Origin of the sequence: Streptomyces sp. NPDC048612 (assembly GCF_043199295.1) — a bacterium.
Taxonomy (GTDB): Bacteria; Actinomycetota; Actinomycetes; order Streptomycetales; family Streptomycetaceae; genus Streptomyces.
This window is the reverse complement of the sequence record NZ_JBICVV010000018.1, coordinates 113,018-167,115: the sequence shown is the minus strand read 5'-3', so window position 1 is coordinate 167,115 and position 54,098 is coordinate 113,018. Positions and strand designations below refer to the sequence as shown.

The 54,098-nt window shown below is 74.2% G+C and carries 54 protein-coding genes (1 of these 54 cut by a window edge); 27 read left to right on the top strand and 27 right to left on the bottom strand.

Translation table 11 applies throughout. The annotated features are described in order from the left end of the window. Positions 1-187: 187 nt before the first annotated feature. Complete coding sequence (locus ACGFN2_RS25335; RefSeq protein ID WP_362603588.1) at positions 188-1,540, bottom strand: dipeptidase; 1,353 nt, start codon at positions 1,538-1,540, stop codon at positions 188-190. A gap of 178 nt (positions 1,541-1,718) precedes the next feature. Between ACGFN2_RS25335 and ACGFN2_RS25330 the strand changes: the two genes are divergently transcribed. The 3 genes from ACGFN2_RS25330 to ACGFN2_RS25320 all read left to right on the top strand — a co-directional run bounded on the left by ACGFN2_RS25330 (position 1,719) and on the right by ACGFN2_RS25320 (position 5,064). Next, positions 1,719-2,924, top strand: coding sequence for a geranylgeranyl reductase family protein (locus ACGFN2_RS25330; protein WP_362603586.1), 1,206 nt, complete (start codon positions 1,719-1,721; stop codon positions 2,922-2,924). 188 nt (positions 2,925-3,112) lie between these two features. Continuing rightward, a complete protein-coding gene (locus ACGFN2_RS25325; protein WP_393364176.1) occupies positions 3,113-4,402 on the top strand; it encodes a sensor histidine kinase in 1,290 nt (429 codons plus the stop codon). Next, positions 4,399-5,064, top strand: coding sequence for a response regulator transcription factor (locus tag ACGFN2_RS25320; protein WP_362603582.1), 666 nt, complete (start codon positions 4,399-4,401; stop codon positions 5,062-5,064). Before ACGFN2_RS25325 ends, ACGFN2_RS25320 begins: the two co-directional genes overlap by 4 nt. A gap of 54 nt (positions 5,065-5,118) precedes the next feature. Here ACGFN2_RS25320 and ACGFN2_RS25315 read toward each other — a convergent pair whose 3' ends face one another. Together ACGFN2_RS25315 and ACGFN2_RS25310 are read right to left on the bottom strand one after the other, a co-directional pair. Then, positions 5,119-5,880 (bottom strand): maleylpyruvate isomerase family mycothiol-dependent enzyme, encoded by a 762-nt coding sequence (locus ACGFN2_RS25315; protein ID WP_362603580.1) that lies wholly within the window; start codon positions 5,878-5,880, stop codon positions 5,119-5,121. A 99-nt stretch (positions 5,881-5,979) separates the two neighbouring features. Next, a complete protein-coding gene (locus tag ACGFN2_RS25310) occupies positions 5,980-7,209 on the bottom strand; it encodes an MFS transporter (protein ID WP_362603578.1) in 1,230 nt (409 codons plus the stop codon). Between the two features lie 17 nt (positions 7,210-7,226). Here ACGFN2_RS25310 and ACGFN2_RS25305 point away from each other — a divergent pair, with 17 nt between their 5' ends. Beyond that, a complete protein-coding gene (locus ACGFN2_RS25305) occupies positions 7,227-8,447 on the top strand; it encodes an ROK family protein (protein WP_362603576.1) in 1,221 nt (406 codons plus the stop codon). 111 nt (positions 8,448-8,558) lie between these two features. Beyond that, a complete protein-coding gene (locus ACGFN2_RS25300; RefSeq protein ID WP_362603574.1) occupies positions 8,559-8,942 on the top strand; it encodes a PPOX class F420-dependent oxidoreductase in 384 nt (127 codons plus the stop codon). Positions 8,943-8,981: 39 nt separating this feature from the next. Here the strand turns inward: ACGFN2_RS25300 and ACGFN2_RS25295 are convergent, their stop codons facing one another. Genes ACGFN2_RS25295 through ACGFN2_RS25285 form a run of 3 tightly spaced genes read right to left on the bottom strand, consistent with a single transcriptional unit; the run spans position 8,982 to position 11,170 of the window. After that, complete coding sequence (locus ACGFN2_RS25295) at positions 8,982-9,962, bottom strand: phosphotriesterase (RefSeq protein WP_393364171.1); 981 nt, start codon at positions 9,960-9,962, stop codon at positions 8,982-8,984. Beyond that, a complete protein-coding gene (locus tag ACGFN2_RS25290; protein WP_393364168.1) occupies positions 9,956-10,540 on the bottom strand; it encodes a DUF4865 family protein in 585 nt (194 codons plus the stop codon). The genes ACGFN2_RS25295 and ACGFN2_RS25290 overlap by 7 nt, the downstream gene beginning before the upstream one ends. 36 nt (positions 10,541-10,576) lie before the next feature. Beyond that, a complete protein-coding gene (locus ACGFN2_RS25285; RefSeq protein ID WP_362603568.1) occupies positions 10,577-11,170 on the bottom strand; it encodes a TetR/AcrR family transcriptional regulator in 594 nt (197 codons plus the stop codon). A gap of 299 nt (positions 11,171-11,469) precedes the next feature. Here ACGFN2_RS25285 and ACGFN2_RS25280 point away from each other — a divergent pair, with 299 nt between their 5' ends. Continuing rightward, complete coding sequence (locus ACGFN2_RS25280; RefSeq protein ID WP_362603567.1) at positions 11,470-11,775, top strand: SHOCT domain-containing protein; 306 nt, start codon at positions 11,470-11,472, stop codon at positions 11,773-11,775. Between the two features lie 47 nt (positions 11,776-11,822). On the opposite strand, the gene ACGFN2_RS25275 is transcribed toward ACGFN2_RS25280, so the two are convergent. Then, positions 11,823-12,335, bottom strand: coding sequence for an ATP-binding protein (locus ACGFN2_RS25275; RefSeq protein ID WP_393364164.1), 513 nt, complete (start codon positions 12,333-12,335; stop codon positions 11,823-11,825). A gap of 175 nt (positions 12,336-12,510) precedes the next feature. After that, a complete protein-coding gene (locus ACGFN2_RS25270) occupies positions 12,511-12,798 on the bottom strand; it encodes a hypothetical protein (protein WP_362603563.1) in 288 nt (95 codons plus the stop codon). A gap of 240 nt (positions 12,799-13,038) precedes the next feature. Here ACGFN2_RS25270 and ACGFN2_RS25265 point away from each other — a divergent pair, with 240 nt between their 5' ends. Then, positions 13,039-14,193, top strand: a complete 1,155-nt coding sequence (locus tag ACGFN2_RS25265; protein ID WP_393364161.1) for a PLP-dependent cysteine synthase family protein — start codon at positions 13,039-13,041, stop codon at positions 14,191-14,193. An 18-nt stretch (positions 14,194-14,211) separates the two neighbouring features. On the opposite strand, the gene ACGFN2_RS25260 is transcribed toward ACGFN2_RS25265, so the two are convergent. Together ACGFN2_RS25260 and ACGFN2_RS25255 are read right to left on the bottom strand one after the other, a co-directional pair. After that, positions 14,212-14,685 carry an SRPBCC family protein gene (locus ACGFN2_RS25260; protein ID WP_362603559.1) on the bottom strand — a complete coding sequence of 158 codons (474 nt, stop codon included), beginning with the start codon at positions 14,683-14,685 and terminating at the stop codon, positions 14,212-14,214. A gap of 63 nt (positions 14,686-14,748) precedes the next feature. Continuing rightward, positions 14,749-15,594, bottom strand: a complete 846-nt coding sequence (locus tag ACGFN2_RS25255) for a DeoR/GlpR family DNA-binding transcription regulator (RefSeq protein WP_362603557.1) — start codon at positions 15,592-15,594, stop codon at positions 14,749-14,751. A 416-nt stretch (positions 15,595-16,010) separates the two neighbouring features. Between ACGFN2_RS25255 and ACGFN2_RS25250 the strand changes: the two genes are divergently transcribed. Further along, positions 16,011-18,428 (top strand): hypothetical protein, encoded by a 2,418-nt coding sequence (locus tag ACGFN2_RS25250; protein ID WP_393364157.1) that lies wholly within the window; start codon positions 16,011-16,013, stop codon positions 18,426-18,428. Here ACGFN2_RS25250 and ACGFN2_RS25245 read toward each other — a convergent pair. The 5 genes from ACGFN2_RS25245 to ACGFN2_RS25225 form a co-directional block, all read right to left on the bottom strand. Continuing rightward, positions 18,398-20,827 carry a right-handed parallel beta-helix repeat-containing protein gene (locus ACGFN2_RS25245; RefSeq protein ID WP_362603555.1) on the bottom strand — a complete coding sequence of 810 codons (2,430 nt, stop codon included), beginning with the start codon at positions 20,825-20,827 and terminating at the stop codon, positions 18,398-18,400. The two genes, ACGFN2_RS25250 and ACGFN2_RS25245, sit on opposite strands and share 31 nt — an antisense overlap. Before the next feature lie 168 nt (positions 20,828-20,995). After that, the gene (locus ACGFN2_RS25240) at positions 20,996-21,589 is read right to left on the bottom strand and encodes a hypothetical protein (protein ID WP_362603553.1); all 594 of its coding nucleotides are present in this window, start codon (positions 21,587-21,589) and stop codon (positions 20,996-20,998) included. Positions 21,590-21,761: 172 nt separating this feature from the next. Continuing rightward, positions 21,762-21,917, bottom strand: coding sequence for a hypothetical protein (locus ACGFN2_RS25235; protein ID WP_393364153.1), 156 nt, complete (start codon positions 21,915-21,917; stop codon positions 21,762-21,764). A 52-nt stretch (positions 21,918-21,969) separates the two neighbouring features. Then, on the bottom strand, positions 21,970-22,794 hold the full coding sequence (locus tag ACGFN2_RS25230; RefSeq protein WP_393364150.1) for an MOSC domain-containing protein: 825 nt from the start codon (positions 22,792-22,794) through the stop codon (positions 21,970-21,972). 47 nt (positions 22,795-22,841) lie between these two features. Continuing rightward, complete coding sequence (locus ACGFN2_RS25225) at positions 22,842-23,297, bottom strand: DUF6643 family protein (protein ID WP_362603548.1); 456 nt, start codon at positions 23,295-23,297, stop codon at positions 22,842-22,844. Positions 23,298-23,543: 246 nt separating this feature from the next. Here ACGFN2_RS25225 and ACGFN2_RS25220 point away from each other — a divergent pair, with 246 nt between their 5' ends. After that, positions 23,544-24,899, top strand: a complete 1,356-nt coding sequence (locus ACGFN2_RS25220) for a TerD family protein (RefSeq protein WP_393364147.1) — start codon at positions 23,544-23,546, stop codon at positions 24,897-24,899. 21 nt (positions 24,900-24,920) lie between these two features. Here the strand turns inward: ACGFN2_RS25220 and ACGFN2_RS25215 are convergent, their stop codons facing one another. After that, positions 24,921-26,069 carry a glycosyltransferase gene (locus ACGFN2_RS25215; RefSeq protein WP_393364181.1) on the bottom strand — a complete coding sequence of 383 codons (1,149 nt, stop codon included), beginning with the start codon at positions 26,067-26,069 and terminating at the stop codon, positions 24,921-24,923. Positions 26,070-26,225: 156 nt separating this feature from the next. Between ACGFN2_RS25215 and ACGFN2_RS25210 the strand changes: the two genes are divergently transcribed. The 3 genes from ACGFN2_RS25210 to ACGFN2_RS25200 all read left to right on the top strand — a co-directional run bounded on the left by ACGFN2_RS25210 (position 26,226) and on the right by ACGFN2_RS25200 (position 28,347). Further along, positions 26,226-27,065 (top strand): glutamate racemase, encoded by an 840-nt coding sequence (locus tag ACGFN2_RS25210; RefSeq protein ID WP_393364144.1) that lies wholly within the window; start codon positions 26,226-26,228, stop codon positions 27,063-27,065. 94 nt (positions 27,066-27,159) lie between these two features. Continuing rightward, positions 27,160-27,777: a hypothetical protein gene (locus tag ACGFN2_RS25205; protein ID WP_393364140.1), complete on the top strand. Its 618-nt coding sequence runs from the start codon at positions 27,160-27,162 to the stop codon at positions 27,775-27,777. Positions 27,778-27,843: 66 nt separating this feature from the next. Continuing rightward, on the top strand, positions 27,844-28,347 hold the full coding sequence (locus ACGFN2_RS25200) for an NUDIX domain-containing protein (protein ID WP_393364137.1): 504 nt from the start codon (positions 27,844-27,846) through the stop codon (positions 28,345-28,347). 33 nt (positions 28,348-28,380) lie between these two features. Here ACGFN2_RS25200 and ACGFN2_RS25195 read toward each other — a convergent pair whose 3' ends face one another. Then, positions 28,381-28,920 (bottom strand): hypothetical protein, encoded by a 540-nt coding sequence (locus ACGFN2_RS25195; protein WP_362603539.1) that lies wholly within the window; start codon positions 28,918-28,920, stop codon positions 28,381-28,383. Between the two features lie 243 nt (positions 28,921-29,163). Between ACGFN2_RS25195 and ACGFN2_RS25190 the strand changes: the two genes are divergently transcribed. The 3 genes from ACGFN2_RS25190 to ACGFN2_RS25180 all read left to right on the top strand — a co-directional run bounded on the left by ACGFN2_RS25190 (position 29,164) and on the right by ACGFN2_RS25180 (position 32,406). After that, positions 29,164-29,958: a 3-hydroxybutyrate dehydrogenase gene (locus tag ACGFN2_RS25190; protein WP_393364134.1), complete on the top strand. Its 795-nt coding sequence runs from the start codon at positions 29,164-29,166 to the stop codon at positions 29,956-29,958. A gap of 69 nt (positions 29,959-30,027) precedes the next feature. Further along, complete coding sequence (locus ACGFN2_RS25185) at positions 30,028-32,085, top strand: helix-turn-helix domain-containing protein (protein WP_393364131.1); 2,058 nt, start codon at positions 30,028-30,030, stop codon at positions 32,083-32,085. A gap of 126 nt (positions 32,086-32,211) precedes the next feature. Then, the gene (locus ACGFN2_RS25180; protein ID WP_362603534.1) at positions 32,212-32,406 is read left to right on the top strand and encodes a CsbD family protein; all 195 of its coding nucleotides are present in this window, start codon (positions 32,212-32,214) and stop codon (positions 32,404-32,406) included. 75 nt (positions 32,407-32,481) lie between these two features. On the opposite strand, the gene ACGFN2_RS25175 is transcribed toward ACGFN2_RS25180, so the two are convergent. After that, positions 32,482-34,083, bottom strand: coding sequence for an MFS transporter (locus ACGFN2_RS25175; RefSeq protein ID WP_393364128.1), 1,602 nt, complete (start codon positions 34,081-34,083; stop codon positions 32,482-32,484). 302 nt (positions 34,084-34,385) lie between these two features. On the opposite strand from ACGFN2_RS25175, the gene ACGFN2_RS25170 reads away from it, so the two are divergent. Next, positions 34,386-35,117, top strand: coding sequence for an SDR family oxidoreductase (locus ACGFN2_RS25170; RefSeq protein WP_393364125.1), 732 nt, complete (start codon positions 34,386-34,388; stop codon positions 35,115-35,117). On the opposite strand, the gene ACGFN2_RS25165 is transcribed toward ACGFN2_RS25170, so the two are convergent. The 4 genes from ACGFN2_RS25165 to ACGFN2_RS25150 all read right to left on the bottom strand — a co-directional run bounded on the left by ACGFN2_RS25165 (position 35,096) and on the right by ACGFN2_RS25150 (position 39,602). Then, positions 35,096-36,730, bottom strand: coding sequence for an MFS transporter (locus ACGFN2_RS25165; protein WP_393364122.1), 1,635 nt, complete (start codon positions 36,728-36,730; stop codon positions 35,096-35,098). The two genes, ACGFN2_RS25170 and ACGFN2_RS25165, sit on opposite strands and share 22 nt — an antisense overlap. Continuing rightward, positions 36,727-37,485 (bottom strand): SDR family NAD(P)-dependent oxidoreductase, encoded by a 759-nt coding sequence (locus ACGFN2_RS25160; protein ID WP_393364119.1) that lies wholly within the window; start codon positions 37,483-37,485, stop codon positions 36,727-36,729. The genes ACGFN2_RS25165 and ACGFN2_RS25160 overlap by 4 nt, the downstream gene beginning before the upstream one ends. Before the next feature lie 109 nt (positions 37,486-37,594). After that, entirely contained in the window at positions 37,595-38,461 is an 867-nt protein-coding gene (locus ACGFN2_RS25155) for a helix-turn-helix transcriptional regulator (RefSeq protein ID WP_393364116.1), read from the bottom strand. Between the two features lie 166 nt (positions 38,462-38,627). Further along, entirely contained in the window at positions 38,628-39,602 is a 975-nt protein-coding gene (locus ACGFN2_RS25150) for a helix-turn-helix transcriptional regulator (protein WP_393364113.1), read from the bottom strand. Positions 39,603-39,685: 83 nt separating this feature from the next. On the opposite strand from ACGFN2_RS25150, the gene ACGFN2_RS25145 reads away from it, so the two are divergent. The 3 genes from ACGFN2_RS25145 (at position 39,686) to ACGFN2_RS25135 (ending at position 42,248) form a co-directional block, all read left to right on the top strand. After that, positions 39,686-40,423, top strand: coding sequence for an alpha/beta fold hydrolase (locus ACGFN2_RS25145; RefSeq protein ID WP_393364110.1), 738 nt, complete (start codon positions 39,686-39,688; stop codon positions 40,421-40,423). A gap of 191 nt (positions 40,424-40,614) precedes the next feature. Beyond that, complete coding sequence (locus tag ACGFN2_RS25140) at positions 40,615-41,418, top strand: S1 family peptidase (RefSeq protein ID WP_393364107.1); 804 nt, start codon at positions 40,615-40,617, stop codon at positions 41,416-41,418. Positions 41,419-41,441: 23 nt separating this feature from the next. After that, a complete protein-coding gene (locus ACGFN2_RS25135; RefSeq protein ID WP_393364104.1) occupies positions 41,442-42,248 on the top strand; it encodes a S1 family peptidase in 807 nt (268 codons plus the stop codon). A 139-nt stretch (positions 42,249-42,387) separates the two neighbouring features. On the opposite strand, the gene ACGFN2_RS25130 is transcribed toward ACGFN2_RS25135, so the two are convergent. Next, positions 42,388-43,101 (bottom strand): DUF4232 domain-containing protein, encoded by a 714-nt coding sequence (locus tag ACGFN2_RS25130; RefSeq protein WP_393364101.1) that lies wholly within the window; start codon positions 43,099-43,101, stop codon positions 42,388-42,390. Positions 43,102-43,576: 475 nt separating this feature from the next. Between ACGFN2_RS25130 and ACGFN2_RS25125 the strand changes: the two genes are divergently transcribed. The 4 genes from ACGFN2_RS25125 to ACGFN2_RS25110 all read left to right on the top strand — a co-directional run bounded on the left by ACGFN2_RS25125 (position 43,577) and on the right by ACGFN2_RS25110 (position 46,700). After that, the gene (locus ACGFN2_RS25125) at positions 43,577-44,401 is read left to right on the top strand and encodes a hypothetical protein (protein ID WP_362603515.1); all 825 of its coding nucleotides are present in this window, start codon (positions 43,577-43,579) and stop codon (positions 44,399-44,401) included. Positions 44,402-44,418: 17 nt separating this feature from the next. Then, complete coding sequence (locus ACGFN2_RS25120; protein ID WP_362603514.1) at positions 44,419-45,075, top strand: class F sortase; 657 nt, start codon at positions 44,419-44,421, stop codon at positions 45,073-45,075. A gap of 162 nt (positions 45,076-45,237) precedes the next feature. After that, complete coding sequence (locus ACGFN2_RS25115; RefSeq protein WP_393364097.1) at positions 45,238-46,449, top strand: 4-hydroxybenzoate 3-monooxygenase; 1,212 nt, start codon at positions 45,238-45,240, stop codon at positions 46,447-46,449. 173 nt (positions 46,450-46,622) lie between these two features. Then, positions 46,623-46,700: a 50S ribosomal protein bL37 gene (locus ACGFN2_RS25110; protein ID WP_370454205.1), complete on the top strand. Its 78-nt coding sequence runs from the start codon at positions 46,623-46,625 to the stop codon at positions 46,698-46,700. A 112-nt stretch (positions 46,701-46,812) separates the two neighbouring features. Here ACGFN2_RS25110 and ACGFN2_RS25105 read toward each other — a convergent pair whose 3' ends face one another. After that, positions 46,813-48,039: a serine hydrolase domain-containing protein gene (locus ACGFN2_RS25105; protein WP_393364094.1), complete on the bottom strand. Its 1,227-nt coding sequence runs from the start codon at positions 48,037-48,039 to the stop codon at positions 46,813-46,815. Between the two features lie 182 nt (positions 48,040-48,221). Here ACGFN2_RS25105 and ACGFN2_RS25100 point away from each other — a divergent pair, with 182 nt between their 5' ends. Then, positions 48,222-49,052 carry a hypothetical protein gene (locus ACGFN2_RS25100; protein ID WP_393364091.1) on the top strand — a complete coding sequence of 277 codons (831 nt, stop codon included), beginning with the start codon at positions 48,222-48,224 and terminating at the stop codon, positions 49,050-49,052. Between the two features lie 42 nt (positions 49,053-49,094). Further along, on the top strand, positions 49,095-49,418 hold the full coding sequence (locus tag ACGFN2_RS25095) for a putative quinol monooxygenase (RefSeq protein ID WP_362603506.1): 324 nt from the start codon (positions 49,095-49,097) through the stop codon (positions 49,416-49,418). Positions 49,419-49,502: 84 nt separating this feature from the next. Here the strand turns inward: ACGFN2_RS25095 and ACGFN2_RS25090 are convergent, their stop codons facing one another. Beyond that, complete coding sequence (locus ACGFN2_RS25090; protein ID WP_393364087.1) at positions 49,503-50,828, bottom strand: phosphoribosyltransferase family protein; 1,326 nt, start codon at positions 50,826-50,828, stop codon at positions 49,503-49,505. 146 nt (positions 50,829-50,974) lie between these two features. Between ACGFN2_RS25090 and ACGFN2_RS25085 the strand changes: the two genes are divergently transcribed. Next, positions 50,975-51,799 (top strand): HAD-IIA family hydrolase, encoded by an 825-nt coding sequence (locus ACGFN2_RS25085; protein WP_393364084.1) that lies wholly within the window; start codon positions 50,975-50,977, stop codon positions 51,797-51,799. 24 nt (positions 51,800-51,823) lie between these two features. Here ACGFN2_RS25085 and ACGFN2_RS25080 read toward each other — a convergent pair whose 3' ends face one another. Both ACGFN2_RS25080 and ACGFN2_RS25075 read right to left on the bottom strand, forming a co-directional pair. After that, the gene (locus ACGFN2_RS25080) at positions 51,824-52,405 is read right to left on the bottom strand and encodes a dihydrofolate reductase family protein (protein WP_393364081.1); all 582 of its coding nucleotides are present in this window, start codon (positions 52,403-52,405) and stop codon (positions 51,824-51,826) included. Between the two features lie 119 nt (positions 52,406-52,524). Next, a complete protein-coding gene (locus tag ACGFN2_RS25075; protein WP_393364078.1) occupies positions 52,525-53,232 on the bottom strand; it encodes a histone deacetylase in 708 nt (235 codons plus the stop codon). Positions 53,233-53,483: 251 nt separating this feature from the next. On the opposite strand from ACGFN2_RS25075, the gene ACGFN2_RS25070 reads away from it, so the two are divergent. Continuing rightward, on the top strand, positions 53,484-54,098 hold the 5' portion of the coding sequence (locus ACGFN2_RS25070) for a hypothetical protein (RefSeq protein ID WP_393364076.1). Its footprint extends 462 nt past the window's final position; the window shows 615 of its 1,077 coding nt (coding positions 1-615); its start codon is at positions 53,484-53,486; the stop codon falls past the right edge of the window.

Below are 54,098 nucleotides of genomic sequence, written 5' to 3'. Positions count from 1 at the left end.
TTCCGGACGTAAAGCGAAGCAGTCCGGAAACCCTGCCCCGGAGGCCCGTCACCGCACCCGACAACCACCCGCCCGCCGCAGGCGCAACGGCGAGGAACCGCAAACACCACCCGCACCCACGCCCCGCGCAGCGGACCCGAAACGACGCGAGCCACCACGGCGGGAAAGCCGACAACGTGGGAAGGAACTACTCCGCAACGCGCCGCAAGAAGATCGCCTCCGCCAGTGAGAGCCGCTCCAGCTCCTCGGGGGACACGCTCTCGTTGACGGCGTGGATCTGGGCCTCCGGCTCGCTCAGGCCGATGAGCAGGATCTCGGTGTCGGGGTAGAGACCGGCCAGCGTGTTGCAGAGCGGGATCGAGCCGCCCATGCCGGCGACCTGCATCTCCACGCCGTCGTAGGCCTCGCGCAGCGCCGCCGCCATGGAGGCGTACGCGGGGCTGTCGGTGTCGGCGCGGAACGGCTGGCCCTGGCCGACCTGTTCGACCGCGACCCGCGCGCCCCACGGAGCGGCGCTCTCCAGATGTGCCGCCAGCAGCTTGGTCGCCTCGGCCGCGTCCGTGCCCGGCGGGACCCGCAGGCTGACCAGGGCGCGGGCGCCCGCGTGGAGGGAGGGGGTGGCGCCGACCACCGGCGGGCAGTCGATGCCGAGCACCGTGACGGCCGGGCGGGCCCAGATCCGGTCGGCGACCGAGCCGCTGCCGAGCAGCCCGACCCCGTCCAGGACCTTGGCGTCCTTGCGGAACTCCTCCTCCGGGTACTGGAGGCCCTCCCAGGTGGCGTCCGCGGCCAGGCCGGTCACCGTCGTCGAACCGTCCTCGGCGCGCAGCGAGTCGAGGATGCGGATCAGTGCCGCGAGCGCGTCGGGGGCCGCGCCGCCGAACTGGCCGGAGTGCAGATTGCCCTCCAGGGCGTCGACCTGGACGCGGACCAGGGTCATCCCGCGCAGCGTGGCGGTCACCGTCGGCAGTCCGGCCCGGAAGTTGCCGGCGTCACCGATGACGATGGCGTCGGCGGCCAGCAGTTCGGGGTGCGCCTCGGCGTACCGTTCCAGGCCGCCGGTGCCCTGTTCCTCCGAACCCTCCACGATCATCTTGACGTTGACCGGCACGCCGCCGTGCTCCTTGAGGGCGCGCAGCGCCGTCAGATGCATGATCAGGCCGCCCTTGCAGTCCGCGGTGCCGCGGCCGTACCAGCGGCCGTCGCGCTCGGTCAGCTCGAACGGCGGGGAGAGCCAGGCGGCCTCGTCCAGCGGCGGCTGCACGTCGTAGTGCGCGTAGAGCAGGACCGTCGGGGCGCCGGCCGGGCCGGGCAGGAAGCCGTACACGGACTGGGTGCCGTCGGGGGTGTCCAGCAGCGCCACGTCCTGGAAGCCGTCCGCCCGCAGCGCGTCGACGATCCAGTTGGCGGCGGCCTCGCACTCGCTCCGGGGGAACTGCGCGGGGTCCGCGACCGACTTGAAGGCCACCAGCTCGGCCAGTTCGGTCCTGGCACGGGGCTGCAGCGCGGCGACGGTCTGGGCGAGCGGGCTGTCAGACATGGAACGCTCCTTGTGGGCGCGGCGTTGTGCAGTACGGACCGGTCGGCCTCGTGAGCCGGACGGGCCGGACGTACGGGCATCGGCGCCCCCGATCTTCCCACAGGCCCCTCGCCGGAGAGCGGCCCGTAGGATGCGGGCGGTACACGCAGCCAGGCATCGAACGGGAGCAGTAGCACAGGTGAGCAGCGAGCGGGCAGCGGAGGACAACCAGCAGGTGTGGGACGTCGTGGTGGTGGGCGCGGGGCCTGCGGGCGCCTCGGCCGCGCATGCCGCGGCCTGTACGGGACGCCGGGTGCTGCTCCTGGAGAAGGCGGACCTGCCGCGCTACAAGACCTGCGGCGGCGGCATCATCGGCCCCTCCCGGGACTCCCTCCCGCCGGGCTTCGAGCTGCCGTTGCGCGACCGGGTGCATGCGGTGACGTTCTCGCTGAACGGCCGGCTGGCCCGCACCCGCCGCTCCAAGCACATGCTGTTCGGGCTGATCAACCGCCCCGAGTTCGACGCCGGCCTGGTCGAGTCCGCCAAGGACGCGGGCGTGACGGTCCGTACGGGTGTCACGGTCTCCCGGGTGGAGCAGCACGGTGCCGAGGTGCCGGACCGGCGGACCGTCGCGCTGGTGCTCGGCGACGACGAGGTGGTGCTGGCCCGCGCGGTGGTCGGTGCGGACGGCAGCGCGGGCCGTATAGGGGGCCATGTCGGGGTGAAGCTCGACCAGGTCGACCTGGGCCTGGAGGCGGAGATCCCGGTGCCGGCGGCAGTCGCCGAGGACTGGGCCGGCCGGGTGCTCATCGACTGGGGTCCGATGCCCGGCAGCTACGGCTGGGTCTTCCCCAAGGGCGACACGCTCACCGTCGGTGTCATCTCGGCGCGCGGCGAGGGCGCGGCGACCAAGCGCTATCTGGAGGACTTCATCGGGCGGCTGGGTCTCGCGGGCTTCGAGCCGAGCATCTCGTCGGGGCATCTGACGCGCTGTCGCGCCGAGGACTCGCCGCTGTCCCGCGGCCGGGTGCTGGTGTGCGGGGACGCGGCCGGGCTGCTGGAGCCGTGGACGCGGGAGGGCATCTCGTTTGCGCTGCGGTCCGGGCGGCTGGCGGGGGAGTGGGCGGTGCGCGTCGCCGAGGCGCATGACGCGGTCGACGCCCGCCGCCAGGCCCTCAACTACGCCTTCGCCATCAAGGCGGGGCTCGGGGTGGAGATGGGCGTGGGCCGTCAGATGCTCAAGATCTTCTCGCGCCGTCCCGGGCTGCTGCATGCCGTGCTCACCGGCTTCCGCCCGGCCTGGCAGACCTTCGCGAAGATCACCCGCGGGACGACCACGCTGGCCGAGATCGTGCGGACGCACGGGATGGCGCGACGGGCGCTGGAGGCCATGGACCGCGGCTGACGGCGGGCGGGCCGGGGCGCGTACGGGCAGGTTCGGCGGTCCGGCCGCGGCACGTGGGGCGGGTGAGCCGCCGGGCCCGGGTCGCCCTCCCGGTGGGGCGGGGAGCCGCGCCGTACTTCCGGGGGAGTACGCCCGGCCACCGCGCCGGGCTGACGCCGCCGGGCCCCGCCGCGGTCTAGCGTGACGGCATGGAGAATGCACGGCCGCCGTGGGTGCGGCGCTGCGCCGGCGCGGCGTGGGAGCGGTGGCCGGCGGCCCCGGCCGGGGACCCGCGCGGCCGGTACGGCACCCGGCTGCCCTGGCTGTCGACCCTCGTGGTGACGCTGGTGGTGACGGTCGGCTCCGGTTTCGCCGGCCACGACCAGCCGGGCCGGGTCCCGCTGGACTCCCCGGGCCGCGCGCTGCTGGTCCTCGGCGGGGCCCTGCTGCTGTTCCGGCACCGCTGTCCGCGCACCGTCGCCGTGGGTACCGCGGTCACCGTCGCGGTCTACCTCGCGGCCGGCTATCCGTACGGACCGGTCTTCCTCACCCTCGCCCTCGGCGCCTTCTCGGCGGTCGTCGCGGGACACCGCGCGGTTGCCTGGTGGGCGCTGGGCGGGGTGTGGGCCTCCCATGTCCTGGTCGCCCACTGGCTCTACCGGTGGCTGCCGCCCCCGCACGACGGGCCCGCGCCCTGGGGGCAGGAACTGCTCGTCACCGCCTGGGTGGTGGCCGTGGTGGCCCTCTCCGAGCTGGTGCGGGTGCGCCGGGAGCAGCTGGCGAGGGCGGCGGCCGAGCGGGCCGCGGCGGAGCGCCGCAGGGCGGACGAGGAGCGGCTGCGGATCGCCCGTGAGCTGCACGACGTCCTGGCCCACAGCATCTCCGTCATCAACGTCCAGGCGGGCGTGGGGCTGGCGCTGCTCGACAGCGACCGGGAGCAGGCGCGGGCCGCGCTGACCACCATCAAGGACGCGAGCAAGGAGGCGCTCGGCGAGGTGCGTCAGGTCCTCGGCGCCCTGCGCACCCCGGGCGACGCCCCGCGTTCCCCGGCCCCCGGACTGGACCGGCTGCCGGAACTCACCGAGCAGGCCGCGAGCGCCGGGCTCACCGTGGACGTCACCACCGAGGGCGACCCGGTCCCGCTGCCGCCCGGCACGGATCTCGCCGCTTTCCGCATCGTCCAGGAGGCGCTCACCAACATCGTCCGGCACTCCGGTTCCCGTGCCGCCCGGGTGCTGCTCCGCCACTCGCCCGGCGTGCTGGAGATCCGGGTCGACGACGACGGTCCGGCGACCGCCGGGCCGGACGGGCCGGGCGGCAACGGGCTGATCGGGATGCGGGAGCGGGCCGCCGCGCTGGGTGGCACCGTCGAGGCGGGCCCGCGCCCGGACGGCGGTTTCCGGGTCCGGGCCCGTATCCCGCCGGCCGGGGCGGGGACGGCGGGCCGGGAGGCGGGCGCGGATACGGTGAGCCGCACCGCCACCGAGGAGGAGTCGTGATCCGGGTACTGCTCGCCGACGATCAGCTGCTGGTGCGGGCCGGCTTCAAGGTGCTGCTGGACGCCCAGCCCGGTATCGAGGTGGTCGCCGAGGCCGGGGACGGGCAGCAGGCGCTGGCCGCGGTGCGCGAACACCGCCCGGACATCGTCCTGATGGACATCCGGATGCCGGTGCTGGACGGTCTGGCCGCCACCCGCCGGATCACCGGGGACCCGCGGCTGCGGGAGGTGAAGGTCGTCATGCTGACCACCTTCGAGCTGGACGAGTACGTCTTCGAGGCGATCCGCTCGGGTGCCTCCGGTTTTCTGGTCAAGGACACCGAACCGGAGGAGCTGCTGCGGGCGGTGCGCGCGGTCGTCGCCGGTGACGCCCTGCTCTCGCCCGGGGTGACCCGCCGTCTCATCGCCGAGTTCGCGGCCCGTTCCAAGGAGCCGGCCGCGGCCGGTGCGCTGTCCGCGCTGACCGAGCGGGAGCGCGAGGTGATGGCGCTGGTCGGGATCGGCCTCTCCAACGCGGAGATCGCCCGCCGGCTGGTCGTCAGCCCGCTCACCGCCAAGACACACGTCAGCCGCACCATGGTCAAACTGGGCGCCCGCGACCGTGCCCAACTGGTCGTGCTGGCCTATGAGTCGGGGCTGGTGCGGCCCGGCTGGCTGGGGTGAGCCGGGCCGGGGCACGGGCCGGGTGCGTGACCGGCCCGCGGCGGGCCCCGGAGCTCAGATGCCGGACCGCTCCTGCCACAGCTGCAGCAGCGACTCGTCGCCGGTGACGGTCATCGCGTCCCACGGCAGACGGTTCCACAGCGCGAGGTACAGCTCCTCGGCCGGGCCCTCGACCGTGCAGTCGGCCGGCTTGCCGTCCTCCGGCCCGTCGGCGTCCGGGGCGCTGCGCACCGTCTGCGGTGCGGCGTCGGAGAGCTGCACGGTCCAGTCGGCGCCGCGCGCGTTCACCGCCCGCAGCCGCAGGCTCCGGGGCAGGTCCGTACGGACCCGGCTGCGGTCGCGGGAGTGAAAGCCCGTCAGGAGTTCGTCGATGCCGTCGGCGGCGAAGGCGGACGGGAGGGGGGTGAGGGACGCGCCGGCCGCCTGCTGTGCGTCGGCGCGGTGCACCGAGGTCTCGTGCGCCTGGCGGCGCGCCCAGAACGCCAGCGGGGACGCGGCGGGCAGGAACGTCCAGGCGGCCAGGTCCTGTGGTGCGGAGTGCAGCGCCAGGACGAGGTGGTGGTGGCCCTCGCGCAGCCAGGGCACGAGTGCGTCGTCGGCCAGGTCCGGGGCCTCCGGGGGGCGGCTGGGCTGCTGCCCGCCCTGGGACACGTACTCCGTCGCCCAGCGGTGCACCCGTCCCACATGGGTGACCAGGTCCCGCATCTGCCACTCGGGGCAGGCCGGAATCCGGGCGTCCGGCCCCGCCTCCTGCGCGGCATCGGCGAGCAGGCCGCCGTCCAGTCGCAGCGTTTCGACGAACTCAGTGATCTCCATGCCCCGAGTCTGCCAGCCGGTACCGACGGTGAACTCCCGCGGGGCGGGCGCCGGCCGGGCGGTGTGCGGTGGTAGGCGCCGGCGCGGCGGCCCGGTATGTCAGGACGGTCCGGTGTGGGCCCCACGGGTGGCGTAGGCGATCCCCGCCGCGACCGCGGCGAGCAGGGCGACCGTGGTCAGCGCGGCGGGCAGGCCGGCCGCCTCGGCGAGGAAGCCGATGGCGGGCGGGCCGAGCAGCATGCCGCCGTAGCCGACGGTGGAGGCCACCGCGACGCCGTCCGGGCCGCCGGTCTCGCCGGCCCGGGCCAGGGCGATGGGGAAGATGTTGGCCAGGCCCAGGCCCGCGACGGCGAAACCGGCACAGGCCGCCCAGGCCGTGGGGGCGAGCGCGCCGAGCAGCATGCCCGCGGTCGCCGTCGTCCCGCCCGCGATCAGTGCCCGTGGCGCCCCGAAGCGCTGTACGAACGCCGTTCCGGACAGCCGTCCCAGGGTCATCGCCAGCGCGAACACCGTGTATCCGGCGGCGGCCGTGGCGGGCCCGGCGCCCAGGTCCTGGGAGAGGTGCAGCGCGCCCCAGTCGGCCATCGCCCCCTCGCCGTACGCGGTGCACAGGGCGATCAGCCCGAAGACGAGCACCAGACGCCGGGCCCGGCCCGTACGGGCCCGCGCCGGACGGCCCTCCTCCGGGGCGGGCAGCTGCTCGGGGACCTCCGGCAGCGGCTGTCCGCACAGCGCGCGCCCGGCGACCACCGTCACCAGCAGCCCGAGCGCGGCGAGGACCAGCAGGTGGACGGTGGCGGACAGCCCGCCCGCGAGCAGTCCGCCGAGGCCCGCGCCGAGCATGCCGCCCAGGCTGAAGGCGGCGTGGAAGCTCGGCATCACGGGACGCCGCAGGGCGCCGATGAGCGCCACCGCGGCGCTGTTCATCGCGACGTTGAGCGAGCCGTAGGCGGCGCCGAAGACCAGCAGGACCAGTCCCAGCGCGGTCGCGGAGTGGGTCAGGGGCGGCAGCACGATGCTCAGCGCGAGGCCGGCCGCGGCGGCGACCGTCACGGCGGGGCTGCCGAACCGCCGGCACAGCCGTCCGGCGATCATCATGAAGGCGACCGCGCCGGCCGACACGCCGAGCAGGGCGAGTCCGAGGGCGCCCGCTCCGGCGCCGGTCTGCGCCTTGATCGCGGGGATACGGACGACCCAGCCGGCGAAGAGGAAGCCGTCCATGGCGAAGAAAGCGGTGAGCGCGATACGGAGGCGGGTCAGCCCGGAACCGGCGGGAACGGCGCCCCGGTCCCGCGTGAGGGCACTCCGTATTTTGTTTAGTGTCGGCACAAAGTCAGAATAGGGGGGTGACCCAGACTCGGACAACCAGGCTGGAGCGAGGCCGTGGCGCCCTCGGCCCCGCACTGGAGCTCGTACACACCGGCCGTGCGCCCACCCGCGCCGTCCTGACCTCCGAACTCGGCGTGACCCGCGCGACCGCGGGCGCGGTGGCCGCCGAGCTCGAAGCGCTCGGACTGATCACCGTCGACTCCCGGCCGACCGCCTCCGCCGGCTCCCAAGGACGCCCCTCCCATCGGCTGTTCGTCGCCGAGCGCGGACCGGTGGTGCTCGCCGCGCAGATCCACGCGGACGGCTTCCGGGTCGCGCTGGTCGGCCTCGGGGGCCGCATCGTGGCGACCACGTACGGCTGCGGCACCATCCCCGCCGACCCGGCCCATGTGCTCGCCGATGTCGTCGCGGCCGGCGCCGAGCTGCTGCGCGAGACCGGACGGCGCTGCCTCGGCGCGGGCCTCGCGGTGCCCTCCGCGGTCGCCGAACCGGACGGCGAGGCGCTCAACCCGCTGCACCTCGCCTGGCCTTCGGGCGCCCCCGTACGCGCCCTCTTCGTGCGCTCGCTCACCGAGGCCGGCATCCCGGGCGTCACCGCGCAGATCGGCTTCAGCGGCAACGACGTCAACCTCATGGCACTCGCCGAACACCGGCACGGGGCCGGCCAGGGCGCCCGCGACCTGCTCTGTGTGGCCTCCGGCCACCGGGGCGTCGGCGGCGCGCTGGTGCTCGACGGCCGTCTGCACAGCGGCAGTTCGGGCCTGGCGCTGGAGGTCGGCCATCTGACCGTCAACCCCGAGGGCGCGCCCTGCCACTGCGGCAGCCGCGGCTGCCTGGACGTCGAGGCGGACCCGCTCGCCTTCCTCGGCGCCGCCGGCCGCGAACCGGGCCCCGAGGTCTCGCTGCTCCAGCAGGCCGCCGACCTGCTGCGGGACGAGTACGCCGATCCGGGCGTCCGCGCCGCGGCCGACCTCCTCATCGACCGCCTCGGCCTCGGCCTCGCCGGCCTCGTCAACATCCTCAACCCCGACCGCATCGTCCTCGGCGGACTGCACCGCGCCCTGCTGGAGGCCGACCCGGAACGGCTTCGCGCGGTGGTCGCCGACCGCAGCCTGTGGGGCCGCAGCGGCGGGGTGCCGATCCTGCCCTCCGGCCTCGACTACAACAGCCTGGTCGGCGCGGCCGAGCTGGCCTGGCAGCCGGTGCTGGACGATCCGCTGGTCGTCCTCGACCGGTAAGGGGCGGGCCGGGCCCGGCAGCGGCTCCTGGGGGCGCGGGGCGGGTCCGGGGACCGGGGCCCGCGTACCCCTCCGCAGGCAGGCCCCGGGCGGACTCCGTAGGCTGCGGTCATGATTCCCGAAGCGGTCGCGCGCAGCCCGTACGTCAGCCTGGTCACCTTCCGCAGGAACGGGACGCCGGTGGCCACGCCCGTATGGGCGGTGGCCGACGGGGCGGAACTCCTGGTGTGGACGCGGGACGACAGCTGGAAGGTGAAGCGGCTGCGCCGCGACACCCGGGTGACCGTCACCCCGTGCGATGTGCGCGGCCGGATCGCCGAGGGCACCCCGACCGTCGAGGGCACCGGCCGGCTCCTGGAAGGCGCCGACGGGCTCGGGCGGGTGCGCAAGGCGATGGCGCGCAAATACGGGCTGCGGTTCCGGGTGATGGATGTCGTCGGCGCGCTGGCGCGCGGCGGCAAGCGGCCGCATGTGGGGATCTCGGTGACCCTCTAGGCGAGTTGTCCCGGTGCGGACGGCACGCCCACGCGCCGTTCACCGGCCGTGGTGGGACGCCGGCGCCCAGTCGGCGGCGAACGCCCGTGCCGGGTTGTCCGTCAGGAACCGCCGCACCAGGTCCGCGCCCAGGGTGAGCGCCAGCCGCTCCCGGAGGCGGCGCAGCAGATACGGCATACCGGGGCCGCCGTTGACCGAGCGGGCGTCGGCCGTGGTGGTGTCGCCGCCGAGCAGAATCCGGTCGCCGAAGCCCGCGTCGGCGAGCGAGGCCAGTGCGTCGGGCAGCCGCCAGTCGGTCGCATGATGCGCCCGCGACGGACCGTCGAAGGCCAGATACGCCCCCGCCTCGGCGGCCTTCCGGTGCACCACCGGGTCCGGTGAACGGTTGAGATGACCGAGGATCACCCGGTCCGGCGGGACCCCCAACTCCCCGCAGAGCAGGTCGAGTACGTCCAGCGCCCCGGTGCCCGACTCCAGGTGGACGCCGAGAGGGGCGCCGGTCGCGCGCTGGGCCTCGGCGGCGGCCGTCATGGTGCGCCGGGCATGCCCGTCCAGCCCGTGGAATCCGCCGGCGACCTTGATCATTCCGGCTCGGGGGCCGGTACCGCCGATCCCCTCGGTCAGCTCGGCGACGAACAGCCCGGCCGGCTCCGGGCCGACCCGCTCCAGCAGCTCGGGGGAGTAGTGCACCGCCTGGTGCAGCCCGGTGGCGGCGACGATCCGCACCCCCGACTCCCGGGCCAGCCGCGGCAGTTCGGCGGCGCGGCGGCCCATGCCGTACGGCGTCCACTGGACCACCGCCGCGCCGCCGGCCGCCCGGAAGGCGCGCAGCTCGGCGGCCGCCGCCCCGGCGTCGTCCAGCTCCTGCCCCGGCAGCCGGGGGCTGCGCAGGAAGAGATGGTCATGGGCGTCGCAGACACCGAGCCCGGCGGGCGCGATGTCCCCGAGGACCGTACGGATGGCGGGCGCGGCGGGGGCGGTGGGCTCGGCGGGGGCGTCCGCGGGCGCCGGGCTCACCACAGCCGCCCGGTGCCCAGCCGGCCGGTGCCCGGCGCGGACAGATGCAGCACCTGGTAGCGGTCGCCCGCGGACCGCGGGGAGCCGTCCGCCCAGAGCGTGAAGTGGACCAGCTCCCAGCGCCGGGGGTCGAGGGCCAGCGCGGTCGAGTGCACCCCGTCCGTCGTGGCCAGCTCCTCGTGCCCGGCGACCGCCCGCGCGATGACGGTGGCGGCGTCGGCGTCCTCGGCGAGCGCCGCGGTCCGCCGGGTGAAGGAGCGGGGGAGGGTGCCGGCGGCCGGGCCGGGTCGGTGGAACAGCCCTTGCCAGTGCTGGACGGCCGGCCGCCCGAAGTCGCGGACCACACCGCGGAATCCGTCCCCGAGCAGGAAGCGGTTCATGGCCTCCGGTTCGGCCCAGAGGTAGAACGGCGCGTACTCGTTGACCGGCGCGCCGTCGACCCCGCGCTCCCGGATGCCGTACGCCTTGAGGCCGAGCCCGGCGAAGTCGTCCAGGAGATGGCCCCTGGTACGGACGCGGTGCCGGATGATCTCCATGTCGTAGTCGGCGGGCAGGGGGAGGGCGTACTGCATGGCGTGCATGACGGGCTCCGTACGGATCGCGGGTGGGCGGGGCGTTCAGCCGGCGGTGGTGACCTGCGCGCCGAGCAGGGCCAGCACGCCCTGTACGGCCGCGTCGAACGGCGCGGCGTCATCGGCGGCCCGGGCCAGCACATAGCCGCCCTGGACGACGGCCGCGACGGTCGCGGCGGTCGCCGCCGGGTCCAGCGCGGCCGCGAGTTCGCCGCGCCGCTGCCCCTCGGTGAGGACCTCGGCGATCCGCTCCCGCAGCCGGTCGAACATCTCGTCCAGCGGCCGCCGCAGCTCGGCGCTGCGCACCACGTCGCGGTCCTGGGTCATCCGGCCGACCGGGCAGCCGCGCAGCACCTGCCGCTCCCGCAGCAGATACGCCGCGACCCGGTCGTACGCCGTGCCGGGGCCGCCCAGGCACTCCTCGGCGGACCGCCTCAGGTCCTCCGCGGTGCGCCGGACCGCCGTCAGGGCGAGGTCGGACTTGCCCTGGAAGTGGTGGTACATGCTGCCCTGGCCGACGCCCGCACGCTCCAGGATCGCCTTGGGGCTGGTGCCGACATAGCCCCGCTCCCACAGCAGCTCCTGAGTGCTCCGAATGAGTCGTTCCCGGGTGTCGAGCGGTTGCTGATCGCTGCCCATGGGCGCACTGTACATACTAGTAGTTACAGAGATCAAGAGTGAGTGGGCGGGGAGCGGGGGTCGGGTGGTGGCTGCGCGCCGTGCTCCCGGGCGCCTGGGGGTGGCCGGGCGGCGGGTGGTCGCGGACGGGAGCAGGCCACCGCCGCCCCGCGTACTTCCCGTGTCGTACGGACGGTGCCGCCGGCGGTACGACGACCGGGGGACGCCGGCGCGCGAGGCTCGGAGGAGACCGGGAGCACCCGGTCGGTCCGGGGCCGGGAGGCGCCGGGCGATCCCGCCCCACCGAGGAGCTGATCGTGATGTCCGAACTCGCCGATCCCTGGTCCGGCGGCGGCCCCGGCCCCTGGTTCCTGTTCGCGCCCGTCCTCTGGGTGCTGGTCGTCGCCGGGGTGGTGACGCTGCTGCGCCGCACCGTATGGCGCCGCGGCGGGCCCGGCCGGCCGTTCCGCGGTCCGGGGTACCCCGCCCGTGCCGAGACGCCCTCGCCCCTCGCCGTGCTCGGCCGGCGCTTCGCCGCGGGCGAGATCGACGAGGAGGAGTACTGGCGCCGGCTCTCCGTCCTGGAGGAGCACTTCGCCCAGGGCCCCAAGGGGGGCGCGGCATGACCACCGCCGGCCCGGACCGTCACGCCGTCCGGGCCGGCCGGGGGCCGTCAGCCGACCCTGGCGCCCCGGACCCTGATGTGGGAGCCGGCCGCCGTACGGATCTCCTCCAGCGGCAGGGACTCCCACTCCCCGTACCCGCGGACCGTGCAGGCCTCTTCGGGCGCCGTGGTCAGGGCCGGAAGGGTGAACCACACGACCTTGCCGCTGCCGTCCGGGCGCACCCCCCAGCTCTCACTGAGCGCCGCGATCAGCGCCAGGCCGCGGCCGCAGGTCTCCCAGCTCTCGGCGACCCGGATACGGGGCAGCCGGGGGTCCTCGTCGTGCACCGAGACGGTCAACTGATCAAGAAGGACGCACAGTTCCACGGTGCAGTGCTTGCTGGGGCGGGCGTGCCGGTGCACATTGGCGAGGAGTTCGGTCACCCCGAGCGCCGCCGGGTCTATCAGGGCGTCGAGACGCCAGTACCGCAGCTGCGCGGAGACGATTCTGCGCACATGTCCGATGCGAGCCGGAACGGCTTGGAGCTCCACCGTGCAGTGCCTGCTGGGCTGCCTGATCACGACCGCGACTCCCTGATGAGGCCGGGCGCCCCTCGTACCGGGCAGGGGCGAAGATCGAATCCAGCGATGCCGGCTGCACCACAGCGTCACCGCTGGTGAACCCTCAGTGATACGAGATCCAGGGTCAGGCAGCCGGCGCGCTCCCGCAACCGCACCTCCCAGCCGGAGCAGGCCGTCAGGGGTGCGGTGGACGCGCCGCCTCCAGCGCCTTGAAGAAGAGTTCCGGGGCGCCGAGCGTGAGCGAGTAGCGGTGCCCGTTGAGCGTGGCGAGCGCCCGGTCCCGCGCCGCGAACAGCGGTTTGTGCGCCTCCACGGCCTGGAGCGGGGCGCTGTCGATCTCCCGGCCGTAACTGGTCAGCAGCGCGAGCCTGCCGTCGCTGATGACGACCTGGCCGGCGCGGGTCAGGGACCGCAGCCACCGCTCGATGCGTACGCCGGTCGCGTTGAACTCGGGCTCCGCCATGCCGGCGCCTCCTCGGTAGACGGGCAGCTGCCCTCCACCGCCCCTTGAGGGAAGTCTGCCGCTACCGCGCCCGCCGCACCAGTGGCCCGGGGCGTGGTGCGCACAACAGCCCCGCCCCACGGCCTCCTTGGGGTATCTCAAAGTGATGTTTATGCAGGTGAGAAGGGTGCAGCGGGTAGCTATAGTCGGAATCGGCCCGCCGTTGTGCGCGGGCGTTTCGAACCCCCGAGGAGCGCGCCGGTGAGCACCGCACAGCAGCCGCAGAACCGGTCCGACCAGGCCGCGGCCGAGGCCCCGATACCGACCGTCGACGTCGACCACAGCGATCCGGACTACCGGAGCTGGCTCAAAGAAGCCGTCCGCAAGGTCCAGGCGGACGCCAACCGCACCGCCGACACCCATCTGCTGCGCTTCCCGCTCCCCGAGCGCTGGGGCATCGACCTCTACCTCAAGGACGAGTCGACGCACCCCACCGGCAGCCTCAAGCACCGGCTGGCCCGCTCGCTGTTCCTCTACGGGCTGTGCAACGGCTGGATTCGGCCGGGCAAGCCCGTCATCGAGTCCTCCAGCGGCTCCACGGCCGTCTCCGAGGCGTACTTCGCCTCCCTCATCGGGGTGCCGTTCATCGCGGTGATGCCGGCCACCACCAGCCCCGAGAAGACCCGGCTGATCGAGTTCCACGGCGGCACCTGCCACCTGGTGCAGGACCCGCGGACCGTCTACGAGGTCTCCGCCCGGCTCGCCGCGGAGTCCGGCGGTCACTACATGGACCAGTTCACCTACGCGGAACGGGCCACCGACTGGCGTGGCAACAACAACATCGCCGAGTCGATCTACCAGCAGCTGCGCCTCGAACGCTATCCCGAGCCCGCCTGGATCGTGGCGACCGCGGGCACCGGCGGCACCTCCGCGACCATCGCCCGCTACGTCCACTACATGCAGTACGACACCCGCATCTGCGTCCCCGACCCGGAGAACTCCTGCTTCTTCGACGGCTGGCGCACCGGCGACGCCACGACCGACTGCGCCACCGCCTCGCGCATCGAGGGCATCGGACGGCCGCGGATGGAGCCGAGCTTCGTGCCCGGCGCCATCGACCGGATGATGAAGGTCCCGGACGCGGCCAGCGTCGCGGCCGTACGCGCCCTGGAGACCGCGATAGGCCGCAAGGCGGGCGGCTCGACCGGCACCGGGCTGTGGAGCGCCCTGAAGATCGTCGCCGAGATGGTCGCCGAGGGCCGTACCGGCTCCGTCGTCACCCTGCTGTGCGACCCCGGCGACCGCTACCTGGACAAGTACTACTCGGACACCTGGCTGACCTCCCAGGGCCTGGACATCACGCCCTACGCGCGCACCATCGAGGAGTTCCTGGCCACCGGCTCCTGGACCGGCTGAACCTCCGGGCGGGGCCCCTCAGGGCCGGGCGAGCCTGCGGTCCAGGGCCCGTGCGGACTCCCGGAAGGCGCGGCCGAGGCCCGGCCCGGCCAGCGTCAGCAGCAGGCGGAACGGCGCCGGGCCGTCCGCCGCGAACGTCCAGCGCAGCCGGGTGCCGCCGCCCGCCGGTGTCAGCCGCCAGTCCTCCAACAGGGCGCGCAGACCAGGGGCGTTGGTGGTGTCGACGCGGTAGGCGTAATGCGTGCCGGGCTCGGCGGCCAGGACCGTTTCGCCGAAGCGGGTGCCCCCGGTCAGCCGCACCTCGCGGCCCGCGCCGCCCCGCGTCGCCGCCGCGTGCGCCACGCCCGTGAACCAGCGCGACCAGCCGGCCACATCGTCCGCCAGCGCCGCGTACACCGCCTCCGGCGGTGCGCCGACCTCCGCGGCGAACACCAGCCGCAGCGGGGCGGTCTCGGCGAAGTCGAGCTCAACGGGGCGGAGTCGGCGTGCCATGGGACGAGCACCCCCTACGGGACGGTCGGCGGGCCTGCGCGGGGCACCATAGCTGACGTGTCGTCAGATGTCTGTGTCGTACGCCGGCTCGCCCGCCACCACCAGCTCCGGTGGCAGCTCCGCGAACTCCGCCCGCGCCCCCGCGGGCAGCCCGGCATCCGTCACCAGCACATCCACCTGATCCAGCGTGGCGAACGAACTCAGGCCGACCGTGCCCCACTTGGTGTGGTCGGCGACCACCACCACGCGCCGCGCGGACCGCACGAAATGCCGGTTGGTCTCCGCCTCCGCCAGATTCGGCGTCGACAGCCCCGCCTCGACCGATATGCCGTGCACCCCGAGGAAGAGCACATCGAAATGCAACGACCGGATCGCGGCATCCGCCACCGGGCCCACCAGGGTGTCCGACGGCGTACGCACCCCGCCGGTCAGCACCACCGTCGCGGCGCCCGCACGCGGTCCCGTGCCGCCGACGGCCGCCGCCCGCTGCGCGGCGTAGAACACATCGGCCACCCGCACCGAATTCGTCACCACCGTCAGATCCGGCACCTCCAGCAGTTGCTGGGCCACCGCGAACGCGGTGGTGCCGCCCGCCAGCGCGATCGCGCTGCCCGGCGCCGCCATCTCGGCGGCCGCCTTGGCGATGTCCTCCTTGGCGCTCAGCTCCAGGCCCGACTTCGCCTCGAAACCCGGCTCGTGCGCACTCGGCTCGCTGACCGGCACCGCACCGCCGTGCACCTTCTCCACCATGCCCTGCCGGGCCAGTGCGTCCAGATCGCGACGGACCGTCATGTCCGACACGCTCAGCCGGCGGGTCAGCTCATTGACCCGCACCCCGCCCCGCCGTCTGACCTCGTCGAGAATCAGGGCACGCCGCTGCTCCGCGAGGAGATTCTGGTTGTCACTCACCCCGGCCCGTCCCTTCCGCCCGGCACGCCGCGTCGGGTCGTACACATCGGCTGCCGCCGACGATCACTGATGCCCTCATCCTCGCACGAGGCACTGACAGCGACGGCGTCGTCGGGTGAGACGGTTCGCGGCGGGTGGGGCGAGAGGGTGGGGCGGTGGAGACAGGGGGGCGGGGGCCTCGCGGCTTCCCGGCGGCCCGCCGCTGCTCCCCCGCCCCCTCCCCCTCCCCCCCCTTCGGGGGGAGGGGGAGGGGGCGGGTTCGGGGGTGGGGGGGGGCACGCGTACGCGCACGCGTCGCCCCGAGCCACCCTCCCCAGAACCCCGCCCCCAACCGGTGCTGGATGCGCCGCTGCGGGGAAGAGACAATCCTGGGGGCGTCGCACCGCACGGCGCCGTACGGACTACGGGGGAATTCAGTGGAGACCGCGGACCCGACACCGCACGCCCGCTCAACGGACCACGGCAGCACCGGAGATGGGCCACCGGAGCACGCACCGCAGCTCTCCCTGGAGCTGCTGGTGCACGGCGTCGGCGGCACCACCGCCCAGGAGATGCTCGGTGACCCACGCGTCCAGCTGATCACCGGCGACGACACCGCCGCCTGCTACCGCCGCGCCGAGGACGCGGACGCCGAGCAGCGGCCCGACGACTACCGCGGCGAGCCGGTCCGTGAGGCGTACTGCTGGTCCAACCTCACCTCGGGCAACGGCGCCCGCGCCCTGTGGCTGCTGCTGGTGCCCTTCATGGTCGCCAACCTCGCCCACTGGATGCGCCCGGCCGCCCCGTCCGAGCACCCGGCGCAGCGGATCTACGACCTGCTGGTGCGCATCCTCGCCCTCACCCTCACGGTTCTGCTCGCCGCCGCGTCCTGTGAGGTCGCCCTCGACCTCACGGCCTGGCAGTGCGCCGGCACCACCGTCTGCGCGGCCGGAAAGTCCTGGATGGGCTTCCTCAGCCCCGACAACTCCGGCTGGTGGAGCGCCCCGGGCCGCCGCGTCGCGCTCGCGTCCGTGGTGCCGCTGCTCGTCATCGGCTTCCTGTGGTGGCTCTCGCGCCGTACGTGGAGCGCCTACGAGTCCGCCTCGCCGCCGCCGCGGCTGCCCGGCACCTCCCGCGACACCCCGGTCGCCGAACGCACCGCGCTCAGCCGTGAGGGCTTCTGGTACGGCCGCCGGCTGGTCGCCCGGCTGCGCGCCGCGCACACCACGGCGGGTGTGCTGACCGTGGCCGCGGTGCTGCTCGCCGCCGCCGCGAAGGCCGACGGGCGCGACGGCGGGCAGAGCGTCCTCGCGGTCACCGGGCGGGCCCTGACCGCCCTGGTCATCCTGCTCGCCGCCATCACCCTGGTGGTCGTCTGGCGCACCGCCCGCAGCGAGGACGCACCGGACGTCACCTCTGACCACCTGGTCGTACGGGCGCTGCCGTTCGCCGCCCTGGGGGCGCTGACGCTGACCGCGGTGCACTCGGGCTGGGCGCGTCCCGGTGCGCACAGCCACGGCCCGCTGCCCGGCGCCAGTGCCTTCGGCGGGATCGCCGTCTTCCAGGGCGCGCTGGTCCTGGCGCTGGCGGTGACCGCCTGGGTCCTGCAGCGCGCAGCCCGCGACGACTCCCGTACCGCGCTGCGCGGCATGGGCGGGCCCGCCGTCGCGCTGCTGGCCTGTGCGGTCGGCGGGGTGCTGTCCGGCGGCGTCGCCCAGCGCTTCGCGGACTGGCTGGACGGCGGCGCGACGCCCGGGCAGGCGCACGCCCCGATCCCCGGGCCGCCGGTCCTGCTGTCCTGGCAGGCCTCGGTCATCCCCGCGCTGCTGGTCGTCGTCGCGGTGGTCGCCGTGCTGGCCGCGATCCGGGTGGTGATCGTCCGCAACCGGGTCGCCAAGGACATCCCCGGGCTCTACGACCCGCGGGAGCGTCCGGACGCCGGCCGCACCAAGCGCATCGCCGCCACCATCGCCGGCGCCGGACTCACCGATTCCGCGCCCGTCCTGATCGCGGCCACCTCCGCCGTCACCCTCGTCCTGGGGGCCGGTGCGGTGGTCGGCGCCTGGCTCACCGGCCGGGCGCCCGGCCGCGCCACCGAGGGCGCGCCGCCCGTCGTGCACGCCGCCGCCGAGACCGCGGAGTCCCTGGGCTCCTGGCTGATGGGCGCCGGCGTCATACTGCTGATCACCATGGGCCGGCGCGCCTACCGCGACCACTCCGCCCGCCGCACCATCGGCATCCTGTGGGACGTCGGCACGTTCTGGCCGCGCGCCGCGCACCCCTTCGCACCGCCCTGCTACGCCGAGCGCGCCGTCCCCGACCTCACCTGGCGGATGGCGACCTGGACCGAGCGGTTCGACGGCCGGCTGGTGCTCTCCGGGCACTCCCAGGGCAGTGTGCTGGCGGCCGCCGCGGTCTGGCAGCTGGACCTGGTCACCCGCAGCCGGGTCGCCCTGATGACGTACGGCAGCCCCCTGGAGCGGCTCTACGGGCGCTGGTTCCCCGCCTTCTTCGGGCCGCCCGCGCTGACCGGACTGCACCGCGAGATGGACGACTGGCGCAATCTGTGGCGCTTCACCGACCCCATCGGCGGCCCGATCCGGCTCACCTGCGAGGACGGCCGGCGGATCGACCAGGGGCCGCTGCGCGACCCGCTCGCCTTCGGCCGCACCCTGCAGAACCCGCTGCCCGCCCAGATCCTGGGCCACGGCGACTACCAGGCCGACCCGGCGTTCGGCACGGTCCGCGGCGAACTCATCGCCCGGCTCAGCCCGGACGTGCCCTGCCAGCGGCCGGCGGGCGAGCACCCGGAGGGCCGTCCGGCTCAGGGGAGTTCGGGCAGGTCGTCCGGGTAGAGGAGGGTCAGGTCGTCGGTGCTCGGGTCGGTCAGCAGCGCCACCCGGCCCGCGTGCCGCTCGACCATCGCCTCGAACGTCTGCCGCGCGGTACGGCCGTTGCCGAAGGACGGGCCCTTGGGGAGCGCGGTGAAGTACTTCAGCAGCGCCTCGCCGGCCCCTTCGGCGAGGTGGTACTCGTGCTCCTCGCCCTGCTGCTCGACGATCCGCAGCAGCTCCTCGGGGGCGTAGTCGCCGAAGGTGATGGTGCGTGAGAAACGGGACGCCACACCGGGGTTGACCGCGAGGAAGCGTTCCATCTCGGCGGTGTAGCCCGCCACGATCACCACCACCGCCTCCCGGTGGTCCTCCATCAGCTTCACCAGGGTGTCGATGGCCTCCTTGCCGAAGTCCCGTCCGGAGTCCTCGGGGGAGAGGGCGTACGCCTCGTCGATGAACAGCACCCCGCCGCGCGCCCGGTCGAACGCCTCCTGGGTACGGATGGCGGTCGAGCCGATGTGCTCGCCCACGAGGTCCACCCGGGACACCTCGACCAGGTGCCCGCGCTCCAGCACGCCCAGCGACGCCAGGATCTCGCCGTAGAGCCGGGCCACGGTGGTCTTGCCGGTACCGGGGGAGCCGGTGAAGACCAGGTGGCGGCGGACCGACGCGGCCTTCAGGCCCGCCTCCTGCCGCCGGCGGCCCACCTCGATCATGTTGATCAGGCTGCGCACCTCCCGCTTGACGCTCTCCAGCCCGACGAGGGTGTCCAGTTCGCCCAGCACGTCGGCGGACGGCCGGCTGCTGACGGCCGGCTCGGCGGCCGCCGGGTCCGGCGCCGTGCCCTGTGCCGGGACGTTGCCCAGCAGCCCGGCCGTCTGCGTCATCCGCTGCACCGTGGGCGCCGCCGGGCCGTCGGCCGGGGTGCCCACGGCACGGCTCTCGTCGCTGGTGCAGTCCTGGACCGTCGGCCCGTCGCCCTGGCCGGCCCCGCCCTCGGCGAACTCGTAGCCGCCGCGCGCACACCGTTCCGTACGGCACCGCGTCAGCGTCGTACGGCAGCCGTCGATCACATGGAAGCCGAAGCCCGCGCTGCCGGTGACCCGGCAGTTCTGGAAGGTGCCGCGGCCCTCGGCGGAGACGTAGAACCCCGCCTCGGTGGGCGAACTGACCGTGCAGCCCTCGATGGTGGGGTCCGCGCCCTTGGTGACGATCACGCCGGTCTGCGCCCCGTCGACGGTGCAGTTGGCGAGCGTGCCGCCGCTGCCGTGGTCACGGAACCAGGCGCCGGTGGCGGCCTCCCGGATGCGGCAGTCGTCCAGCTGCACGGTCGCCCCGTCGCTCACCGACACCGCGGTGTTGCGGACCTGCGCGATATCGCAGTCGACGACATCGGCGCGGGAGCCCCGGTCCAGGACGAACAGCGCGTCCGGGACGTCGTGCACCCGGGTCGCGTCCAGTACGGCGGTGGCGCCGTCACTGACCCACACCGCCGGGTAGTCGCCCGTACTGTCATGGATCTCGCACTGGTTGGCGTCCACGCGGGTGCCCGGGTCCCAGACGGACAGCCCGTTGCGCCCGAAGTGCCGCACCGTGCTGCGGGTCAGCGTCAGCACCGAACGGGACCGCAGGTCGACGGCGTTCTCCGGGATGTCGTGGATATCGCAGTCGGCGAGGGTGAGGACCGCGTCGGTGTCGAGGGTGACGCCGTCGGCGGAGGTGCGGTGGACGGTGCAGTCGGTGAAGTGCCCGGTGGCCCGTGAGGCGACCTGGATGCCCGCGCCCTTGATCTCGTACAGCTCGCAGCCCACCGCCTCGACCGAGCTGCCCTCGCCGTGCAGGGACAGTCCGGCGCCCGAGGCGTGGTGGATGCGGCAGTTCTCCAGCCGGGGGTGCGCTCCGCCGCGCACCGCCACCCCGGTCTGCCCGGCGGCCATCACCTCGCACTCCTCGAAGACGCCGCCGGCGCCGTCCAGGACGCTGATGCCCACCCCGCCCGCGTTGTCGACCGTGCAGCGGCGCACCGTCGGACGGGCCCCGCCGCGCACCTCGATGCCGGAGGCCGACCGGGTCACCACCCGCAGCCCGGCCAGTTCCGGAGCGCCGTCCTCCACCAGCAGCGCGGGCGACGCCGAGTCCGTCGCCTCCAGATGCAGGTCGTGGACGGTGGCCGAGGCGCGCACCGTCAGCGCGACCCCGTCGGCCGGGACGATCCGCACCGAACCGCGCGCCCCGTCCGGGCCGCGCAGGGTCACCGCGCGCGCCAGCACCAGGTTCTCGCGGTAGGTACCGGCCGGGACGGTCAGCACATCGCCGTCCCCGGCGGCCTCCAGGGCGGCGGCGAGCGAGCTGTACTCCCCTGTACGGCGTCGCCAACGCGAGGTTCCGGAGTGCGTCACCTGGACCGAGCCCTGTGCCATGGCGCTGTCGTGTCCCCACTTCGTGCGGCGGTTGTCGGCCCGGCACCCATCCGTCCGCGGATGTCCGTATTCCGGTCTGCGAGGCCCCAGCCGAGAGGCTGGCGCCCCCACCGTAGCGCGCCCGGCGGGCGGGAGTTGACACGGTCGGCCCCCTTGCCGGGCAGCCGCTCAGCTGCCCGTGTCGGCCCGTCCCCAGTCCTGTCCCGCGCGCTTCCACTCCTGGTCCCAGCGGCGGAAGCGACGCACCATCAGCTGCCAGACGATCATCCGCCGGGCGCCCTCGATCATCATGCCGACCCCGGCCGTGGTGCCCAGCCCGGCCAGCACCGCATGGGTGTCGGCCGTGCCGGTGTCCATCGGCCGCGGCACCACCCGGCCCCGCGCGTCCGTCCAGATCCGGAACCGTTCGCCGGTCTCCACCGGGCGGGGCGCGGCGAGCCGTCCCAGGTGCGCGCTGCCGTCCCGGGCCGTCCAGCGGGCGAGGACCCGGCGGTGCGCGTCGCGCTGCGAGGAGGTCTCCGGGTCGGGGTCGAGCGGGGCCCGCGACAGCAGCCGGTCGACCGTGACCCACACCAGCTGCCGCTGCTGGTGCTGGCGCCGTACGGTCTCCCGCAGCGTGTCCTGCGCGGTCCGGCCGGCGAGCCAGCCCGTGGAGGTCGACCCGAGGACGATCAGGAGGGCCGCGACGAGCGCCACCCAGGCCTCGATCCGATCGGTCCGGCGCCGCAGCGGATTGCGCCGCCAGCGCCACACGCCTCTCATCGCTCGCATCGTTGCCCCTCTCCGTGTCCGTGAATACCGCATCAGGGGTGGTCCACGCGAGAGTTCTGCGAAGAGAGAGCAACATCACCGGGTACAAAGGGCATCTCCCGGACGTACGGAACGAGTCCCCGGACCGCTCGCGCCGGGCCCGCCGGACCGGTATCCCGCCCGGTCAGCGCAGCCGTACCGCCACCGTCACCACGGCGCCCGCCGCGTCCGTCCCCGGTGCCCCGCCGGTGACCGCGGACCGGTCCGCCACCTGGCGCGCGAGCCACGGCCCACGCCCCTTCGGCGCGCCGTCCAGGCCGGGCAGCAGCTCGGGGATCACCTCCGCGGCGGCCCGCCGGCCGGGGGGGCCGCCGCGGAGGTGTGCCGGCCCGTCAGGCGAGGATCTCGAACGGGTCGCCGATGCGGATCGTGCCGGCCCCACGGGGGATCAGATTCTGGCCGAAGACCAGCCGGTCACCGAAGCGGCGGTGGCGGGCGAGGGTCCGCAGCGGCTCCTTGCCGCGCTCGGCGGTGAGCTGGTCGGTGGTCGTGACCACGCAGCGTGCGCTGGGCTTGGCGACGTCGAAGACCACCTCGCCGATACGGACCCGCCGCCAGTCGTCCTCCGCCCAGGGCGCGGTGCCGTCCACGACCGCATTGGGCCGGAAACGGTTCATGGGCAGCGGGCCCTCGTCGGCGTGGTCGCCCTGCGCGATCAGCGAGTTGAGGGCGTCCAGTGACGAGACGGTGGTCAGCAGCAGCGGGAAGCCGTCGGCGAAGCTGACCGTGTCACCGGGCGCGGAGTACGCCGGGTCGACGGGCCGGCGCCGCTCCGGGGCGTCGAGATGCACCAGCCGGCACGCGACGCCCAGATAGCCGCTGAACCACTCGTCCGCCTCCGGCCCCGCGGGCACCGCCTCGACCTCGTCCGCCCAGACCTCGACCGGGACCGTCTCCCCGGGTGCGGGTACCGCGACCGCCAGTGGCTTCCTCCCGGGCGCGGTCAGCCCGAGGGCGCCACCCGGCAGCCACTCGGCGCGCGCCAACGACAGCGCCGGCTGCTGCCGTTGGGTGAGCTGCCGGCCCGCGGCGTCCACCAGCAGCCAGCGTCGGTCCCCGGCGAGCCCCCACGGCTCCACGACCGCCTCGCCGGGACAGATCCCCGCAATCGACTTGACCGGGTAGAGGCGGATCGACTGGAGCGCAGGCTTGGACATGCCTGCCATCCTGCCAGCCGCCCCGGACCCCTGACCGGTCGGCCGGGTCAGTAACCGCGCGGGTACTGGCGGCCGTACGGGTCGTCGTAGGGCGCGGCGGGGCGCGGCGCGACCGGAGCGGCCGGGCGCATCGCCTCGTACCCCGTGCCCATGGACGGGCGCTGGGGCTGCTGCTGTTGCGGGGACGGATAGCCGCGGGTGGTGCCCGCCTGCTGCGGGATGTACGGCGCCGGGGCCTGCTGGAGCGGGGCCACCGGCTGCGCGGCGGCTCCTGGGTACCCCTGCCCGGGCGAGGGGTGGGAGGGCGCGGCCGGAAGGGCCGGCAGCGCCGAGGGCAGCGCCGGCAGATACGACGAGCCCGTGTCGTAAGGGGAGGGGTTCACCCGGATCGGGGCGATCTGCGGCGTGCCGCGCTCGGCGACGAGGCTGTCGTAGATCGGGGTGTCCGGGAAGGAGGGCGAAGCGTAGTAGCCGCCGCCGTAGGTAGAGCGGGGGGAGGTCATGCCTCTTAAGTTAAGCCCACGATGTGCCGATTGGGGAGTCTGGAAAGAGGGTTGTTTCAGGTGTTCGGAGTGGCCCAGGAGCACCAATGGGAGCGAACCTGTGGAAATCGGTCGCGATCGCCCGTAGGAATCCTGTAAAGACCCCGCTTCTCGCAGGTGAACAAGGGGCGTTCGGGACGACAGGGGCCACGTAGGTTGGAGGGGCCACCACTGACGGGGCACGGCGGACGAGAGGAAGGCGCGGCGATGTCGATGCTCAAGGGCAGCAACGTTCCGGTTCCGGCCCCGGCGGTCCGGGTCGAACTGGGCTGGCAGGCGGCACCGGGGGCACCGGACGTGGACGCCTCCGCCCTGCTCCTGGTGTCCGGAAAGGTCCGCGACGACGGGGACTTCGTCTTCTACAACCAGGCCGTGCACGCCTCCGGAGCCGTACGCCACGAAGGCAAGCGCCCGGCCGGCGGGGCGATGACCGACCACCTCGCCGTCGACCTGTCCGCCGTCGAGCCCGCCGTCGACACGGTGGTGCTCGCCGCCTCCGCCGACGGCGGCAGCTTCGGCAGTGTCCCGGGGCTGCACGTCCGGGTGCTGGACGCGGCGGGCGGCACCGAACTCGCCCGCTTCGACAGCCGGGACGCCGGCAGCGAGACCGCCTTCGTCCTCGGCGAGTTCTACCGGCGCCAGGGCGCCTGGAAGTTCCGTGCGGTGGGGCAGGGGTACGACACCGGGCTCGCCGGGCTGGCCACCGACTTCGGCATCAGCGTCGAGGAACCGGCGCCGCCGCAGCCCCCGGCGCCGCAGGCCACGGTGCCGCAGGCCACGGTGCCGCAGCCCCCGGCCGCCGCGCCCGCTCCGGCCCCCGCCGCCCCCGCCGCGCCTCCGGCCATGGCGCCCGCGCCGCCGATGACGCCGCCCGCCGCCGCGCCCCCGCCCGTGCGTCTGACGAAGGTGACCCTCACGAAGGCGGCCCCGGCGGTCTCCCTGACGAAGCAGGGCGGCACCTCAGGGGCGCTGCGGGTGAACCTCAACTGGAGCGGCGGCTCGGCGGGCAAGCGGCTGGGCAAGAAGCTCGGCCGCAAGGCGCTGGAGGCCATGGGCGCCCGCGGCGCGCTGCTGCCGTCGTCCGGGGAGCTGGACCTCGACCTGTGCGCGCTGTACCAACTCACCGACGGCGCCGCGGGCGTGGTCCATCCGCTCGGCAACAACTTCGGCGCGCTGCACGCCCCGCCGTACATCCAGCTCGACGGCGACGACCGCACCGGCGCCGTCGCGGCCGGCGAGAACCTGACCCTCAACCTCGACCACCAGGACCGCATCAAGCGCGTCCTGATCTTCGTCACCGTCTATGCCGGCGCCCGCAGCTTCGAGGGGCTGAGCGCGACCGTCACCCTCCAGCCGCAGCACGGCGCCCCGGTCGACTTCACCCTGGACGCCTGCACGGTGCCCTCCAACGTCTGCGCGCTGGCCCTGATCACCCACACCGGCGGCGAGCTCGTCGTCCAGCGCGAGGCCCGCTACCTCGTCCCCGAGCCCGGAGTCAGCCCCCAGCGCACCGTCGACCAGGCCTACGGCTGGGGTCTCGACTGGTCACCGGCCCGTAAGTGAGCGGCGGCGCCGGGGCGTGGCTCACGGCGCCGGATACGTCCGGCCCTTCCATGCTGCCCCGCGCCCCCGGTAGTGCTGTACCGCCGAGTCCACCGTCATCAGCAGATAGAGCAGCGCGGTGCAGGGCAGCAGGGGTGCTGCCCACAGCGGCTGTCCGTAGTAGCGCAGCATCGGCAGATACGTCCCGCACATCACCGCCCAGGCCGCGCCGCCGGTCGCCGCGAGCACCGGGTCGCCGCCCGCCAGTCCGGCCGCCAGCGTGGCGGGTGGCGCCAGATACACCAGGGCGAGCCCGAGGACCGTGCCGAGCAGCAGCGACGGCCGGTGCCGCAGCTGCGCGTACGCGCTGCGCGAGACCATCCGCCACAGGTCGGCCGCCCGCGGATACGGCCGCACGCTGTCCACCCGGTCCGCCAGCCCCAGCCAGATCCGGCCGCCGCCGCGCTTGACCGCCCGCGCCAGCGTCACATCGTCGATCACCGCATGCCGGATCGTCTCCGGGATGCCCGCCCGTTCCGCGGCCTCCCGCCGCAGCAGCACACAGCCGCCGGCCGCGGCCGCGGTCCGCGCGCCGGGCCGGTTGACCCACCGGAAGGGATACAGCTGCCCGAAGAAGTACACGAACGCCGGCACGATCAGCCGCTCCCAGAACGTCACCACCCGCAGCCGCGCCATCTGCGAGACCAGGTCCAGCTCCGCCGACCGGGCCGCCGCCACCAACTCCCGCAGGCTGTCCGGTTCGTGGGCGATATCCGCGTCGGTCAGCAGCAGGTACTCCGGCGTGAGGCGCTCCCGCGCCAGCGCGATCCCGTGCCGTACGGCCCACAGCTTCCCCGTCCACCCCGGCTCCGGCTCGCCGGGAGCGGACACCGTCAGCGGCAGTCCGCCGCGCGCGGCCGCCAGGCTCCGGGCCAGCGCGCCGGTCCCGTCCGTACTGCCGTCGTCGACCAGGAACACCTCCGCCCGGCCCGGGTACTTCTGTCCGAGCAGCGACGGCAGGCTGTCCGGCAGCACCGCCGCCTCGTCCCGCGCCGGGACCACCACGCCCACCGACGGCCAGCGTTCCGGATCGCGGCGGGCCGGCAGCCGGACGTCCGTCCGCCAGAAGAAGCCCTGGCCCAGCAGCAGCCACACCCAGGTCAGCAGGGACCCGGCACCGATCCACTCCATCGCTCCCACGGCCGCAGTCTGCCGCACCGCCCCGTCGCCCCGCGGCCATCGCCACGGTGTCGTGGAGGGGAGAAGGGGAGCGGAGCGGCCGCCGGGGCCGCGCGTCCGTTCCGCCCGGTATGACAAGCCCGGCGGGCGGCTGAGTAAGGTGTCCGGGTGAAGATCGCGCTGATGGACTCCGGGACCGGGCTGCTCGCGGCGGCCGCCGCGATGCGGCGACTGCGGCCGGACGCCGATCTGGTCCTCTCCTCCGACCCCGACGGGATGCCCTGGGGCCCCCGCACCCCCGACGACGTCACCGCCCATGCGCTGGCCGTGGCCCGCTCGGCGGCCGCGCACCGCCCCGAGGCCCTGATCGTCGCCTGCAACACCGCGTCCGTGCACGCGCTGCCCGCCCTCCGCGCCGAACTGGAACCGGATATCCCGGTCATCGGCACCGTCCCGGCGATCAAGCCCGCGGCGGCCGGCGGCGGCCCCGTCGCCATCTGGGCCACCCCCGCCACCACGGGCAGCCCCTACCAGCGCGATCTGATCGACCGGTTCGGGCACGGCGTGGACATCACCGGTGTGCCCTGCCCGGGGCTCGCCGACGCGGTGCAGGTCGCCGACGAGGCCGCGATCGACGCCGCGCTCGCGGTCGCCGCCGACCGCACCCCACGGGACGTCCGCACCGTCGTCCTGGGCTGCACCCACTACGAGCTGGTCGCCGAACGCATCCGTGGGGTCCTCCAGCAGCCCGGGGCCCCCGCGCTCACCCTGCACGGCTCCGCCGAGGCGGTCGCCGCCCAGGCGCTGCGCCGTATCGGCGCCGAGCCGGCCCCGGCGGCCGCCCCGACCGGCGGCCTCAGCGTGATCCTCAGCGGCCGCCCTGCCGGGCTGCCGGCCGCCGCGCTCGCCTACGCCGAGGGCCGGCTGCTCGCCCGGAGCGGCACGGACCGGGCGCCGGAGGGCGCCGGGGCAGCGGTTCCGGCGGCCGGGGCCGCGGCCCGGCGCTGACGTCACCCAGGCCGTCGCGGGTCCCGCAACCCGGGGCGGAACGAGGCCGTCCGGCGCACTGCCATGGTGTGCGAAGACGCGTACGCTGCGTTCCATGAGGGACCACCCCCACGAGGGGGCAGCAGCCCCCGGCAACCACGGCAACACCGACGGCGCCGACAGCGGAGCGCGCCCCGCCGGCGGCTCCCATGCCGAGATCCCCGAGGTCTGGCACGGCAGCGCCACCAACCGCATCCAGTGGCTGCTGGCCGCGATCGGCGCGGCCTGCCTGGCGCTGGGCATCCTGCTCGCCGTCGAGAGCAACTGGACCTCGGGCCGCGCGCCCCTGGTGATGTCGGTGGTCGGCTGTGTCGCGGCCGGTCTGCTGGTGCTCTTCGGCACGCTCGCCTTCGTCCATGTCGCGGTACGCGTCGACAAGGAGTGCATGGAGGTGCGGTGCGGCCATATAGGAGTGCCGCGCCGCCGCATTCCGCTCGACACCGTCGTCGGCGCCGACTTCACCCCCCAGGTCACCCCCCGCCACTGGGGCGGCTGGGGCTACCGCTGGCGCCCCGAGCAGGGCACGGCCGTGGTCGTCCGCCGGGGTGAGGGCGTGGTGCTCCGGCTGGGCGACGGGATGACCTTCACCGTCACCGTCGACGACGCCGAGGGCGCCGTCCGGGCCATCCGGGGCCGGCTCCGGCCGCGCGAGGGAAGCCCGGCGGGCACCTGAGCGCCGCGCCGCCGGGGGCGCTCGGGGGCGCCCGCCGGGCCGGGGACGTCCCGTAGGGTCGGGACCATGGCTACCCCCGACTTCATCCGTGATCTCCGGAACTCCATCGGCCGACAGCTGCTCTGGCTGCCCGGGGTGAGCGCGGTCGTCTTCGACGACGAGGGCCGTGTCCTGCTGGGCAAGCGGGCCGACACCGGTGGCTGGTCGGTGATCGGGGGCATCCCCGAGCCCGGCGAGCAGCCCGCCGAGACCGCGGTGCGGGAGGTCTACGAGGAGACCGCCGTGCGGGTCGTCCCCGAGGGCGTCGTCCTCGTCGAGACCATGCCGCCCACCCACTACCCCAACGGCGACATCTGCCAGTTCATGGACGTGACGCTGCGCTGCCGGGCGGTCGGCGGGGCGGCGCGGGTCAACGACGACGAGTCGCTGGAGGTCGGCTGGTTCGCCGTGGACGCCCTGCCGGAGCTGAAGGAGTACGCCCTGACCCGGATCAAGCGGGCGCTGGAGGCCGGGCCGACATGGTTCCACGGGATCGAGCAGGAGGAGCCGGGCCGGCACCCCGGGGCCTGAACCCGCGGCGGACCGCTCCGGGAGACCGCCGGGCTACAGCTCCTCCGTCGACGGCTCGTCCAGCGGGTCCGAGGAGCCGTCGGGCAGCGGGGGCAGCTCGGACTCGTCCGGGGCACCGGGCTCGTCGGAGGGACCCGGGACCGTGTTGCCGCCGGGCGGCTCCTCGGTGTGCATCTCCCGCTTGTCCTTGCGGCAGGTGGTGATCCAGGTGCCGGTGGGGCCGCTCTCGTACCGGCAGAGCCAGCCCCGTACGGAGAGCGTGCCCCGGTCGTCCCGTGCCTCCCCGGGCGCCCGCGTGAAGAACTCGGACATCACCGAGCGGGCCTCCCCGCAGCCCACTGTGCCCCCGGCCCCGGGGTCGGCGAAGAGGGTGACGTCCCCTTCCGTGCCCAGCGCGTCGGGGAGTTCACCGCAGTTCACCGGTTGTCCGGGGACGGTGGGGGAGGCGGAGCCCGGTGTCCGGCCCGTGGGGGAGGAGGTCGCGGCCGTGGTGTCCTGGCCGCCGTCCGCGCTCCCGCAGCCCGCGGCGGACAGTGCGAACAGCACCGTCGGCACGGTGATGAGCCTCCGCATGTCGGCCTCCCTGGTGGCGGCGGTGCGCAGACGGCACGCCGCGTCGTACGAGGCTAGGAGTCCGCGGGGCGCCGGGCGATCCGGGAGGGCCGATCGGGTGACGCGCACCGGGCCGGGCACCCGCCGCTCCCGGGCGCGGAACGGTGGCGCCCGTCTCCGGCAGGGGCAGCCGCCACACCCGGCCCCCGAAGTGTGGTGCCGCACCACATCGGTCCCCGGCCGGCCGCTGCCTAGGGTGCGGACATGACCGTGATCGGCACCCCAGGCCCGGTATCCCTCGACCTCGACGGCCGTACCGCCCTCGTCACCGGCGCGGCCGGTGGCATCGGACGCGCCTGCGCGCTGCGGCTGGCGGCGGCCGGCGCGACGGTGCGCGCGCTCGACCGGGACACCGACGGTCTGGCCCGCCTCGTGGCGGACCACCCGAACGGCTCCCGGGGCCGGGTGGAACCGTGCCCGCTGGACCTGACCGACCTGGACGCCGCCGAGCGGGCCGCGGCCGGCACCGACCTGCTCGTCAACAACGCCGGCCTCCAGCTCGTCCGCCCCATCGAGGAGTTCCCGCCGGAGGTCTTCCACCAGGTCCTGACCGTGATGCTGGAGGCCCCCTTCCGGCTGCTGCGGGGCGCGCTGCCCCATATGTACGCGCGGGGCTGGGGCCGCGTCATCAACATCTCCTCCGTGCACGGACTGCGGGCGTCCCCCTTCAAGTCCGCGTACGTGGCCGCCAAGCACGGCCTGGAGGGGCTGTCCAAGACCGCGGCCCTGGAGGGCGCCGCGCACGGCGTCACCAGCAACTGCATCAATCCCGGCTATGTCCGCACACCGCTCGTCGAACGGCAGCTCGCCGACCAGGCCGCCGCCCACGGCATCCCCGAGGAGCGCGTGCTGGCCGACATCCTGCTGGCCGACTCCGCCCTCAAGCGGCTGCTCGAACCGGCGGAGGTCGCCGAGGCCGTGGCCTATCTGTGCACCCCGCAGGCGTCCTTCGTGACGGGCACCTCGCTCGCCCTGGACGGTGGCTGGACCGCGCACTGAGCGGCCCCGCCCGTCCCCGGCCGCCGGAGGCTGGCGCACCGCGCGGACCCGGAGGTATCCCTTGTGACCATGCCCACCGAACAGCCGGCGCCCGAGCCGAGCCCCGAGCCCGTGCACACGCCGCGCCCGGCACCCGTTCCGTACGGCCCGGAGGGCATACCGGCCGGCGATCCCGCCCACGATCCGGCCGAGGCCCCCTTCCTCGGCCTGCTGGCCACCGGCGCCCCGGCCGGGGAGTACGAGCGCCCGGTGCTGCGCGCCCGCGCCGAGGGCGCCTCCGCCGGCCGGCTCGCCGCCCTGGAGCGGGCCAAGCTCCACGCGCTGCGGGTGCGCGCCGAACTGGAGGACCGCCGGCGCCGCGAGGCCGAACTGTCCGCGCTCCACGCCACCGCGCACGACCTGGCCGGGCTGCGCGACCTCGACGCGGTGCTGCGCGCGATCGTGCGCCGGGCCCGCTCCCTGCTGGGCACCGAGGTCGCCTACCTCACCCTCAACGACCCGTCCGCCGGCGACACCTACATGCGGGTCACCGACGGCTCGGTCTCGGCGCGGTTCCAGCAGCTGCGGCTCGGGATGGGCGAGGGCCTGGGCGGTCTGGTCGCACAGACCGCCCGGCCGTACGTCACCGACAACTACTTCCACGACGCGCGGTTCCGGCACACCCGCACCATCGACTCCGGCGTCCAGGACGAGGGGCTGGTGGCGATCCTCGGGGTGCCGCTGATGCTCGGCAGCGGGGTGATCGGGGTGCTCTTCGCCGCCGACCGGCGCGAGCGGGTCTTCGAGCACGGCCAGATCGCGCTGCTCGCCGCCCACGCGGCCCGCGCCGCCGTCGCCCTCGACACCGCCAACCTCCTCGCCGAGACCCGTAAGACGCTCACCGAACTGGAGGCGGCGAACGAGATCATCCGCGACCGCAGCGCGGCCGTCGAGCGCGCCGCGGACGTCCATGACCGGCTGACCGAACTGGTGCTGCGCGGCGGCGGGGTCCAGGACGTCGCCGCCGCGGTCGCGGAAGTCCTGGACGGCGAGGTCGAGTTCACCGAGCCCGCCGGGGCACCGGCCGGGGCGCTGGGCCGCCCGCGCGCCGACGGGCACGCCGTACGGGACGGTGCGGACTGGGTCGCGGCGGTCGGGGCGGGCGGTGAGGTGCTGGGCGCCCTCGTGCTGCGCGGACACCAGGCCCTGGACCCGGTCGACCGGCGGACCCTGGAGCGGGCCGCGATGGTCACCTCGCTGCTCCTGCTCGCCCGGCGGACCGCCGGTGAGGCCGAACAGCGGGTGCGCGGCGAGCTGTTGGACGACCTGCTGAACGCCGCGGACCGCGACCCCCGGCTGCTCCGGGAGCGGGCCGCCCGGGTCGGCGCCGACCTGGACGCGCCGCATGTCGTGCTGGCCGCCCGTCCCGACGCCCCGCCGCCCGGCGACGCGGGCTCCGAAGACACCGGCTCCCACGACAGCGGCTCCCACGACGCCGGCTCCCATGGCGCGGACCGGCGTCGGCTGTGGTCGGCGGCCTCCCATCTCGCCGCCACCCGCCGGGGCCTGGCCGCCGTACGGGACGGCGGTGCCGTCCTGCTGCTGCCGCTCGGCCCCGACGGCGACCCGGCGCACGCCGCCCGGGAGGCCGCCGACCGGCTCGGTGCCGCGCTGCGGCTGCCCGTCACGGTCGGCGCCTCGGCACCGGTCGCGGCCCCCGCCGCCCGCCCCGCTGCGGTCGCGGACGCCTACGCGGAGGCCGGCCGCTGCCGGGAGGCGCTGCGGGCGCTGGGCCGGACCGGACAGGGCGCGGCCGCCGCCGACTTCGGCTTCCTCGGCCTGCTGCTCGCCGACACCCGCGACGTGGACGGCTTCGTGCACCGCACGCTCGGCCCGGTCACCGCCTACGACGCCCGCCGCGGTACGGAACTGCTGCGCACCCTCGGCGCCTACTTCGCCTGCGGAATGAGCCCGGCCCGCACCAAGGACGCGCTGCACGTCCATGTGAACACCGTGGCGCAGCGACTGGACCGGGTCAGCCGGCTGCTGGGCCCCGACTGGCAGAGCCCGGCCCGCGCCCTGGAGATCCAGCTGGCGTTGCGGCTGCACCAGCTCTCCGCCGCCGTGGCGGGCGATACCGGCGCGTAACGGGGGCGGCGGTCCACGCCGTCCCCGCGGGCGGTTCCCTACCGATGGCCTCCTCCGGGTGCGCACCGCCGCGACCTGCGGCAGCGTGGTGCCGAAGCTTTCCCCCCACGGACAGAGGAGCGCGACATGGGTGACAAGGGCGCGATGGACAAGATGAAGGGCAAGGCCAAGCAGAAGGCCGGCAAGCTGACGGGCGACGAGCGGATGAAGGGCGAGGGCCGCACCGACGAGGCGAAGGGCCGGGCCAAGGGCGCGATGAGCGACGCCAAGGAGAACCTCCAGGGGATGAAGGACTCCCTGAAGGGCAAGAGCCGCTCCTGACGGCCGGCGGGGGCGTGGCGGACCTGCTGCCCCGTCTCCCGGAGCGTCCCGGGCCCGCCACGCCCCCGCCGTACATCAGGTCTCAGGCCCCGCCGGGCACCGCCGAGGACGCCCCGTCGGCGGGGGCCCGCGCGGGCGGGGGGGCCCCGCCGGGCCCCCCGGGCGCGGCCCCCCCGGCGGGGGGCCCGCGGCGGGGGGCCCCCGCCCCCCCCCCCCCCCCCCCCGGCCGCGCCCGGGCCCCCCCCCCCCCCGCCGCCCCGGCGGGCCCCCGCCCCCCCCGCCCCCCCCGGCGCCCCCCCGGGGGGGGGGGCCCGGCGCGGCCGTGCGGCCCGCGCCGGGCACCGCGTCCGCGTCCACCGCGGCGAGGTCCCGGCTGCGGGTCTCCCGCGCCACGCCCACCGCGACCAGCGTCAGCACCGCGGCCGCGATGACGTACAGGGCGATCGGCGTCGGGCTGTCGTAGTCGGCGAGCAGCGCGGTCGCGATCAGCGGGGCGGGCGCTCCGGCCGCGACCGAGGCGAACTGGGCCCCGATCGAGGCGCCCGAGTACCGCATCCGGGTCGCGAACATCTCCGCGAAGAACGCCGCCTGCGGCGCGTACATCGCACCGTGGAAGACCAGCCCGACACTCACCGCGAGCAGCAGCGGCCCGAACCGGCCGGTGTCCGCCAGCGCGAAGAACGGGAACGCCCAGACGCCGACACCGGCCGCGCCCAGCAGAGAGACCGGCCGGCGCCCGATCCGGTCCGAGAGCGCGCCCCAGGCGGGGATCACCGCGAAGTGCAGCGCCGAGGCGAGGAGTACGGCGTTCAGGGCGGTCTGCGGCGCCAGCGCGGTCTGCGAGGTCGCGTAGACCAGCACGAACGCCGTGATCACGTAGTACGAGATGTTCTCGGCCATCCGCGCGCCCATCGCGACCAGCACGTCCCGCCAGTGATGCCGGAGCACCGCCACCAGCGGCATCCTCTCCAGCGCGCCGCCCTCCGCCCGCCGGGCCTCGGCACGCGCCAACGCGTCCCGGAACACCGGCGATTCGTCCACCGAGAGCCGCACCCACAGCCCCACGACCACCAGCACGCCCGACAGCAGGAACGGCACCCGCCACCCCCACGACACGAACGCCGCGTCCGACACCAGCGCCGTCATCGCCGACAGCACCCCGGTGGCCAGCAACTGCCCCGCGGGTGCGCCGGTTTGCGGCCAGGACGCCCAGAACCCGCGCCGCCGGGCGTCCCCGTGCTCCGACACCAGCAGCACCGCGCCGCCCCACTCACCGCCCAGCGCGAAGCCCTGCACCAGCCGCAGCGCGGTCAGCAGCACCGGCGCCGCCGTCCCGACCGTCGCATGGGTCGGCAGCAGCCCGATCGCGAAGGTCGCGCCCCCCATCAGCAGCAGGCTCAGCACCAGCAGCTTCTTGCGCCCGAGCCGGTCCCCGTAATGCCCGAAGACCAGCGCCCCCAGGGGCCGGGCCGCGAAGCCCACCGCGTACGTCAGAAACGACAGGAGGGTCCCGACCAGCGGATCGGACCCCGGGAAGAACAGCTTGTTGAACACCAGCGCGGCGGCGGTCCCGTAGAGGAAGAAGTCGTACCACTCGACGGTGGTGCCGATGAGACTGGCGGCGACGATCCGCCTGAGGCCGGCGGGGGCTGGTGGAGCGGTCGCGGGGGCGGGCATCGGCATCACTTCCTGACGAGGGCGGGGGCGTTGTCGTGTCGCACACCGTAGGAAGGCGCACGCCGGGCGCCCATGTGGCGGGACGCCACACTTCGGGCTTCGACGGTGCGCGCGGGCACTACTGCGCGGCGCGGCAACCACCGCCGTTCCCAGGGATTCCCCTTACCTCCGTCGCCCTCAGTGATCCCATTGGCGCGCAACGCCACCCTCCATACCCAGACGGACATGGACCGGCGTGCGCCCTGCACCGCCTCGCCGCAATCTGGACGCATGACCTATCGGCGTGCGACGGAAGGTGCCTCATGAAGTGCGCAGTCATCGGTGGTACCGGTCTGATCGGTTCGCAGGTCGTGAGGAAGCTGAACGACGCCGGGCACGAGGCCGTGCCGCACTCGCTGTCCACGGGTGTCGACGCGGTCACCGGGCAGGGGGTGGCGGAGGCGGTGGCCGGGGCCGACTGTGTCGTCAATCTGACGAATTCGCCGACCTTCGACGAGGCCTCTGCCGCCTTCTTCCGGGCCTCGATGGACGCCCTCCTGGCCGCCGGCCACCAGGCCGGGGTGGGGCACTTCGTCATCCTGTCGATCGTCGGTGTGGACCAGGTGCCCGGCCTCGCCTACTACCGTGCCAAGGCCCTGCAGGAGGACCTCCTCAAGGCCGGGCCGATCCCCTACTCGATCGTGCGCGCCACCCAGTTCATGGAGTTCATCGACGCCGTCATGTCCTGGTCCACCGAGGGCGACACCGTCCGCCTGTCCACCACCCCGCTCCAGCCGATCGCCGCGCAGGACGTCTCCGACACCGTCGCCGAGGTCGCCGCCGGTTCCCCTCTGAACGGGACGCTCGACGTCGGCGGGCCCGACGTCCATCCCCTCGACGAACTCGGCCGGATCACCCTGAACGCCCGGCCCGACGGGCGCACGGTCGTCACCGACGACACCGCGGGCATGTTCGCCGCCGTCGACGGCGATGTGCTCACCACCAAGGGCGACGCACGTATCGCCCCCACCCACTACACCGACTGGCTCGCCTGATCCGCCCGGCCGCCCGCTTCCGCCGGGCGCCCGCCCAGCAGGACGTAGATCGCCACCGACAGCACCGCACACACCACCGCGCTCGCCCGCAGCACCGTCTGCCAGGCGTCGGTGAGGCCGTGCGTCACCCAGGCGGCGAAGTCCGGCCGCGCGGCGGCGGGCAGCCCGGAGAGCGGGCCGGAGAGGTCGCCGGCGCCGACGCTGTTGGCGAGGTCGCGTGAGGTGCCGTCATACGAGGGGAACCTGGCCAACCCGGCGTCGAGGTTGTTCCGTACGAGGTTGACGAGGGCCGCGCTCGCTGCCGCGATGGCCAGGGCCTCGCTGCCGAGCCGCAGGGTGTTCAGGAAGCCCGCGGCGGCGCCCATGGCCTCCGGGGCGACGACATCGAGGACCGCTCCGTCCACCAGCCCGAAGTTGAGGCCCAGTCCGAACCCCAGGGTGATCAGGGGAGCGGCCAGGGCTCCCGGCGACACCCCCGGTTCCAGCACGGCGGCGAGCCAGGCCACGCCCGCCGTCAGACACACCAGGCTCAGCCCGAACACGCTCCGGGGCGTCAGCCCCCGGCGCAGCAGCCGGGTGGCCGCCACCGGGGCCGCCAGGATCGGCAGCGTCATCAGCAGCATGGTGCTTCCCGCCTCCCGGCTGGAGGAACCGTTCGCCACCAGCAGGTAGTTGGGCAGCAGCGGCAGCAGGAGGACGAAGGAGAAGCTCGCCACGACGGGGATCAGACACAGCGCCGTGAACTGCCTGTTGCGCAGCAGCCGCAGGTCCAGCATGGGGTGCCGTACCCGCCGCTCCACCTGCACGAAGGCCGCCAGCAGCAGCACCGAACCCGCCAGCAGACCCAGCACTCCGACGCTGCCCCAGCCCCGTTGCGGCCCCTCGACCGCGGCGAGCATCAGCAGCAGGAGCCCGCCGGAGAAGGTGGCGGTGCCGGCCCGGTCCACTCCGATCGGGCGGGAGTCCCGGGTGTCTCCCCGCCCGGCCGGACGACGGCCACGAGCGGCGCGCCCTGCCGTCCCGCCGCGCGGCAGGAGCGGCACCGCACACCACACCAGCGCCATCAGCGCCGCGTGCAGCAAGAAGAAGGCGCGCCAGCCCAGCAGGTCGGTCACCGCTCCGGCGGCCATCGCCCCGAGTGCGAGCCCGGCGCCCGTGGTGATGCCGACCGCCCCGAACGCGCGGCTGCGGGCCCGCCCTTCGAAGGTCTCGCCGATCAGCGAGCTGCCGCTGGTCAGCAGCGCGGCCGCGCCGAGCCCCGCCAGCGCGCGTGCCGCGTCCAGCAGCAGGATGTCCTGCGCTGCCGCGCTCATCGTGGACGCCACCGTGAAGAGAGCGGCGCCGCCCCCGAACACCCGTCGTCTGCCCCACAGATCGGCCAGCGAGCCGCAGGCCAGCAGGGCGCCGGCGAAGGTGAGGTTGTACCCGTGCACCACCCACTGCAGGGCGGCCAGCGGGGCGCCGGTCTCCCGGCCGATGGCGGGGAGCGCCACGCCCGAGCCCGTCACCGACGTCGGCAGGATCAGCAGGGCCGGCAGGACGGCGGCCAGCACGGGCGCTGCCCTCCGCCGCCGCTCCGTCCGCCGGGGCGGAGCGCTGTCCGTGAGTCTCATGCGGCCGGCACCGAGCCGACGAGACCGCCGTCGACGACCAGGTCCTGGCCGGTGATGTACGCGGCGTCATCGGAAGCGAGGAAGGCGACGGCCGCGGCGACCTCGTCCGGGTGGCCGAGTGAACCCAGCGCCACCTCGGCGGAGTTGCGGGCCTCGGAGTCCGGGTGGGGGTTGGCACCGCGCCACATCGGGGTGTCGATATAGCCGGGGCTGACGGAGTTGACGCGGATACCGCGCGCGGCGAGGTCGGACCCCATGGTGCGCGCGAGGTTGTGGACCGCCGCCTTGCTGGCGGAGTAGACCGAGGCGACGGGCAGCCCGCGGTAGAGGGTCCAGGAGGCGTTGATGACGACGGCGCCACCGCGTGGCACCAGCCGCAGGGCCTTCTGCACGGTGAAGAACACCCCCTTGAAGTTGACGTCGACGGTGCGGTCGAAGTCGGCCTCGGTGATCTCCGCGGTCGGCTTGAAGACACCGGTCCCGGCGTTGGCGAAGACGGCGTCGAGCGTGCCGCGCCAGCTCTCGATCCGGCGCATCAGCGCGTCGAGATCGGTCAACGAGGCGGCGTCGGCCCGCACTGCCAGCACGCGGCCGTCCACCGTGTCGAGTCCGGCGACCGCCGCGTCGAGGCGTTCCTGGTCGCGGCCGGTGATGACGACGTACGCACCCTCGTCCAGGAGCCGCCGTGCCGTGGCGAGTCCCATGCCGCTGGTGCCGCCAGTGATCAGTGCTGTCTTGTTCGTGAATCGCTGCATGACCACGATCCTGCGGCGGCGCGGACCGGCCGGGCAGTGTCGGCTGAGCCTGGGTCTGTCACCACCACCCTCACCGCGCCCGGCTGCCGCCCCGCGGCCGGGCGAAGCCCTACGGGGCGGGAACCGCGGCCGGTGCGCCGGCGTCCAGCAGGCCGGCCACCCGGGCCTCGGTCGGTGACCCCTCCGCCGGGGTGTACAGCAGCAGCCGGGCGCCGGGCAGATCGGAGACCGGCAGCATCGTGTAGGCGAACGACAGCTCTCCCACGGCGGGGTGCACCAGCGACTTGACGCCCTCGGCCGCGGCGCCCACCGGGTGTTCGGCCCAGACCGCGGCGAAGGCGGGGCTGGCGGCGCACATGTCCTCCGCGAGCCGGCCGAACTCCGGATCGTCCGGATAGCGCGCCGCGTCCGCACGGAACAGTCCGACGATCTGCCGCGCCGCCTCCTCCCAGCCGCACAGCACGGACCGGAAGTGCGCGTTGGTGAAGAAGCTGACCAGGCAGCTGTGGTCCAGCTCGCCGTAGCCGAAGACCAGTTGGGCGGCCCGGTTGACGGCGACCAGCTTCCAGTGCCGGTCGATGACGTACGCGGGCCGCGGCAGCCAGCCGTCGATGACCCGGCGGATGCCGGCCGGTACGCCGCGGTCCGCGGGCGCGGCCTGCGGTGGGTTCAGCCCGGCGAGCAGGTAGAGGTGCGCACGCTCGACGGGGTCCAGCCGCAGCACACGGGAGACGGCCTCCAGCACCTCGGCCGACACGTTGATGTCGCGCCCCTGTTCCAGCCAGGTGTACCAGGACACCCCCACCCCGGCGAGCACCGCGACCTCCTCGCGCCGCAGACCCGGTGTACGGCGCCCGCTCCCCGCCGCCATGCCCACGTCCGCGGGCGTCAGCCGCGCCCGCCGTGAGCGCAGGAACGCCCGTATCTCCGCGCTGCGTCGCCGCCGCGCCTCGGCCGACAGCTTCGAGACCTCCATACGGCCATGCTAAGCGCCTGGCCCGCGCCGATGCCCGCTGCCGCCTCCAACCTCCGCTCTTCTCGGTCGAGTTGGCGTCCGCGCGGCGGAGGCGCGCTCGGAAGGCCCGCATGCCGGACACCGCCGGCGGCCCGCGGCGGGACTCCACTGCCGGCCGGCCCGGTGGCTACGGCGCCGGGTCCCCGGAGGGGCGATCGGCGGCGGCCGTGAGCTGGTGGGCCAGGTCCCTGAGCGCTTGGCGCAGTGCGGTGGGGCGGTGGACGGTGAAGGGCCATTCCAGGGAGGCGAGCAGGCGGGCCACGCTGTCCAGTTGTGCGGCCTGCGCGCGCATCAGTACGCCGGTGGGGGTGTCCGTGAGGGTGGCGATCGTACGGGGCAGCCGGCGTGCGACGTCCTCCATGGGGCCTTCGATCAGGACCTCGACCTGCCACGGTGCGGGTGTCCGGGCCAGGGACGCGGTGAGGTGGGCCACCGGGTCGAAGTCGTCGGGGGCGGTGAAGGCGGCCGCGCCGGTCGTGGCGGACGCGATCCGGTCGATGCGGAAGGTGCGCAGGCCGGCGCGGAGGTGGTCGTGACCGACGAGGTACCAGCAGCCGGAGTGGAAGACCACCCCGTACGGGTCGACCTCGCGCTCGGTGTGTTCCTGGTGCCAGGAGCGGTAGCGCAGGGCGACGGTGTGACCTGAGTGGCAGGCCTGCGCCAGGGTCAGCAGGACGCCCGCCTCGGGGGTTTGCGCGAGCACGGTGGCGGCGGTGAAGGACAAGGTGTCCCGCATGGCGGCCAGCGGTGCGCGCAGCGGGTCCGGCAGTACGCGTTCGATCTTGGCGAGGGCGCCGGCGCCGGCCGGGGCGGTGGTGCTCATGCCCAGGCGCTCCCCGGCGAGCAGGCCCAGCACGACCACGAGGGCCTCTTCGTTGGTGAGCATCAGCGGCGGCATCCGGTAGCCGCGGGCCAGCCGGTAGCCGCCGAAGCGGCCGCGGACCGATTCCACCGGGATGCCCAGCTCGCGCAGCCGGGCCGCGTACCGCCGCACCGTGCGCACGTCGGCCCCCAGGCGGTCCGCCAGCTGTGCCCCGGTCAGGCCCGGGTGTGTCTGGAGGAGCTCCAGCAGGGCCAGCACACGCGTCAGGGGATATGACATGGATCACTCGGCATTTCAGGGCGGAAACTGTCCTGTATGAAGCCTACTCTCGCGGCAACCCCCTGAATCCAAGGAGAAACCGCATGGCTACCTTCGTACTCGTCCCCGGCGCCTGGCTCGGAGCCTGGGCTTGGGAGGCCACTGCCCAGGCGCTGCGCGAGTGTGGGCACACGGTGCTGCCGGTGACGCTGACGGGCCTGGGCGAACGGTCCGCCCTCGCCACCCCGGAGGTGGGCCTGGACACGCACATCGACGACATCACCGCGTTCGTCGAGGAGCAGGACCTCAGCCAGGTGACCCTCGTGGCGCACAGCTACGCGGCGGTCCCCGTCACCGGCGCCGCCGGCCGTCTCGGCGCACGACTGGAACGCCTGGTCTACGTCGACAGCGCACCCTTCGCCGAGGGCACCTGCCTGCTCGACGTCATGCCGGACGACGTGGTGGACCGCCTGCACAAGCTCGTCGCCGAACACGGGGACGGATGGCGGCTGCCCTTGCCGCCCTTCGAGCTGCTCGGCGCCATGAGCACCCTCGAAGGGCTCGACGAGGAGCAGCTCGGCCTTCTGCGCGCCCGGGCCACGCCCCAGCCGATCGCTACGTTCGCCCAGCGGCTGACCCGCCCCGTCGAGCCCGCTCCCGGCGTCGACCGTGTGGTGGTCGCCTGCCGCGATGCCAAGGCCGTGCTGGATGCCGGGACGCCGGCGCTGGCCTTCCTCAACCAGCCCCCGTGGCGGCACTTCGCCCTGCCCACCGGGCACTGGCCCATGCTGTCCACGCCCGTCGAACTCGCCGAGACCCTCGACGCGGTCGTCTCTTCCTGAGCGTCTCTTCCCGGTCCTGACGGCCAAGGGGCCGGTCTGTCGTGTGCCCTGCGAGCCGGCTGTCGCTCGTGGCGTGTCAAGGGGGCCTGGCGCATGCCGGCCATATACGGGCGCCCGGACGGGCAAGGCAACCGCGCCGGTGTCCCCGGCCTCTCCCTGGACGACTTTGTTCGATCGCCACTGGAGGACTGATGGGCAAAGCGAGGCGAAGAGGCCGGGGCGCCCTGGCGGGCGCGGTGTTGGCGGGTGCGGCGCTGGTGCTGCAGGGCGCCCCGCCCGCCGCCGCGGTCGTCGGCGGAGACCGGGCCGACATCGGGAAGTACCCCTGGACCGTGGCTCTGACGTCGCAGGACGTCAAGGAGCCGGAGTGCGCGGGCACACTGGTCGCGCCGCGCAAGGTGCTGACCGCGTCCCACTGCGTCAGCCCGGCCACCGTCGACAGGGTGCGTGTGGTCGGCGGACGGGAGGACCTGAGGGGCACCCGAAAGGGCACCGTGCGCAAGGTGTCGAAACTCTGGATACACCCCAGGGCCGACACCGAGGGGAACGGCGCGACCTACGCCCACGACCTCGCCGTCCTCACCCTCGACGCCCCCATGCCGTACCGCACTCTGCCGCTCGCCACCCCGGCGCAGCAGAAGCTGTACGAGGAGGGCGCGCCCAACAGGGTCCTGGGATGGGGCTCCACGACGGGCCGCGAGGACGACACCACGGTGCCGCCGCTGCAGACCGCGCTGATACCCAACAGGGGCGACGAGCAGTGCGTCACGGCGTACGGCACCCGCAGATACCGCAAGTCCTTCACGATGTGCGTCGGTTACCCGGCGGGCGGAGTCAGTGCCTGTTCCGGGGACAGCGGGGGACCGGTCGTGGTCAAGGGGCGGCTCGTCGGCGTCATCAGCGGCGGCGGCAGCTGCACCAGCCGCCGCTACCCGGGCGTCGCGGTGAAGACGGCCTCCTACTACGCGCTGCTCCAGAGCCGGATCGCCGGATAGCCGGGCAGGGAGGGAGTTTCCGGATGACACGACACAGGTACACGCGGTGGCCGGCCCTGGCAGGTCTCCTGGCGCTCATCGCCGGCGGACTCGCGGTGCTGCCGGCGCACCCCGCCCAGGCCGTCGTCGGCGGCCACCGGACCAGTACGGCGGTGGCCCCTTGGGCGGTCACCCTCAACCTCTGGCGGCAGACCGACGGCTACCCGCGCTCGGGGCAGTTCTGCGGCGGCACCCTGGTCCGGCCGACGAAGGTGGTCACCGCCGCCCACTGCGTCGTGGACGAGGCAGCGACCGATCTGGGGGTGGTCGCGGGCCGTACCGACCTGCGCCGCCACGACGGCCGGATGCGCAAGGTGACCAAGGCCTGGATTCATCCGCGCTTCGGCCGCCACCTGGAGAACGACGTCGCTGTGCTCACCCTCGACAAGCCGATGCCGGCGCGCTACACCCCGCTGCCGGTGGCCACCGCCGCCGACACCGGACCGTACCGCCCCGGCACCCGTGCCCGGGTCCACGGCTGGGGCCTGCTGGACTACGAGGACCGCCAGGCGAACCTGCTGCGGGCGGCGGACCTGCGGGTCCTTCCCGACCGGACCTGTCAACGGCTCAGCCCCTGGGGCGACTTCGACCCGAAAATGCACGTCTGCGCCAACGATCCGGTCGCCGGTGCCCATCACGCCGAAGGCGACAGCGGTGGCCCGCTGGTCGCCGGCGGCAAGCTGATCGGGATCGTCAGCTGGCTGCTCCAGGGCGACACCGCCACCCCCACGCCCGGCGTCTACACCCGGGTCTCCGCCTACTCCCGCGAGATCGCCCGGCAACTCCGCTGACGGCGGCGCCGGGAACGGGACGGCCATGGATGGCCTTGGATGCGCCACGGAGCAGCCCGGCTTCAGTCGGCGAACGGTCATCGATCAACAACGGATCAATGACCGTTCGCCGGCTGGCCGCCGGCCGGCCGAAGGCTGGTCAGTACGTCAGCGCGTCCGACGCCGAGCTCTGCCAGTAGGTGACGGAGGCGTTGTCGTCCTTGTGGGTGCCCGCGGGCAGGGCGAGCTTCGCGGGGGAGCCCACCGAACCGGAGCCGCTCCGCGAGGCGAAGTGCACCGTGAGCTGCTTGACGGTGCCACCGGTGCTCTCGCCGGGCTCGCCGGTGAGCGCGACCGAGGCGTAGGCGGAGCTGCCCGGGGCGACGCTCAGGACGGACTGCGGCTTGCTGTCCTCGTTGATCCGGGTCGCCGCCTGGTCGCCGTCGAAGCCCAGGAGGGGCGCGCCGTAGGCGTTGCAGGCCTGCGACCCGCTGTTGGTGATCTTGATGAGCACGTGGTTGAGCGGGCGCGTGACCTTGCTGACCGTGGTCTTGACGTTGTCTCCGGTGCAGGCGTCCGACGCGCTGTTCGCGGTGCCGCCGTCCTTCCCGGTGCCGCCGGTCTTCCCGGAGGAGCCGCCCTTGCCGCCGGAGGAGCCCTGCCCGGAGCCGGACCCCTCTCCCTTGCCGGACGCGCCGGAGCTGCCGGACGTGCCGTTCTCGCCGCCCGATCCGCCCGTGGTGCCGGAACCCGGCCCCGCCGCGGACGGGGCGCTGGACGCCGCCTCGGTGTCACCGTCGCAGGCGGTCAGGGACAGGCCCGCGAGGACGACGGCGACGGCGGCGGCTGCGGTGCGGGATCGGATGGTGCGCATGGTGATGTGACTTCTCCTAGCAGGTGGGTTCTGGGTCTCAGTGGTGGTTGATCAGAAGGCCTACGACCGCGGCACAGATGATCAGCACGGCGATGGCGACGACATCGCTGGTACACCAGCGGGTTCGCATGGCATCTCCCGTCTCGTGGTGCTGCTCCACAGCCTGCGGGGTGTCCGCCCGGATACCAACGAATCCGCGAGAATGCGAGAAGCCGGAACGCTGGAACAGCAGTTGACCTGGGGGAATGACCGCCCCCTGGAACGCTGTCCTGGAATGGCGGAGCGAACAGGGGAGCGGGCGAGGGGCCCGGGAGAGGGGCTCGGGAGAGGCCGTCGGAAAATTTTTCAATCCGCCACCCATCCGCGGGCGTTGCGGCTCCGAATCACGGTCGACACCTCGCCGAGGTGTTGCTGTCGAACCCGGACGACGTGCGGTCCCCCCTCCTCCGTGGAGGCCGCCGGAAAAGGAACGATCGTGATAGCCAAGCGCACCCGCCGCCTCGCCGTACTCGTCACCCTGCCCGCCGCCCTGGCCCTCACCGCAGGCGCCTCGTCCCAGGCCGTCGCCCAGGGCACCGGAGCGTTCCAGATCAACCTGGCGCAGCTGAACGACTCCGGTTCCAAGGGCACGGCGATGCTCAGCCTCCAGGGCAACCGGCTGACCGTGAAGATCGAGTCCGAGGGGCTCGTCCCCGGACAGCCCTCCGCCCAGCATCTGCACGGTTCCACCGACGGCCATGACTTCCACTGCCCGGACGCCAGCGACGACACGAACGGCGACGGCGTCCTCAACAACACCGAAGCCACGGTCGACTACGGCGACATCAACATCTCGCTCACCACCAAGGGGCCCACGGACATGAAGAGCGGTCTCGCCGTCGACCGCATGCCGGTGGCCGACGCGCAGGGCAAGCTCCAGTACGAGCGCACCCTCGCCGTCTCCCAGGACGTGGTCGACCACATCAAGGACCTGCACATCGTGCAGCACGGCATCGACCGCAACGACAACAAGAAGTACGACTTCGAGGGGGCCGGCAAGAGCGAACTCGACCCCAAGCTCCCCCAGGAGGCCACCGCACCGACCAACTGCGGTGAGGTCCTGGGCGCCGCGGTGGGCTCCATCCCGGTCGGCGGCGTCGAGACCGGCACCGGGCCCGCCGAGGAGAACGGGGTGCCGGCCGCGGTGCTGGGCGCCGGCGGGGGCGCCCTCGTGGCGGCGGCCGGTGCGCTGGCCTTCGCGCGGCGCCGCAGGAGCGGGCTCGCGGCCGCGAGCGCCGGGGACAACGGGGCCGCCGCGTGAGCCGGAGCGAGGACACCATGAGCACCGTACGCCGCCGGGGCCGCCGCGCCACCGGCTACGCCCTCGCCACGGCCCTGTCGGCCGTGCTCCTCGCCGGATGCGGCGGGCAGGACGCCGCGCCGCCCCAGTCGCTCCCCGCGGGGCAGCAGCCGGACGGCGCCGGGCAGCCCGACGACCAGGCGCCGGGCGGTGGCTCCGGGAGCAAGGCCGCCGCCAGCATGCCGAAGTCGGCCCCGCAGCGGCTCTCCATCCCGTCGCTCCAGGTCTCCTCCACGCTGGAGACGCTGGGACAGAAGAAGAACGGGACCATGCAGACGCCCCGGGACCCCGACAAGGCGGGCTGGTACCGGCCGGGGCCGACCCCCGGCTCCCAGGGACCGGCGGTGATCGCCGGTCATGTCTCCTGGAACGGCACCCCGTCGGTGTTCCACAAGCTGTCGTCGATGAAGCGCGGCGACACCATCGAGGTGGACCGGCAGGACGGCAAGACGGCGAAGTTCACCGTGGACCGCGTCGCCCAGTACCCGAAGAACAAGTTCCCCACGGTCGAGGTGTACAAGAACCTCGACCATGCGGGCCTCCGTCTGATCACCTGCGGTGGTGAGTACGACGAGGGCAAGCACTACTACCCCGACAACGTGGTGGTGTTCGCCAGCCTCACGGGCCGCGCATAGCCCGATCCGCGCAGCTCCGGCCGGTGGCCCGGCGCCCCCGCACGGGCGCCGGGCCACCTTGCGCCGGTGTGATCCGCCGGCGCCGGGGCGCCGGTCCGCCCGCCCGGGGCAACCGCCATACTGCCTGCGATCTTTCCTCGCCCCCGAAGGGAACCTCGCGACGTGTCCTCCACCGCCCCTCTCCCCGTCACGCGCACCCGCGTCGTCATCGTCGGCGCCGGTCCCGCCGGGCTCATCGTGGCGAACCTGCTGCGCACCGCCGGTGTCGACTGCGTGCTGCTGGAAACGGAGAGCAGGGAGTTCATCGAGCAGCGGCCGCGCGCCGGGTTCCTGGAGGAGTGGGCGGTGCGCGCGCTGGCCCGGCGCGGGCTGGCCGACCGGCTGCTCGAACGGGCCGCCACACAGGGCGAGTTCGAGTTCCGCTTCGACGGGGAGCGGCACACGGTACGGACCGGCGAGCTGTCGGGCCGCCGCCACTTCGTCTATCCGCAGCCGCTGTTGGTCACCGACCTCGTCGCCTCGTACGTGGACGGGGCGAACGGCGAGGTCCGCTTCGGGGTACGGGACGTGGCGCTGCACGACCTCGACGGCGACCGGCCCGCGGTGTCGTACACCGACCCGGTGAGCGGCGCCCGGCACCGGGTCGAGTGCGACTTCGTCGCGGGCTGCGACGGGGCCCGCGGAGTGAGCCGGACGGCCGTCACCGACGGCGGGGCGGTCCTCACCCGCCATGACCACGGCGTCGCCTGGCTCGCCCTCCTCGCCGAGGCACCGCCGTCCGCGGACGGTGTGGTCTTCGGCATCCACGAGCGCGGTTTCGGTGCCCAGATGGCCCGCAGCCCCCAGGTCACCCGCTACTACCTCCAGGTCCCGCCCGGCGACGACGCACGGAACTGGTCCCACACCCGGGTGTGGGAAGAACTGCACCACCGCCTCGCGGCCGACGGCGCCCGGCCGCTGACCGAGGGACCGGTGATCGAGAAGGTGGTCCTGGACATGCACAACTACGTGGTGGAGCCGATGGCGCGCGGCCGCCTCTACCTGGCGGGAGACGCGGCGCATCTGATCGCGCCGATCGCCGCGAAGGGCATGAACCTCGCGATCAATGACGCCCTGCTGCTCGGTGACGCGCTGGTCGCGCACTACCGGGCCGACGACGACAGCGGCCTGGCCGGCTACTCGGAGTCCTGTCTGCGGCGGGTCTGGCAGTACCTGGAGTTCTCGCAGTGGCTGTCGGACGTGCTGCACGGCGCCTCCTCCGGCGACCGCTTCCAGGCCGGTACGGCCCGCGCCCGGCTGCGGCGGCTGCTGGGGTCCGAGTCCGCGGCGAAGGCCTTCGCCGGGCTGTACCTCGGCGAGGAAGCCGATCTGTGACGCCGCCGCCGCGGACCGGGCGGAGGACACCTCCGTGGGGTGACTCACACAGCGGTGTGGGGTGGGAGTCCACGGCCCCGGGTACGCGGCCTCGTGATCGCCGGGCGAGATACCGTTGAGAAGTGGTAGAAATTCGGCGAAAAGCATCGCTGAGTCACTGAGGAAGGAGACGTATGTCATCGAAGCGCCGTCGTAAGAAGAAGGCCCGTCGCAAGAACGGTGCCAACCACGGCAAGCGGCCCCAGTCCTGAACGAAGGCTGGACCCGACCTCGCCGATGGGGTTTCTGTGGGCTCCCCGCGTCCGTGCTCAAGCGGACGCGCGGAGCCCACAGCGGTAGTGCACCGGGGTACGCGGACGTGCCCTACGCCTTGGTCGCTGCCTCCGCTATGCGCTGGGAGACCTGCGACTGGGTGGCATCGCGCCGCGTCGGGGTGAACGACAGCACGATGCGCCGCTGTTGGTCCCGGGTGGCGAACAGGGCCGAGCAATAGCCGTACTGCTCCCCGGTCTTGCCCCACAGGGTGAGCCCGTTCACCGTGACGGTCTGCAGGCCCGCGGCATAGCGCGCCGGGCCGCCGTCCACCATGCGCACCTCGTCCGGCGGCAGGGTGAACATCCGCGCCAGCTCCCGCGGCGGCAGCAGCTCGCCCGAGAACAGGGCGGTGAGGAAGCGGTCCAGATCGCCGGTGTGGGAGATCATCTCGCCCTCTCCCCAGGAGGCCGACGGATGGAACTCGGTGATGTCCAGCAGCGATCCGTCCGTCATCCGCAGATAGCCGTGGACATGCGGACCGTGGACGCGTGGGTCGTCGCCGGGCACACGGGTGTGCCGCAGGCCCAGCGGGCGCAGGAGGCGGCGGCCGATCACCTCGCCGTAGCGGCGCCCCGTCAGCCGCTCGATCAGCAGCGCCAGCAGGACGTAATTGATGCCGCGGTACTGCTGCTTGGTGCCGGGGGTGAACTTCATGGGGCCGTGCGACACCCGCGCCACCAGCTGCTCGGGGGTCCACCGGTCGTAGCGGTGCCGCGCGATGGCCTCCGGGGAGGACGGGTCGTAGGGCGGGGCCTGCTCGTCGGGGAGTCCGCTGGTGTGGTTCAGCAGCTGTGACACCGTGATCGGCGGGAACCTCGCCGGCAGCACACCGGGCAGCAGACGCTGCACCGGCGTCTCCGGTGACAGCCGCCGCTCGGCGGCGAGCTGCAGCACCACCGTCGCCACGAAGACCTTGGTGATGCTGCCGATCCGGAAGGTGTCCCGCTCCTGGACCGCGCGGCCGGTGACCCGGTCGGCGACGCCCGAGGTGCCGTACCACCGCCCGGCCGAGCCGCTCACCCGCAGCTGGGCGGCGATCAGCTCGGGGTGCTCCAGATCGGCGAGGGCGGCCCGCAGCGCGGGCACCTGTAGCGGAGGGACGGGGGCGGCGGCGGGCGGCACCCGACGGGCGGGACCGCCGCCCGGTGACGGGACCGCGGCCGGGCGGGAAGCGGCGCGGGGCACCGCGCGGGCCGGGCCCGCCGTCGCGGCGACCACCGCTCCGGACAGGGCGGCCCCCACAACTGCCCTGCGGGACAAGGGAGAAAGGCTCATGTCGCACAGCTTCGCGGAGGCGCGCCGCGCGGGCGTCAGGGATTTCCCCGACCCGCCCCGGAAACACCCCCTACCCCGCCCCTGACCCGCCCGGTGCCGCGTGCGGCGGCGCCCGAGTAGAGGGAGCCCGGACGGCGGTTTAGCGTGGAAGGGAGTTTCGCCTCCCAGGAGGGGCTGTTGCCATGTCACACGGCCGGACGGACACCGCCGACGGTGACCGGTTGTCGCACTTCCTCGACAGCCCCGTCATCGGAATGTCGCCCTGGATCGCGATGTCGGTCATCGTCGGGCCGGGCCGCTTCGAGCTGGCCGTGGGAATAGCCCTGGCCCTCGCCGTCCTGCTCGTCATCATCGGCCGCGTACGCCATCCCGGGACCTCGTTCAAAATTCTGGAGATCGCCGATGTGGTGTTCTTCGCGGTGCTGGCGGTCATCGGCATTTTCGCCTCTCCGGGCACACACCGCTGGCTGGAGACCTATGCGGGGGAGGTCGCGAGTATCGCGCTGATGACGATCGCCCTCGGGTCCATGGCGTTCCGGGTGCCCTTCACCCTGCAATACGCGCGGGAACGGGTGCCCCGCGAGGTCTGGAGCGATCCCCGATTCCTGCGGACCAATTACTACATCACGGCCGCGTGGGGCGCCGCATTCGCGGTGGCGGCGATCGCGGGCGCCTTCGGTGATCTCGTGCTGCACAATCCCAATAACGCGTGGACCGGCTGGATCATCCAAATCGCAGCCATCATCGCGGCCTTGCAGTTCACCGAGTGGTACCCGGACGTCGTACGGGCCCGTTCCCTGCGGGAGAAGAACCTGCCCGGCCCGCCCGAACCCCCGCTGAGCAGCATGCTCATCCCGCTGGCGGGCTATCTGACCCCGGTGGGCATCGCGGTGCTCGTCGCCGGTGCCGGGCCGGTGTGGCTGGGGGTGGCGCTGATCGTGCTGGGGGTGGTGCTCGTCAAATCCCTGTCGCGCCCCAAAGAGGCCGAGGTCGACGCCGACGTATCCGGCTGAGGGGTTCGCCGCGCCGGGTGACCCGTGATCTAGAATCGCCGGATGATCTTTATCGTCGTCAAGTTTCCCGTAAAGCCCGAACACGCCGAGGAGTGGCCTCGGCAGGTGGCGTCCTTCACCGAAGCCACCCGCGCCGAGCCCGGCAACCTGTGGTTCGAATGGTCCCGCAGTATCGAGGACCCGAACACCTTTGTCCTGGTCGAGGCATTCAAGGACGACGCCGCCGAAGCGCATGTCAATTCCGACCACTTCCGCGCCGGGATCGAGCGGATGCGCCCGCTGCTGCGCCGCACCCCCGACATCGTGAGCACCACCATCGAGGGTGCGGACGGCTGGAGCAAGATGGGCGAGATCACCATCGACTGACCGGGTCGCCTTCGAAGGAAAGGGCATTGACGGCCAGCGGCCAAGGGCCCCTCGGCGGCAGCCGCAGCGTGCGCGCGGGGCCCGCTACGCCTCCTTCAGCAAATGGCCGGCGAACCAGTCCCGGGCGAGGTCGGCGACCTGCTGGAGTGCGCCGTGCTCCTCGAAGAGATGGGTGGCCCCGGGAACGACGTCGAGGCGGGTCTCGCAGCGCATCGCCGCCTCGGCCTGCTGGTTGAGGTCGAGGACCAGGGTGTCGTTGCCGCCCACGATGAGCAGCGTCGGCGCCCGCACCGCGTGCAGCAGCGGTTCGGCCAGGTCGGGGCGGCCGCCGCGGGAGACGACGGCACCGACGTCCGCGCCGGGTGCCGCGGCGGCCCGCAGCGCCGCCGCGGCACCGGTGCTCGCGCCGAAGTAGCCGATCGGTACGGGGGTGCGGCCGCGCAGCCAGCCGGTGGCGTCCGTCAGCCGCTCGGCGAGGGTGGCGATGTCGAAGACGTTCGACCGGTGGGCCTCCTCGGCCGGGGTGAGCAGGTCGAAGAGCAGGGTGCCCAGGCCCGCCTTGTTGAGCGCCGTGGCGACCAGCCGGTTGCGGGGGCTGTGGCGGCTGCTGCCCGAGCCGTGCGCGAACATCACCACCGCCCCGGCGCCCGCCGGCAGCAGGAGGTCCCCGGTCAGCCGCACCCCGGCGGCGTCGATCGCCACCGCCTCCTCGACGTCCCGGTCCGCCGCGGCCCCCGGGCCCGGCGCGTCCGGCGCCGGCTCCTCCGGGCCGGGGCCCGCCGCGGCCTGCGTCAGCAGCGAGACCACCTCGTCGTCGGGGGTCTGGGAGAAGTCCTGGTACCACTCGCCGACGGCCGAGAAGGCGAACGGGGTGGAGAGACAGACGAATTCATCGGTCGTGGTGCGCAGCCGCTCGGCCGCGTCCGGGGGCGCCACGGGGACGGCGAGCACCACCCGGGCCGCGCCCTGTGCCCGTACGACCTGGCATGCGGCCGCCGCGGTGGCGCCGGTGGCGATCCCGTCGTCCACCACGATCGCCGTGCGGCCCTCCAGGGAGAGCCGCGGCCGCCCGGCACGGAAGCGCTCGGCCTGACGGGAGAGTTCCGCCGCCTCGGCATGCTCCACAGAGGCCAGATCCTCCTGTGCGAGCCGGCCCCGGCGGACGATGTCGTCGCTGATCACCCGCACGCCGCCCTCGCCGATGGCGCCGAACCCCAGCTCGCGCTGGTAGGGGACGCCGAGCTTGCGGACCACGATCACATCGAGCGGCGCCCTGAGCGCCCGCGCCACCTGGAAAGCGACCGGTACCCCGCCACGGGGCAGGCCCAGCACGACGGGGTCCTCCCCCGCCAGGTGCCGTAGCGACTCGGCGAGGCGGTGCCCCGCGTCCGCGCGGTCAGCGAACACCACAGTGTGCACCCCCTAGCCAGGGGAGACGGAAGCTGCGTTCACACCTCCCTTCCGAAGTAACCCCATCCCCGGTGACTGCGCAAGTCGGACCGCGGGCAGGGCCCGGCCCTCCGCCCGGCCAGGGCGGCCGTGGTTACCGTCGGCGTATGAAAGGAATCGGAGCGGTTCTGATCGATATCGACGGGGTGCTCACCGTGTCCTGGAAGGCGCTGCCCGGCACGGTCGCCGCCATGGAGCGGCTGCGCGCGGCCGGCGTCCCGCTGCTGCTGGTCACCAACACCACCTCGCGGACCCGCGAGGCGGTCGCCGGGCGGCTGGCCGGTGAGGGGTTCCCCGTCGGCGTCGAGGACATCCTGACCGCGCCCGCCGCCACCGCCGCCTACCTGCGCGCACACCATCCGGACGCGCGCTGTCTGCTGATCAACAGCGGCGAGGTCCGGCCGGACCTGGCGGGCGTGCGGCTCGTCGGGGAGGAGGCGGCCGCGGCGGGCCGGGAGGCGCCGGACGTGGTGGTCTTCGGCGGTGCGGGCGAGGAGTTCGGCTACCGGGCCCTGAACACCGCCTTCCGCCATCTCCAGCGCGGTGCCCGGCTGGTCGCCATGCACCGCAATCTGTACTGGCGCACGGCGGACGGGCTCGACCTCGACACCGGGGCCTTCCTGCCGGGCCTGGAGCGCGCCGCCGGGGTCGAGGCGGTGGTCACCGGCAAACCGGCCGGGGCGTTCTTCGCCACCGCCCTGGCGCACCTGGGCGCCGCCGCGGCGGACACGCTGATGGTGGGCGACGACATCGAGTCGGATGTGCTGGCGGCCCAGCGCCACGGGCTGACCGGCGTGCTCGTCAGGACCGGCAAGTATCTGCCGGAGACCCATCGCGCGGCCACCGGCACCCCGGACCACGTCCTCGATTCCTTCGCCGGTCTGCCCGCCCTGCTCGGTCTGCCCGGCGCGCCGGAGCCGCCCGCCCCGTGAGCCGGGGAGCGGCGCCCCGGGCCCTCACCCCGCGGTGGCGGCCCCGGGGCGCCGGTAGTGGAGCAGGACGACGCCGTTGCCGAAGGTCCGGGTCCCGGCGAGTTCCAGGGCGGTCCTGGTGTCCGCCGTCCGGAACAGGGGCCTGCCCCGCCCGATGAGGACCGGATGGACGAAGAGGCGGTACTCGTCGATCAGATCGTGCCGCCGGAAGGTCTCGGCGAGGTCGGGGCCGCCGAGCACCAGATCGCCGCCCGGCTGCGCCTTGAGCGCCATGATCTCCTCGGGGACGACCTCCCGCACGAGGGTGGAGTGGTAGCCGCCGGCGTCCTCCAGGGTCCGGGAGAACACGTACTTGGGCATGTCCCGCCAGATCCCGGCGAACTCGGCCATCGTCCGGTTGCACGCGGGGTCGGCGTCGGCGGTGGGCCAGAATCCGGCCATCAGCTCATGGCTGACCCGTCCGGTCAGGAAGGCGCCCGCCGTCCGGAGCCAGTCGTTGAAGTACTGGTGCAGCTCGTCGTCGACCAGATGCCAGTCGATCTCGCGGTCCGGGCCCTCGAAGAAGCCGTCGACGGACAGCGACAACGACAGAACGATCTTTCTCATCGCGGACCTCACCGAAGTCATCGGGCCGGCCGGCACCGGCCGGAGGGCCCCAGTGTGCCTGGCGGTCACGGCGGCCGCCGGTACGCGCCCGTACGGCGCGCCGGGCGCTCGCCGGCACCTCAGGACGGGCCGGTGAGCAGCGCCGCGATCTCCGCCGCCGTCCAGTGGCCGTCGGCCCCCGGACAGCCGGCGAGATAGACGGCGGCCTGACGGGCGCTCCACCCGTGGCAGGCAACGATGCCGGCCCCGATATGCCGCAGATAGGCCGCGGACGGCGGGTTCCCGGGGACGTCCGCGCTGCTCCACGGGGCGGTGAAGGTCAGTACCGGGTGGCCGTCGAGCAGTCCGGCGCACACCAGCGTCTCGTACCGCCCGGGCCCCAGCCGGGACCGGCCGCGGGTGAGGGCCTCCGTCAGATCGAGGTCCTCGCCGGGCTCCCGGTGCATCTCCTGAGCGGCGATGTCAGAGAACTGAGAGAGCGTCAGAAGGTAGGCACAGGACGGCAGTTCACCGCTCCCCGAGCGGGCGTCGGGTGCCGCGTCGGGGTCGTAGAAGGCCCGGCCGCCGGTCCACACCTCCGACTCGGTCGCGAAGTAGAGCCGGCCCGGCAGCATGACCGGGACCGTACGCGCCGGGGCACGGGCATCCCGGCAGCCCGGGTGGTCGCGCAGCCCTCCGGGCGGCCGGCCGCCCTCCAGGTAGGCGGTCAGCCGGTCGAGATGCATGTTGGAGCCGTAGGCGGCGTACCACAGCCGGCGGCCGGGGGTGCGGCGCCGGACGGCGTCCGGGGAGCTGTCCAGGGCTTCGGGGCGTCGGAGCCTGCTCACCCCTTCACGCTACGCGGACCGGCCCGCGGCCGCGTACGTCCGGCAGGGCCGCTGCCCGGTCCGGGCGACAGGACGGGGAGCGGACGCCCCAAACCCCCTGGACCAACCTGGCTTGATCGTGACCACCGCGGGTTTTGCCGCGGAGGGGCTGGAGATGCGCACTGCACGGACCGGAGCGGACCGGTCCGCTCAACAACCGGTGCCCGGCCGACGGCCGGCCGCCGGGGGACGGAGGCAGTGTGGCGGACCAGGTGGCAGCACGTACCGACGCGGAGATATCCGGGGCCGGGGCGGCGGGCAGCCGCCCCGTGCGGCCCGCACCCCGGGCGCAGGCGAGCCGGCGTCAGCTGCTCGCGGCCACGACGGCGGCCGGACTGGGGCTGCTCACGGCCTGCGGGGGCACGTCCTCGGGGGCCGGTTCCGCGTCCCGGGCCTCCCCGCCCGGCAAGCCGGGGGACTCCGCTTCGGCCGGGACCGGCGCTCCGGACCCGTCCGGCTCCGCATCCTCCGGCCGCCCGAAGAAGCGGCGCCGTCCCGAACTCCCGCGGGGCGGACGGGAGCTGTTCCCGCACTACCGGCTGGTCGGGTTCTGCGGTCTGCCCGGCGCCGCGGCGCTCGGCCGGCTCGGGACCGGCGACCCCGTGAAACGGGCCGCCGAAGCGGAGAAGGTGGCCCACTCCTACGCCGCGGGGCGGGAGCCGCTGCCGGTGCTCGAACTCCTGGCGACGGTCGCCAACTCCTCGGCGGGTGCGGACGGCACCTACCGCTCACGGACGCCTGCCGCCACCATCCGCCGCTTCCACCGGGTGGCGCGCGAGCGCCGCGGGCTGCTGCTGCTGAACATCCAGCCGGGCCGGGCCCCGGTG

Excerpts from the sequence above, each read along its gene's own strand:
- ACGFN2_RS25335 (WP_362603588.1), bottom strand. The coding sequence starts at position 1,540 with ATGTCTGACAGCCCGCTCGCCCAGACCGTCGCCGCGCTGCAGCCCCGT.
- ACGFN2_RS25325 (WP_393364176.1), top strand. The coding sequence starts at position 3,113 with ATGGAGAATGCACGGCCGCCGTGGGTGCGGCGCTGCGCCGGCGCGGCG.
- ACGFN2_RS25315 (WP_362603580.1), bottom strand. The coding sequence starts at position 5,880 with ATGGAGATCACTGAGTTCGTCGAAACGCTGCGACTGGACGGCGGCCTG.
- ACGFN2_RS25300 (WP_362603574.1), top strand. The coding sequence starts at position 8,559 with ATGATTCCCGAAGCGGTCGCGCGCAGCCCGTACGTCAGCCTGGTCACC.
- ACGFN2_RS25290 (WP_393364168.1), bottom strand. The coding sequence starts at position 10,540 with ATGCACGCCATGCAGTACGCCCTCCCCCTGCCCGCCGACTACGACATG.
- ACGFN2_RS25285 (WP_362603568.1), bottom strand. The coding sequence starts at position 11,170 with ATGGGCAGCGATCAGCAACCGCTCGACACCCGGGAACGACTCATTCGG.
- ACGFN2_RS25280 (WP_362603567.1), top strand. The coding sequence starts at position 11,470 with ATGTCCGAACTCGCCGATCCCTGGTCCGGCGGCGGCCCCGGCCCCTGG.
- ACGFN2_RS25270 (WP_362603563.1), bottom strand. The coding sequence starts at position 12,798 with ATGGCGGAGCCCGAGTTCAACGCGACCGGCGTACGCATCGAGCGGTGG.
- ACGFN2_RS25260 (WP_362603559.1), bottom strand. The coding sequence starts at position 14,685 with ATGGCACGCCGACTCCGCCCCGTTGAGCTCGACTTCGCCGAGACCGCC.
- ACGFN2_RS25245 (WP_362603555.1), bottom strand. The coding sequence starts at position 20,827 with ATGGCACAGGGCTCGGTCCAGGTGACGCACTCCGGAACCTCGCGTTGG.
- ACGFN2_RS25240 (WP_362603553.1), bottom strand. The coding sequence starts at position 21,589 with ATGAGAGGCGTGTGGCGCTGGCGGCGCAATCCGCTGCGGCGCCGGACC.
- ACGFN2_RS25230 (WP_393364150.1), bottom strand. The coding sequence starts at position 22,794 with ATGTCCAAGCCTGCGCTCCAGTCGATCCGCCTCTACCCGGTCAAGTCG.
- ACGFN2_RS25225 (WP_362603548.1), bottom strand. The coding sequence starts at position 23,297 with ATGACCTCCCCCCGCTCTACCTACGGCGGCGGCTACTACGCTTCGCCC.
- ACGFN2_RS25220 (WP_393364147.1), top strand. The coding sequence starts at position 23,544 with ATGTCGATGCTCAAGGGCAGCAACGTTCCGGTTCCGGCCCCGGCGGTC.
- ACGFN2_RS25215 (WP_393364181.1), bottom strand. The coding sequence starts at position 26,069 with ATGGAGTGGATCGGTGCCGGGTCCCTGCTGACCTGGGTGTGGCTGCTG.
- ACGFN2_RS25205 (WP_393364140.1), top strand. The coding sequence starts at position 27,160 with ATGAGGGACCACCCCCACGAGGGGGCAGCAGCCCCCGGCAACCACGGC.
- ACGFN2_RS25200 (WP_393364137.1), top strand. The coding sequence starts at position 27,844 with ATGGCTACCCCCGACTTCATCCGTGATCTCCGGAACTCCATCGGCCGA.
- ACGFN2_RS25195 (WP_362603539.1), bottom strand. The coding sequence starts at position 28,920 with ATGCGGAGGCTCATCACCGTGCCGACGGTGCTGTTCGCACTGTCCGCC.
- ACGFN2_RS25190 (WP_393364134.1), top strand. The coding sequence starts at position 29,164 with ATGACCGTGATCGGCACCCCAGGCCCGGTATCCCTCGACCTCGACGGC.
- ACGFN2_RS25185 (WP_393364131.1), top strand. The coding sequence starts at position 30,028 with ATGCCCACCGAACAGCCGGCGCCCGAGCCGAGCCCCGAGCCCGTGCAC.
- ACGFN2_RS25180 (WP_362603534.1), top strand. The coding sequence starts at position 32,212 with ATGGGTGACAAGGGCGCGATGGACAAGATGAAGGGCAAGGCCAAGCAG.
- ACGFN2_RS25175 (WP_393364128.1), bottom strand. The coding sequence starts at position 34,083 with ATGCCCGCCCCCGCGACCGCTCCACCAGCCCCCGCCGGCCTCAGGCGG.
- ACGFN2_RS25170 (WP_393364125.1), top strand. The coding sequence starts at position 34,386 with ATGAAGTGCGCAGTCATCGGTGGTACCGGTCTGATCGGTTCGCAGGTC.
- ACGFN2_RS25165 (WP_393364122.1), bottom strand. The coding sequence starts at position 36,730 with ATGAGACTCACGGACAGCGCTCCGCCCCGGCGGACGGAGCGGCGGCGG.
- ACGFN2_RS25160 (WP_393364119.1), bottom strand. The coding sequence starts at position 37,485 with ATGCAGCGATTCACGAACAAGACAGCACTGATCACTGGCGGCACCAGC.
- ACGFN2_RS25155 (WP_393364116.1), bottom strand. The coding sequence starts at position 38,461 with ATGGAGGTCTCGAAGCTGTCGGCCGAGGCGCGGCGGCGACGCAGCGCG.
- ACGFN2_RS25150 (WP_393364113.1), bottom strand. The coding sequence starts at position 39,602 with ATGTCATATCCCCTGACGCGTGTGCTGGCCCTGCTGGAGCTCCTCCAG.
- ACGFN2_RS25145 (WP_393364110.1), top strand. The coding sequence starts at position 39,686 with ATGGCTACCTTCGTACTCGTCCCCGGCGCCTGGCTCGGAGCCTGGGCT.
- ACGFN2_RS25140 (WP_393364107.1), top strand. The coding sequence starts at position 40,615 with ATGGGCAAAGCGAGGCGAAGAGGCCGGGGCGCCCTGGCGGGCGCGGTG.
- ACGFN2_RS25135 (WP_393364104.1), top strand. The coding sequence starts at position 41,442 with ATGACACGACACAGGTACACGCGGTGGCCGGCCCTGGCAGGTCTCCTG.
- ACGFN2_RS25130 (WP_393364101.1), bottom strand. The coding sequence starts at position 43,101 with ATGCGCACCATCCGATCCCGCACCGCAGCCGCCGCCGTCGCCGTCGTC.
- ACGFN2_RS25120 (WP_362603514.1), top strand. The coding sequence starts at position 44,419 with ATGAGCACCGTACGCCGCCGGGGCCGCCGCGCCACCGGCTACGCCCTC.
- ACGFN2_RS25110 (WP_370454205.1), top strand. The coding sequence starts at position 46,623 with ATGTCATCGAAGCGCCGTCGTAAGAAGAAGGCCCGTCGCAAGAACGGT.
- ACGFN2_RS25105 (WP_393364094.1), bottom strand. The coding sequence starts at position 48,039 with ATGAGCCTTTCTCCCTTGTCCCGCAGGGCAGTTGTGGGGGCCGCCCTG.
- ACGFN2_RS25100 (WP_393364091.1), top strand. The coding sequence starts at position 48,222 with ATGTCACACGGCCGGACGGACACCGCCGACGGTGACCGGTTGTCGCAC.
- ACGFN2_RS25095 (WP_362603506.1), top strand. The coding sequence starts at position 49,095 with ATGATCTTTATCGTCGTCAAGTTTCCCGTAAAGCCCGAACACGCCGAG.
- ACGFN2_RS25085 (WP_393364084.1), top strand. The coding sequence starts at position 50,975 with ATGAAAGGAATCGGAGCGGTTCTGATCGATATCGACGGGGTGCTCACC.
- ACGFN2_RS25080 (WP_393364081.1), bottom strand. The coding sequence starts at position 52,405 with ATGAGAAAGATCGTTCTGTCGTTGTCGCTGTCCGTCGACGGCTTCTTC.